Source organism: Helicovermis profundi (assembly GCF_033097505.1).
In the GTDB taxonomy this organism is placed as follows: Bacteria; Bacillota; Clostridia; order Peptostreptococcales; family Acidaminobacteraceae; genus Helicovermis; species Helicovermis profundi.
Genome location: NZ_AP028654.1, coordinates 1,153,428 through 1,211,098 on the forward strand (window position 1 = coordinate 1,153,428; position 57,671 = coordinate 1,211,098).

At 28.2% G+C, this 57,671-nt stretch carries 50 protein-coding genes and 1 other annotated feature (2 of these 51 cut by a window edge); of the genes, 35 read left to right on the forward strand and 15 right to left on the reverse strand.

Annotated features, from left to right (window positions below):
* The 5 genes from AACH12_RS04990 to AACH12_RS05010 all read left to right on the forward strand — a co-directional run.
* Positions 1–529: the 3' portion of a dipeptidase gene (locus tag AACH12_RS04990; RefSeq protein WP_338536960.1), read on the forward strand. 467 nt of this gene lie to the left of the window's left edge; only the last 529 of its 996 coding nucleotides appear in the window; the start codon falls outside the window, past its left edge; the stop codon is at positions 527–529.
* Positions 530–723: 194 nt separating this feature from the next.
* On the forward strand, positions 724–1,128 hold the full coding sequence (crcB, locus tag AACH12_RS04995) for a fluoride efflux transporter CrcB (protein ID WP_463671002.1): 405 nt from the start codon (positions 724–726) through the stop codon (positions 1,126–1,128).
* A 9-nt stretch (positions 1,129–1,137) separates the two neighbouring features.
* Entirely contained in the window at positions 1,138–1,470 is a 333-nt protein-coding gene (locus AACH12_RS05000) for a DUF190 domain-containing protein (protein ID WP_338536961.1), read from the forward strand.
* A complete protein-coding gene (locus AACH12_RS05005; protein ID WP_338536962.1) occupies positions 1,470–1,769 on the forward strand; it encodes a DUF1292 domain-containing protein in 300 nt (99 codons plus the stop codon). The genes AACH12_RS05000 and AACH12_RS05005 overlap by 1 nt, the downstream gene beginning before the upstream one ends.
* 76 nt (positions 1,770–1,845) lie before the next feature.
* On the forward strand, positions 1,846–2,187 hold the full coding sequence (locus AACH12_RS05010; RefSeq protein ID WP_338536963.1) for a hypothetical protein: 342 nt from the start codon (positions 1,846–1,848) through the stop codon (positions 2,185–2,187).
* Between the two features lie 232 nt (positions 2,188–2,419).
* Here the strand turns inward: AACH12_RS05010 and AACH12_RS05015 are convergent, their stop codons facing one another.
* On the reverse strand, positions 2,420–3,724 hold the full coding sequence (locus AACH12_RS05015; RefSeq protein ID WP_338534762.1) for an IS110 family RNA-guided transposase: 1,305 nt from the start codon (positions 3,722–3,724) through the stop codon (positions 2,420–2,422).
* A 349-nt stretch (positions 3,725–4,073) separates the two neighbouring features.
* Between AACH12_RS05015 and rlmH the strand changes: the two genes are divergently transcribed.
* Complete coding sequence (gene rlmH, locus AACH12_RS05020; protein ID WP_338536964.1) at positions 4,074–4,553, forward strand: 23S rRNA (pseudouridine(1915)-N(3))-methyltransferase RlmH; 480 nt, start codon at positions 4,074–4,076, stop codon at positions 4,551–4,553.
* Positions 4,554–4,624: 71 nt separating this feature from the next.
* The gene (locus tag AACH12_RS05025) at positions 4,625–6,868 is read left to right on the forward strand and encodes a U32 family peptidase (protein WP_338536965.1); all 2,244 of its coding nucleotides are present in this window, start codon (positions 4,625–4,627) and stop codon (positions 6,866–6,868) included.
* A 98-nt stretch (positions 6,869–6,966) separates the two neighbouring features.
* Here the strand turns inward: AACH12_RS05025 and AACH12_RS05030 are convergent, their stop codons facing one another.
* Positions 6,967–7,305 (reverse strand): arsenate reductase family protein, encoded by a 339-nt coding sequence (locus AACH12_RS05030; protein ID WP_338536966.1) that lies wholly within the window; start codon positions 7,303–7,305, stop codon positions 6,967–6,969.
* A gap of 157 nt (positions 7,306–7,462) precedes the next feature.
* Here AACH12_RS05030 and AACH12_RS05035 point away from each other — a divergent pair, with 157 nt between their 5' ends.
* A complete protein-coding gene (locus tag AACH12_RS05035) occupies positions 7,463–8,686 on the forward strand; it encodes a rhodanese-like domain-containing protein (protein ID WP_338536967.1) in 1,224 nt (407 codons plus the stop codon).
* 113 nt (positions 8,687–8,799) lie between these two features.
* The gene (locus AACH12_RS05040; protein WP_338536968.1) at positions 8,800–9,486 is read left to right on the forward strand and encodes a TVP38/TMEM64 family protein; all 687 of its coding nucleotides are present in this window, start codon (positions 8,800–8,802) and stop codon (positions 9,484–9,486) included.
* Between the two features lie 25 nt (positions 9,487–9,511).
* Here the strand turns inward: AACH12_RS05040 and AACH12_RS05045 are convergent, their stop codons facing one another.
* Complete coding sequence (locus AACH12_RS05045) at positions 9,512–10,714, reverse strand: MFS transporter (protein ID WP_338536969.1); 1,203 nt, start codon at positions 10,712–10,714, stop codon at positions 9,512–9,514.
* 879 nt (positions 10,715–11,593) lie between these two features.
* Here AACH12_RS05045 and AACH12_RS05050 point away from each other — a divergent pair.
* The 10 genes from AACH12_RS05050 to idi all read left to right on the forward strand — a co-directional run bounded on the left by AACH12_RS05050 (position 11,594) and on the right by idi (position 20,027).
* Positions 11,594–12,514, forward strand: a complete 921-nt coding sequence (locus tag AACH12_RS05050; RefSeq protein WP_338536970.1) for an ABC transporter permease — start codon at positions 11,594–11,596, stop codon at positions 12,512–12,514.
* A 10-nt stretch (positions 12,515–12,524) separates the two neighbouring features.
* Complete coding sequence (locus AACH12_RS05055) at positions 12,525–13,715, forward strand: ABC transporter permease (protein WP_338536971.1); 1,191 nt, start codon at positions 12,525–12,527, stop codon at positions 13,713–13,715.
* Between the two features lie 14 nt (positions 13,716–13,729).
* Complete coding sequence (locus AACH12_RS05060; RefSeq protein WP_338536972.1) at positions 13,730–14,752, forward strand: ABC transporter ATP-binding protein; 1,023 nt, start codon at positions 13,730–13,732, stop codon at positions 14,750–14,752.
* Positions 14,752–15,753 (forward strand): ABC transporter ATP-binding protein, encoded by a 1,002-nt coding sequence (locus tag AACH12_RS05065; protein ID WP_338536973.1) that lies wholly within the window; start codon positions 14,752–14,754, stop codon positions 15,751–15,753. The genes AACH12_RS05060 and AACH12_RS05065 overlap by 1 nt, the downstream gene beginning before the upstream one ends.
* A 201-nt stretch (positions 15,754–15,954) precedes the next feature.
* Complete coding sequence (locus AACH12_RS05070; protein ID WP_338536974.1) at positions 15,955–17,643, forward strand: peptide ABC transporter substrate-binding protein; 1,689 nt, start codon at positions 15,955–15,957, stop codon at positions 17,641–17,643.
* A gap of 245 nt (positions 17,644–17,888) precedes the next feature.
* Positions 17,889–18,032 (forward strand): hypothetical protein, encoded by a 144-nt coding sequence (locus tag AACH12_RS05075; RefSeq protein ID WP_338536975.1) that lies wholly within the window; start codon positions 17,889–17,891, stop codon positions 18,030–18,032.
* A gap of 119 nt (positions 18,033–18,151) precedes the next feature.
* Complete coding sequence (locus AACH12_RS05080) at positions 18,152–18,760, forward strand: 5' nucleotidase, NT5C type (RefSeq protein WP_338536976.1); 609 nt, start codon at positions 18,152–18,154, stop codon at positions 18,758–18,760.
* Positions 18,761–19,135, forward strand: a complete 375-nt coding sequence (locus AACH12_RS05085; RefSeq protein ID WP_338536977.1) for an RbsD/FucU domain-containing protein — start codon at positions 18,761–18,763, stop codon at positions 19,133–19,135.
* A gap of 11 nt (positions 19,136–19,146) precedes the next feature.
* Positions 19,147–19,500: a hypothetical protein gene (locus tag AACH12_RS05090; protein WP_338536978.1), complete on the forward strand. Its 354-nt coding sequence runs from the start codon at positions 19,147–19,149 to the stop codon at positions 19,498–19,500.
* 2 nt (positions 19,501–19,502) lie between these two features.
* The gene (idi, locus tag AACH12_RS05095; RefSeq protein WP_338536979.1) at positions 19,503–20,027 is read left to right on the forward strand and encodes an isopentenyl-diphosphate Delta-isomerase; all 525 of its coding nucleotides are present in this window, start codon (positions 19,503–19,505) and stop codon (positions 20,025–20,027) included.
* Positions 20,028–20,074: 47 nt separating this feature from the next.
* Here idi and deoD read toward each other — a convergent pair whose 3' ends face one another.
* Complete coding sequence (deoD, locus tag AACH12_RS05100; RefSeq protein ID WP_338536980.1) at positions 20,075–20,770, reverse strand: purine-nucleoside phosphorylase; 696 nt, start codon at positions 20,768–20,770, stop codon at positions 20,075–20,077.
* 133 nt (positions 20,771–20,903) lie between these two features.
* Between deoD and AACH12_RS05105 the strand changes: the two genes are divergently transcribed.
* Together AACH12_RS05105 and AACH12_RS05110 are read left to right on the forward strand one after the other, a co-directional pair.
* Entirely contained in the window at positions 20,904–21,308 is a 405-nt protein-coding gene (locus AACH12_RS05105; RefSeq protein WP_338536981.1) for a single-stranded DNA-binding protein, read from the forward strand.
* A gap of 222 nt (positions 21,309–21,530) precedes the next feature.
* Positions 21,531–22,322 (forward strand): histidinol-phosphatase HisJ family protein, encoded by a 792-nt coding sequence (locus tag AACH12_RS05110; protein WP_338536982.1) that lies wholly within the window; start codon positions 21,531–21,533, stop codon positions 22,320–22,322.
* 59 nt (positions 22,323–22,381) lie between these two features.
* Here the strand turns inward: AACH12_RS05110 and AACH12_RS05115 are convergent, their stop codons facing one another.
* Positions 22,382–23,065 (reverse strand): coenzyme F420-0:L-glutamate ligase, encoded by a 684-nt coding sequence (locus tag AACH12_RS05115; protein ID WP_338536983.1) that lies wholly within the window; start codon positions 23,063–23,065, stop codon positions 22,382–22,384.
* Positions 23,066–23,278: 213 nt separating this feature from the next.
* On the opposite strand from AACH12_RS05115, the gene proC reads away from it, so the two are divergent.
* Together proC and AACH12_RS05125 are read left to right on the forward strand one after the other, a co-directional pair.
* Complete coding sequence (gene proC / locus AACH12_RS05120; protein WP_338536984.1) at positions 23,279–24,091, forward strand: pyrroline-5-carboxylate reductase; 813 nt, start codon at positions 23,279–23,281, stop codon at positions 24,089–24,091.
* Between the two features lie 123 nt (positions 24,092–24,214).
* Positions 24,215–25,966, forward strand: a complete 1,752-nt coding sequence (locus tag AACH12_RS05125; RefSeq protein ID WP_338536985.1) for a hypothetical protein — start codon at positions 24,215–24,217, stop codon at positions 25,964–25,966.
* Positions 25,967–26,185: 219 nt separating this feature from the next.
* Here AACH12_RS05125 and AACH12_RS05130 read toward each other — a convergent pair whose 3' ends face one another.
* The gene (locus AACH12_RS05130) at positions 26,186–27,547 is read right to left on the reverse strand and encodes a Na+/H+ antiporter NhaC family protein (protein WP_338536986.1); all 1,362 of its coding nucleotides are present in this window, start codon (positions 27,545–27,547) and stop codon (positions 26,186–26,188) included.
* Positions 27,548–27,746: 199 nt separating this feature from the next.
* Here AACH12_RS05130 and AACH12_RS05135 point away from each other — a divergent pair, with 199 nt between their 5' ends.
* The 8 genes from AACH12_RS05135 to AACH12_RS05170 all read left to right on the forward strand — a co-directional run bounded on the left by AACH12_RS05135 (position 27,747) and on the right by AACH12_RS05170 (position 39,857).
* Positions 27,747–29,324 carry a methyl-accepting chemotaxis protein gene (locus tag AACH12_RS05135; protein ID WP_338536987.1) on the forward strand — a complete coding sequence of 526 codons (1,578 nt, stop codon included), beginning with the start codon at positions 27,747–27,749 and terminating at the stop codon, positions 29,322–29,324.
* A gap of 145 nt (positions 29,325–29,469) precedes the next feature.
* Positions 29,470–31,224, forward strand: a complete 1,755-nt coding sequence (locus AACH12_RS05140) for an ATP-binding protein (protein WP_338536988.1) — start codon at positions 29,470–29,472, stop codon at positions 31,222–31,224.
* Positions 31,225–31,251: 27 nt separating this feature from the next.
* Positions 31,252–33,744 carry an ABC transporter substrate-binding protein gene (locus AACH12_RS05145; RefSeq protein ID WP_338536989.1) on the forward strand — a complete coding sequence of 831 codons (2,493 nt, stop codon included), beginning with the start codon at positions 31,252–31,254 and terminating at the stop codon, positions 33,742–33,744.
* Between the two features lie 25 nt (positions 33,745–33,769).
* A complete protein-coding gene (locus tag AACH12_RS05150; protein ID WP_338536990.1) occupies positions 33,770–34,540 on the forward strand; it encodes a Na-translocating system protein MpsC family protein in 771 nt (256 codons plus the stop codon).
* Positions 34,541–34,841: 301 nt separating this feature from the next.
* Positions 34,842–36,173 carry a uracil-xanthine permease family protein gene (locus tag AACH12_RS05155; protein ID WP_338536991.1) on the forward strand — a complete coding sequence of 444 codons (1,332 nt, stop codon included), beginning with the start codon at positions 34,842–34,844 and terminating at the stop codon, positions 36,171–36,173.
* A gap of 106 nt (positions 36,174–36,279) precedes the next feature.
* Positions 36,280–37,104: an FAD binding domain-containing protein gene (locus AACH12_RS05160; RefSeq protein WP_338536992.1), complete on the forward strand. Its 825-nt coding sequence runs from the start codon at positions 36,280–36,282 to the stop codon at positions 37,102–37,104.
* On the forward strand, positions 37,094–37,561 hold the full coding sequence (locus AACH12_RS05165) for a (2Fe-2S)-binding protein (RefSeq protein WP_338536993.1): 468 nt from the start codon (positions 37,094–37,096) through the stop codon (positions 37,559–37,561). Before AACH12_RS05160 ends, AACH12_RS05165 begins: the two co-directional genes overlap by 11 nt.
* Entirely contained in the window at positions 37,545–39,857 is a 2,313-nt protein-coding gene (locus AACH12_RS05170) for a xanthine dehydrogenase family protein molybdopterin-binding subunit (RefSeq protein WP_338536994.1), read from the forward strand. The genes AACH12_RS05165 and AACH12_RS05170 overlap by 17 nt, the downstream gene beginning before the upstream one ends.
* Before the next feature lie 80 nt (positions 39,858–39,937).
* Here AACH12_RS05170 and AACH12_RS05175 read toward each other — a convergent pair whose 3' ends face one another.
* The 5 genes from AACH12_RS05175 to AACH12_RS05195 form a co-directional block, all read right to left on the reverse strand.
* Complete coding sequence (locus AACH12_RS05175; protein WP_338536995.1) at positions 39,938–41,170, reverse strand: aspartate kinase; 1,233 nt, start codon at positions 41,168–41,170, stop codon at positions 39,938–39,940.
* Positions 41,171–41,187: 17 nt separating this feature from the next.
* Positions 41,188–42,093: a homoserine kinase gene (gene thrB, locus AACH12_RS05180; RefSeq protein ID WP_338536996.1), complete on the reverse strand. Its 906-nt coding sequence runs from the start codon at positions 42,091–42,093 to the stop codon at positions 41,188–41,190.
* Positions 42,093–43,142, reverse strand: a complete 1,050-nt coding sequence (thrC, locus tag AACH12_RS05185; protein WP_338536997.1) for a threonine synthase — start codon at positions 43,140–43,142, stop codon at positions 42,093–42,095. The genes thrB and thrC overlap by 1 nt, the downstream gene beginning before the upstream one ends.
* Before the next feature lie 93 nt (positions 43,143–43,235).
* Positions 43,236–44,471 (reverse strand): homoserine dehydrogenase, encoded by a 1,236-nt coding sequence (locus AACH12_RS05190; protein WP_338536998.1) that lies wholly within the window; start codon positions 44,469–44,471, stop codon positions 43,236–43,238.
* Between the two features lie 16 nt (positions 44,472–44,487).
* On the reverse strand, positions 44,488–44,928 hold the full coding sequence (locus tag AACH12_RS05195) for an ACT domain-containing protein (RefSeq protein WP_338536999.1): 441 nt from the start codon (positions 44,926–44,928) through the stop codon (positions 44,488–44,490).
* A gap of 185 nt (positions 44,929–45,113) precedes the next feature.
* On the opposite strand from AACH12_RS05195, the gene AACH12_RS05200 reads away from it, so the two are divergent.
* Entirely contained in the window at positions 45,114–47,087 is a 1,974-nt protein-coding gene (locus tag AACH12_RS05200; protein ID WP_338537000.1) for a DNA gyrase/topoisomerase IV subunit B, read from the forward strand.
* Positions 47,088–47,097: 10 nt separating this feature from the next.
* Positions 47,098–49,281: a DNA gyrase/topoisomerase IV subunit A gene (locus AACH12_RS05205; RefSeq protein WP_338537001.1), complete on the forward strand. Its 2,184-nt coding sequence runs from the start codon at positions 47,098–47,100 to the stop codon at positions 49,279–49,281.
* A 125-nt stretch (positions 49,282–49,406) separates the two neighbouring features.
* Here AACH12_RS05205 and AACH12_RS05210 read toward each other — a convergent pair whose 3' ends face one another.
* Complete coding sequence (locus AACH12_RS05210; protein ID WP_338537002.1) at positions 49,407–50,141, reverse strand: hypothetical protein; 735 nt, start codon at positions 50,139–50,141, stop codon at positions 49,407–49,409.
* 691 nt (positions 50,142–50,832) lie between these two features.
* Positions 50,833–52,323, reverse strand: a complete 1,491-nt coding sequence (locus tag AACH12_RS05215; RefSeq protein ID WP_338537003.1) for a phosphohexomutase domain-containing protein — start codon at positions 52,321–52,323, stop codon at positions 50,833–50,835.
* Positions 52,324–52,554: 231 nt separating this feature from the next.
* On the opposite strand from AACH12_RS05215, the gene AACH12_RS05220 reads away from it, so the two are divergent.
* Both AACH12_RS05220 and AACH12_RS05225 read left to right on the forward strand, forming a co-directional pair.
* Positions 52,555–54,300 carry an HD domain-containing phosphohydrolase gene (locus tag AACH12_RS05220; protein ID WP_338537004.1) on the forward strand — a complete coding sequence of 582 codons (1,746 nt, stop codon included), beginning with the start codon at positions 52,555–52,557 and terminating at the stop codon, positions 54,298–54,300.
* Between the two features lie 23 nt (positions 54,301–54,323).
* Positions 54,324–54,545: a binding site (T-box leader), on the forward strand.
* A gap of 53 nt (positions 54,546–54,598) precedes the next feature.
* Positions 54,599–56,629, forward strand: coding sequence for a class I tRNA ligase family protein (locus AACH12_RS05225; protein WP_338537005.1), 2,031 nt, complete (start codon positions 54,599–54,601; stop codon positions 56,627–56,629).
* 119 nt (positions 56,630–56,748) lie between these two features.
* On the opposite strand, the gene AACH12_RS05230 is transcribed toward AACH12_RS05225, so the two are convergent.
* Positions 56,749–57,228, reverse strand: coding sequence for a hypothetical protein (locus tag AACH12_RS05230; RefSeq protein ID WP_338537006.1), 480 nt, complete (start codon positions 57,226–57,228; stop codon positions 56,749–56,751).
* Positions 57,229–57,277: 49 nt separating this feature from the next.
* On the reverse strand, positions 57,278–57,671 hold the final stretch of the coding sequence (locus tag AACH12_RS05235; RefSeq protein WP_338537007.1) for an ArsB/NhaD family transporter. It continues 878 nt past the right edge of the window; 394 of the gene's 1,272 nt are visible here — the last part of the coding sequence; its start codon lies beyond the right edge, outside the window; its stop codon occupies positions 57,278–57,280.

Genomic DNA, 57,671 nt, shown 5'->3' on the forward strand with positions numbered 1-57,671 from the left:
AGAAGGAGTACTTGGAGGATTGACACCATTTGGAATTGAAGTTATGAAAAAAGCTGAAGAATTGGGTTTATTTATTGATATAAGTCATATTAATGATATTGGCTTTAAAGATGTTTTTAAGTACACTACTTCAGCAATAATTGCGTCACATTCAAATTCGAGAAAATTAAATAATATAACAAGAAATTTAAATGATGAACAAATTATTAAAATAGCAAATAGAAATGGTGTTATAGGCGTAAATGCATATAAATCTATAGTTTCAAGCAATGAGTTAAAACAAAATATAATTGGTTTATGTGATCATATAGATTATATTGTGAATTTAACTAGTGATGAAAATATTGGTTTTGGATTTGATTTGTGTACGAAATATTACAATACTGGTAAAATGTACGATTCTCTTAGAGATCACAAAGAAATTATTGGATTAACTATTGAACTTTTAAATAGAGGGTATTCTGAAAAAAGCATAAAAAATATTATAGGAAACAATTTTTATAGTTATTTATTAGAAAAATTGAGATAATTATAAAAATATATTTAAAATCAAAGTTCCCCTTTGATATATATATAAATATTTTGTTTAGCAAAAAAGATTATATAACGTATTTAATTATAAAATATATGTTGTATAATCTTTTTGTTGTATTGTTTTTTACATAATTAAATTTTCAAGTATATGAATATTAAAGTAAATAATATATAATGTAAAAATAGAGAATGAAAAGAAAGAGAAAAGTTGGTGTTTATATGCAAAAAATATTTTTGGTAGGCGTTGGTGGTTTTATAGGAGCATCATTTAGGTATTATTTTTCAGGACTTTTTGTTAAATATGTAAGTCAAACTTACCCTTATGGAACATTATTTGTTAATATTCTTGGTGCACTTTTAATAGGGTTTATTATGGAAGCTAGTTTAGACTTTGCATTTATAACACCATCAATGAGATTATTATTAACTACTGGTATGTTAGGTGGATTAACTACTTTTTCGACATTTAGCTACGAAACAATTGGTATGTTATCTGATGGTAATTATGTTATAGGTTCTGTAAATATATTAGCAAATGTTTCTTTTAGTTTGCTTGCAGTTGTAGTGGGTAGATATTTAGCTCAGCTTATGTAAGGAGGCCGTATGAAAGTTAGAAAAGGTAAAATGCTTAAAATTTTTGTAGGTGAATCCGATAGATATCACGGAAAATCACTATTTGAATTAATTGTTAAGGAAATTAGGGAAGAAGGACTTTCGGGAGCAACAGTTATAAGGGGGATTGAAGGATTTGGCAAGAGTAGTAATATTCATACAACTCATATTTTAAGACTTTCTGAAAGATTACCAATATTAATTGAAGTGATAGATACAAATGAGAAAATTGACGAACTTCTTCATGTACTTAAAAAGTACTTAAATATGGGAATGTTTGTTACCTTAGACAATATAAATATTATTGAGAAAATAGAGGATTGATGGGTAAAATTATGGAAAAAGAAAAATTTATAGAAATAGAAAATAATAATATTGTAAATGAAAATCAAAAGAAAATAACAATTTTTACAGAAGATGATAAAGAAATTAAGTGTAATGTAGTTGCTATATTTAAAAATGAAAAAAATGCTAGTGAATATATAGCAATTGTGCCAGAAAATGAAACAAAGGTTTATTTATATGGCTTTAAAAATGTAGAAAATGTACCTGAACTTAATAAAATAGAAAGTGATGAAGAATTTCAAATAGTAAGTGATATTTTCAATTCAATGCTTGAATAATATTTAATATAACTGTAAAATTTAAATCATTAAATAAATGTATAATGTAAGTATAGTCAATTAAAGGAGAAATATTATGTATTACGTTACTATATTTGCAATTCTATCTGATGCACAATTTGGTACAACAAGGTATCAAGATATTGATAAAAAATTCATAAAAAAATATGATTTATTTGAAGAAGCTTATGAAGCTTTAAATAGTATAAAAAACACAAATTTAAAACATAATTTTCCTTATGCTGTAATTGAAAAAATTGATACAAGAAAAAACGGAAAATTAGTAGAAGAGCAAAAACTATTTAAACTTAATTTTACTTCAAATAAATACGAAAGCGAAACACGAGAAACTTTACTTAGTATTGCAACAAAAACATCTTTGAATCCATTTGAGGATGCTCAGTTTATAATTAGATAGGACTTAAGGGTTCTATTTTTTTTATATTAGTTCAAAAAAAGTAGTATAAATTGCATATATTTAATTAGTGGTATCCTGTGTATGAGTAACTAAGAAAATGATGATTATAAATTAAAGACCAGCTAGTAATAGTCAAGTAATTTAATAAAAAAAGTTCTTATTAAAAATGAGCATACTAAATAATGCTCGAGTAAAAATGAACATTCAATATTATTTACTGTAAAAATATTTATTAAGCAGCAACAGGATTATGAAGTTTAGATTCTAAAAACATCCTTTTGTGGACGAGTGGATTTCTAACTTCATATGGTTTTTGATTTTTTAGTATTGAAAAAATATAGCGAAGTAGTTTATTCATAACAGCTACAAGTTTAACTTTTTTCTTTTTCTTATCAAGGGCTATGTGATAATATTCATACAAAACAAGATTTATTGGCTTTTTATTTTTACTTGTACGTATTGAAGCAAGAGCGACTGTGTACAAAGCTCTTCTACCTATAGCAGTACCACGTTTGGACATTTTATTGCGATCACCGCTAAAATTGCCAGATTGATTAACGCTAGGATCTACACCGAAAAAAGCTACAAGTTGTTGAGGCTTAGAAAAATTATTAATATCACCCATTTCAACTAACAAAGTAATTGCAGTTATATCACCAAGACCTTTGAAACTTTTAAGAAGATTAATATTTTGTTTAAATACTTCTCCAAAAGAGGCATTGTCAATATATTGGTGAATTTCATCTACAATATTTCTAAGTTGATTTGTATAAAAATCAAAACTTTCGCTAAAACGTATTACTTTAGATTCAAAAAGCAAGGGAGTAATACCAATGATATTGGCACTATTAGCGATTTTTATAAGTTTGTTATATTTATTATTAGCCCAACTAGAACCACGTCTTGATGACTTTGTTAGAAGTTCAATAACAACTTTGGGCTCAGCGTTAAGAAGATGTTTAGGTGTTGGATATTTTCTAATAAATATTAAAGGTGTCTTACCTGTTATATTAGCAAATGCATTTTGAAGTCCTGGATAGTTAATATAAATATTATTTGAGAAAGTTTTTTTCAAATTTGCCTTTAAATCAACAACTTTGTAATACTCACGAACTAGGAGTTTAAGGTGTAAAAACTCCTCACTAGTGAATGTTGAAGTCTTTACATTATCAAATTTACAAATTTTTGCGATGGAAAGAGAATCTAATTTATCAGTTTTTACTTTTCTTATGTTCGAATTCTTGTTAGAATTAGTTATCAGAGGATTTATTACATGTATATCAATCTGATTTTTAACAAGAAAATGAAGAAGAGTAAGATGATATATTCCCGTGGATTCGCAAAATACTTTGGGACTATCGTTAAACTCTTCTTCAATTTTTTGTAGAAAAAGAAGAAGTTTATTGAAGCCCCCAAGTGTATGGCTAATTTTAAGGTTCTTACGGAATACGTCGCCATTAGGTTTTAAAGCAGTAACTACTGAAAAATTAGCAGCAACATCAATGCCTACAACAGGCAAATGGTAATAGTTAGACATAAAATAACCCCCATTTAAAATAATAAAGAGTAACAATAATTAGTGAGTCAATTAACCTTGTAAGTGACACGAATAATTCTCTAATAATATTTATGATCAAAGAGAAATTCAACCAGCTAAATCAAAGAATCTCACAATAATGCAAGCTTTGTTACGAATATAAACTCAAGAAATGAGTCATTCAAGGAGAAGACGCATATACTCTTTATGAGATAACTATAATAGAAAAATTACAGTATGTTAAGTGGTTGAACTTATTTTTAATCACAAACAATATAAATGAATTAGGTAAGAATATTCGCAAGAAACTTAAGCAATATTTCTAACCTAATTATACAAGGAGTAGGAATTGAAAATTACTATAATATCTGTAGGTAAGATAAAAGAGAAGTATTTTACTTTAGCAATTGAAGAATATAGAAAAAGATTAAGTCGATATTGCACATTAAACCTTATAGAAGTTGCTGATGAAAAAGCCCCAGAGACATTATCAGATAAGGATATGAATATCGTTAAGAAAAAAGAAGGAGATAGAATTCTTTCAAAAATAAAAGATCCACAGCACGTTATAGCATTAGCTATTGAAGGGGGTCAAAGATCTTCAGTTGAATTTGCCAAGGAAATTGAAAAATATGCAATAGATGGGAAGTCGGATATTGTATTTGTTATTGGTGGAAGTTTAGGCATACATAAAGATGTTCTAAATAGAGCTAATGGCACAATTTCATTTAGTAAAATGACTTTTCCCCATCAATTAATGAAAGTTGTTTTATTAGAACAGGTATATAGGGGTTTTAGGATTATTAGAGGTGAACCGTATCACAAGTGAGTGGATGTTAAGTTAATATATATATACTCTTAGCTTTAATATAAAAAATAAGAGTAGTATGGAGGATAAAAATGACTGAATTATTAGCACCGGCAGGAAATATGGAAGCTTTAAAAGCTGCAATTTCTAATGGCTGTGATGCAGTATACTTAGGAATGCAAAAATTTGGTGCACGTGCATACTCATCTAATTTTGATTTAGAATCATTAAAAGAGGCGCTTACGTATGCACACCTTAGGAATGTTAAAATTTACGTTACAATGAATACTATTGTTTTCGAAAATGAAGTTGAAGAGATGAAAGAACAGATAAACAAACTAAATGAAATCGGTGTTGAAGGAATTATTGTCCAGGATCTGGCTGCTTTTGATTATGTAGTTAGAAACTTTCTTGATATGCAAGCACATTGTTCAACTCAAATGGGAATAGACGATTTAGATGGCACTTTATTATTGAAAGAACTTGGTGCCAAAAGAGTTGTCTTATCTCGTGAAGTTGAGATTGAAAAAGTAAAAGAAATAAAAAGAGTAGCTAAAATACCTTTAGAAATTTTTGTTCATGGTGCATTATGTGTATCCTATTCTGGAAACTGTCTAATGTCTGGATTAATTGGCTACAGAAGCGGAAACCGTGGAAGATGTGTTGGTTCATGCCGAAAGGAATATGAACTAATTGATAAGACTACTAATATTTCCCTAGGAAAGAGCTATATACTTTCTACTAAGGAATTAAATACAATTGATTATATAAATGACTTAAAAGAAATTGATTCTTTAAAAATAGAAGGCCGAATGAAAGAGCCGGCATATGTTGCTAATGTTGTTTCAAAATATCGTATGGCATTAGATAATAAAATAACCGAAGAAGATAAAGATAGTCTGAGCAAAACATTTAATAGGACTTTTACTAAAGGGTATTTATTTCACGAAAATGCAAAGGATATTACAAATATTTTAAGGCCTAATAATTATGGTTATGAAATTGGAAGAATTGGCAAGAGTGTTAAGGGCATGTATGAAATAAAGCTTACACGAACTTTAAATCAAAACGATATAATTAGAATAAGTCATAATAATGAAGATGTAAATTTAACTGCTGTAAAATTGTATGATAAAGAAGGTAATTTAATTAATAAAGCAGATGATGTCTGCTTTATCAAGATTAAAGAAAAAATATCTAATGGTGATTTAGTATATATAACAAAGAATTATTTATTTTACAAAGAGTTAGAATTAGCGAAAGAAAAAGAATTTAAGCGTTTTAATCTAGATATTAAAGTGTATGCATATTCAGATTCCAAGCTTATTATAGATGCAGAGGGATTGGGTTTCCATTATATATATGAAAGTGAGGAAACACTAGATGAAGCAATTAGTAATCCGACAACAAAAGAGCAGCTAACAAAGCAATTATCAAGATTAAATGATACTATATTTGAACTTAATCATGTAGATTTTGATGAATATAATGCATTTATTCCAGCTAAACTCCTAAATACAGCTAGAAGAGATATTGTACAAGGCTTATACGACTTAAAACTTAACAGCCAAAAGAAAAGAACAAAGCTATCAGACAAAAAAGAAAAAATAAGTTTTGATCCTAAAAAACCATACTTCACAGCCACTGTAACAACTAAGGAACAGTACGATGCTTGTGTGAGCTGTGGAATTAAAGAAATCTACTTTGAAAAAATTATTAGAAGAAATCAAAATGATTATAAGGAAAAAGAAGGCCAACTGCTTCTTGGTGGATATGGAGGAATTTATCATTACAGAAAAACCAATCCCTTTGTTACGGATTATTCTTTAAATGTGGTTAATTCTACTAGTTGCTATGAATTATATAGATTAGGTGCAAAACGAGTAACTTTATCTTATGAATTGAATAAGAGTCAAATTACAGGTTTAATTAACGCTTATTATAAAGAAAACGATGGTTATCCTGCACTTGAAATGATTGTATATGGTAAGGCTCCATTGATGTATACAAAATATTGTCCAATGAAAAAATTGAATCAATGCAGTATTTGTAAAATAAAGAGTTATGAGTTAAAAGATGAGCATGGAACCTTTCCTATGATTTCTCATGATGATTGTTCAACAACTATTCTAAATGGGAAAACGCTTAATCTTTTAGATGAATTACAAAGCATAAAAGGAATAGAAGCATTTAGATTGAATTTTACAATTGAGTCAAAAAATCAAGTTGTAGAAACTATTAATACAGCCTTAAGCAAATTAAATGGCTCAATGAATAAATCGAGTTTTAATCAGGAAACCGATACAAGAGGACATTTTAATAAAGAAATTTTGTAATGAATTTACAGTTAAATCGGACGTTATCTTCAAAAGCTTCCCCCTTAGTCTATTGGATAGATGTATTAGGGGGATTCTATTGTTTATATTTCATGCCATTAATCCCAAGTTTTCCAAATTTCCGGCTTATATCCAATAGTAGCTTTCTTACCATTTCTTACGATTGGAGTTATAAGAACTTCTGTATAATCTAGAAGGATATTTGAAATAGTTTCAGGATCTCTTGTAAATGATAATCCACTTTCTTCGTAAAATGATGAATTTTCATTGATTAAATTTTCTAAACCAATAGATTGTGCAATGCTTTTTAATTCACCAGGGCTGATTCCTTTTTGAATTAAATCTATTTTTTGAAATTTTATTTTTCTCTCCTTAAAATACCTTTCTGCTTTTTTTGTTTCAAAACATTTTTTCTTTCCAAAAATCTGAATATTCATTTTAGCTCCTTTTGTTGTAATAAATAAATTCTACGTACATTATAATAATAGAATATGTCTATGATAAGTCAATAAGTATTTAGTTTTTTTATAAAACTATTAATGTTGTATAGCTTTGTTATAATGATTTTAGACTGTTTTAAAGGAGTAATGATTAGTGAAAAACATAAATCAATGTGAAAACAACGTTTATTATTATATATCAAATCAGAAATTATTTATAAAAATGTCAGATGACAATATAAGAATTGTAGATACAAGGCCTTCTTATTACTATAATGGATGGTTGGATCCAAAAACTAATTCCAATGGTCATATACCAAATTCAGTTAATTTCTCATATAAATGGATTGGAAAAAACAAATCAAATAGTGAACTTATAAAAGAATTTGAAAGGATATCATTAGAAAAACATAATGAAATTGTTTTATACGGTGAAAAGAGTAAAATAGTTTATGATTGTTTAATTAGATTAGGGTATAAAAATGTTAAGATTCTTAAAGAAGGTTTAAATTCATGGTTAAAACTATCTACAAATTTAGATAAACTAGTAGGTTATAAAGCTCTAATTTATCCAAAATGGTTAAATTCTTTAATAAAGGGCGATAATGTAGAAACGATGAAGAACTCAATATACAAACTTTTTGAAGTTAGCTGGGGTGAAGGTGATGACTATAAAGCAGGTCATATTAAAGGAGCTGTTCATATTGATACAGAAGAATTTGAAGAAAGACCTCTTTGGAATAGAAAATCAGATAAAGATATAGAAAAAGCTTTAATAAAAAATGGAATAAGGTTAGACTCAACAGTACTACTTTATGGACTTGATACAAGAGCCGTTTCAAGGGTTGCTATTATTTTAAAATATGCTGGTGTTAAAGATGTAAGGATACTAGATGGCGGTTTTAAACTCTGGGTGGCGGAAGGTTATGAAATTGAAAGAAAAATAAATAGTAAAATTTCTACTTTAAATTTTGCAAATAAAACTCGAATAAATAGTAATTATATAATTGATAAAAATGAATTGCAACGAAGAATGAAATATAAAAAAACTAAAGTATTAAGTATCAGAAGTCTTGAAGAGTATAATAAACAAACAAGTGGATATTCATATATATTTAAAAAAGGAAGAATTGAAGGAGATACATTTGGATATGATACTGATTTTTATAGAAATGTTGATGACACTATGTTTAATTATGAACTTATAAAAAAAAATTGGCTTAATAAAAATATTAGTAAAGATGATAATCTGGTCTTTTATTGTGGTACAGGATGGAGAGCTTCTGAGATAGTTTTTTATTCAGAACTAATGGGATGGGAAAATAGCTCATTGTATGATGGCGGTTGGCTAGAGTGGAGCGAAGAAATGTGTAATTAATAATTGAATATTAAGCAAATATGTTGCTATGTTTCTTATTAACTGGGTATATGTAGAAAAAAGTAATTTAATAACTATAATTTTTCTTTAATATCATACGAAAAGAGGAATATATGAAAAAATACAGAAAAAAAATATTAATAATACTAGCTTTTTTATTAATTGTTATTGTACTTAAAATATTCAATATTCAAGCATATTTTAAAGTTGACTTTATAAATGAAAATTTAAAACTAATAAAAAATTATGTTAATGAAAATTTTGTTTTTTCATCATTTATGTATATTATACTATATTCATTAATTGTAGCACTCACTCTTCCCTTTGCTACAATTATAAGCCTTTTAGGTGGTCTTGTTTGGGGAGTAAAATATGGTGTTGTATTAGTAGTGACAGGTGCTACAATTGGAGCGAGTGCAAATTTTTTACTTACAAGGTATTTATTTGGAGAAAGTATTCAAAAAAAATACTCAGGTAAATTAAAAAAAATAAATAGAGAAATAGAGATTAATGGGAAAAATTATTTGTTAACATTAAGGTTGATTCCGATATTTCCATTTTTCTTGATAAATATTGCATCTGGCTTATCTAATATAAGATACATTACTTTTCTTTGGACAACTTTCTTTGGTATTATTCCAGGAACTTTTGCATATGTATACTTTGGATCAAGTTTAAATTATATTAGTAAAAACACATCTTCTCTGCCTCTACCTGTAGTTTTTGGTTTAGTATTTATTGGCTTTATGACAATTGTTCCCGTACTATATAAAAAATTTATAAAAAGTGAAAATCGATAAATAAAAGAGAAAAACTCAGTCCTTCTTAAGAACTGAATTTTTCTCTTTTACTAATTGTAGCTTTTCCTTTTAAATAGTAATTTAAAAAGATAGTTAGTAATAATAGTAAAACTCCATAAATTAGGTGGGAAGTAAAAACATTTGTATGATCTAACATAAGTCCTGATAAAGGCATTGCTAGAGCAACAACTAGATTTGTAACTAAGCTTATAAATGAAAGAATAGTAGCTCGATTATGCGATTCAATGTTTTTATTAATATATTTATTTAAAACTGGGTGATACACTCCACGTGTAATTTGCTGAAAAAGGATAAAAATAACGGCAAATGGAGTTTTAAAGAGACCTAGACCAATAAATGAAGTAATGAGTAACAGATTAATTATAACCATAGTTTTAGGCTTGCTGATTTTCATAAAGAAATCCACGTTTCTTGAAGCAATAGCAGCAACAATGTTAAAAACAAAAAATAGAGAACCATATAAGTATTCTGGAATAGCAACAGCTTTAAAGAATGGAGTATAAAACCAAAATGAAGTTCTATAAAACATATAAAAAATAATTGCGAATAGTGCAATTCCTTTAATTTTACTATTTTTAATAATATATTGAAAGCTTGTTTTTATTAATTCAAAATATTTTTCATTTTTACCTTTTATATTTTTAAGAGGCTTAATAGTAACTTCCTTAAATATTAAAGCTGTGGATGCGGCAAATAGCATTAACACAAATGAGATTATAAATGGCAGATTATGATTTTTAACGTACAGAAAACTCGCAGCTACAGAACCAATTGCTTGAACTATATAAACAATAGATTGACCCTTGCCAAAAATTAATTTAAATTCTATTTCTCGATTTAGTTCAAGAAGAGAGTCGTACAAAAGCGCACTATCAGCACCAGATTTGAAGCAAAATCCCATACTGAAGATTATTTCTGCTACCATATATATATATATTGAGTTTCCAAAAATATAGATTAAAATTGCTATTGCAGAAAAAATAGCACCAAGAGATAAACTATATTTCCTTCCAAATCTATCTGCAATTGCACCAGTTGGAACTTCAAGTAAAAAAATACTAAATGAAAATATAGACTGAAGTATCATTATTTCAGTCATGCTTAACCCCTTAGCTAAAAGATATAGCACAATTATCGGTCCAACAAGGAGAGCGTTCTTAAATATTGAGTATATATAGTAAGTTTTAATATTATTTTTTGTAAGCATTATAAACCTCCATAAAAAGATATTTCCATAAAGTATATATTATTATCCTTTCTAAATCAATAAAAAAATATTAATATGAATAGTTTTATTGATAATACACAACAATATTGAAAATTAAATAATCTTAATATATTTGGGTAATGTATAAATGATTAATTTTATTATATGCTTGTGTAAAATATTAATACAATGTAGCAGAATATTAACAAGAAATACTTATGAATGAAGAAGTTTTCGTATAATATTGGAATATTGACATAATATTTAAATATTTTATTAAATATAATAGAAATAATTAAATTCGAGTAAAATGTCGTAATATTCGAAATATAAATTAAACTTTCATGTGTTTGTGAATAACATACAACACTATTGCTTAAAAGTTTGAAAAAATAACATTTGTTATAGAAACGAAATATATTATTAGTAAAATTTCAATTTTCTATAAATTAAAACTGCTTATTTTGAACTATTTGATAATTCTTTTAGCTTTATGTTATATATAAACATAAAATAGAGTATAATAAGGCATATAAAAAAATATTTATGCACTATTTTCTATTAAAATAATAACTGTGTATTTGCAGTTTTTATGTTAGCTATACCAATAGTGTTACGGTTTATTACAGAATGTTAACATCGCTTATATCCATATAAGTATTGCAATTCTAACGTTTATCAGCTATATTTGTATTGTTAACGGTTTGTTAACACATCGTTTTTATTTACTGAACATTGTGTAAACGAATATTAATGAGAAGTGTGAGAAGGGGGAATTCTATAAATTAATTTATTTTATAGAGAATAGGTTTTTATTTAAAAACATTTTTTAAAAGCGATTATTATCAGAAAATTTAAAAAAAGAAAGGGGTGCAATAATTGGGAAAATTTCTATTTAACAGAATCGTAACAATGATGATTACATTGTTCCTAATTATAACAATTACATTTTTCTTAATGCATGCTATTCCAGGTGGACCATTTACTAGAGAAAAGCCACTTCCACCAGAAGTAATTGCAGCATTAAATGCAAAGTATCATTTAGACGATCCACTTTGGCTTCAATATGTAGACTATGTTAAAGGCGTATTTACTTTTAATCTAGGACCATCATTCCAAAGAGTTGGAGTAACAGTAAATGACTTAATTAAAGCAGGTTTTCCAGCTACGGCTAAAATAGGTGGAGGAGCAATAATACTTATTATTTTACTTGGTATTCCAATTGGTATGATTTCTGCTTTAAAACAGAATAAATGGCAAGATCAGACTGTTATGATTATTGCAACGCTCGGTGTAACAATTCCAAGTTTCGTTATGGCGACAGGAATTATATATATTTTTAGTGCCAAGTTGCATTGGATTCCATCCAACGGTCTTACGACTTGGAAGCATTTGATTGGACCAGTTTTTGCTTTATCAGGTTTTTCTCTATCATTTGTTGCAAGACTTACAAGATCAAGTATGCTTGAAGTTCTTCAACAAGATTACATTAGAACTGCTAGAGCAAAAGGACTTTCAGAATTTAAAGTTATTGTAAAGCATGCTTTAAAAAATGCGCTTATTCCAGTTGTAACGTATATGGGACCTATGATTGCAAATCTATTAACTGGTTCATTTGTTATTGAGAAAATATTTGCAATACCTGGAATGGGTAAACATTTCGTTGAGAGTGTTGGAAATCGTGACTATACTGTTTTAATGGGAATTACAATATTTTATGCAATGTTCCTTATTGTGATGGTTTTAATTGTCGATATACTTTATGGATTTATTGATCCAAGAATAAAACTACATGATTAGGAGGATTGACATGGCTAAAATTTCAAAAGATATGTGGCAGCAATTGCCAAAAGAAGAAAAAGATAAAGATCTAATCCTTCGTCCAAGTCTAACGTATTGGCAAGACGCATGGAGACGATTGAAACAAAACAAGTTTTCAATGTTAGGTTTAGCAACTATAATTATTCTAGCAATATTAGCTACATTTGCGCCAATGGTTATTGCACATGATTATTCTTCACAGAATTTATCATTAGCAAATATACCTGCAAAAATTAGAATTTATAAAGTTAGCGATGATTCGTATGTTTATGTTCATAGAGAATATAAAATATATAATGTTACTGCTAAAGGTGAAATTTTAAAAAGAATTAGAGAAAAAGAAAAAAATATGAAAGATAATTATAATATTTACGAACTTAATGGAAATACTATAAAGCTCGATTATCACTTTGCAAGATTAAAAGGTGATAAAAATCCTGAAAATATTAAGTTTAAGCTTTATGTTAATGATAAAGAAGTCTCTTCAAGTAAAAATGTAAGAAATAAATCTTATTTGTTCGGAACAGACACTTTAGGTAGAGATTTGCTTGCAAGAGTTCTATTTGGAGCTAGAATATCATTATTTATCGCTTTAATTGCAACTGTTGTAAATTTCTTTATTGGAGTTGTTTATGGTGGTACTTCAGGATATTTAGGTGGTAAAATTGATAATATAATGATGAGAATTGTTGATATTATTAGTGTTATTCCACTATTATTATACGTTATTCTTCTTACTGTTTTAATTGGTACTGGTTTAAAATCAATTATTATTGCAATCGGCTCAGTATATTGGGTTGGTATGGCGAGAATTGTAAGAGGACAGGTTCTTAGTTTAAAAGAACAAGAGTATGTTCTTGCTGCAAGAACTTTAGGTGCTAGTACAATGAGAATTATGTTTAGACATTTAATTCCGAATGCAATGGGACCAATTATTGTTGCGATGACAATGATGATTCCTAGTGCAATATTTACTGAAGCATTCTTAAGTTTTATTGGTCTTGGCGTAAGCCCTCCAATTGCTTCTTGGGGTACTTTAGCAAGTGATGCATTAACAGGACTTAGATCTTACCCTTATCAATTATTCTATCCGTCTGCAGCGATCTGTATTACAATGCTTGCATTTAACTTCTTAGGCGATGGATTAAGAGATGCGTTAGATCCAAGATTACGTAAATAAGAGAGGAGTAAGAAATGGCTGAAAATATATTAGAAGTAAAAAATTTAAAAACCTCTTTTTATACGCATATAGGGGAAGTTCAAGCTGTAAGAGGTGTAAGCTTTCACGTTGGTAAAGGAGAGGCTTTAGGAATAGTTGGAGAATCAGGATCTGGAAAAAGTGTAACTTCAATGTCAGTAATGAGACTTTTACAATTTCCGGGTAAAATCAAAGATGGAGAAATCATTTTTAAAGGTGAAGATCTTAAAAAAATTAGCGAAAAAGATATGAGAGCTGTAAGAGGAAATGAAATTGCAATGATATTTCAAGATCCAATGACATCTTTAAACCCAGTTTATACAATTGGAAATCAAATTATTGAAGCAATTATGCAACATCAAGATATAAATAAAGAAGATGCTAGAAAGCAAGCTATTGAAATGCTTACTTTAGTAGGTATTCCTTCTCCAGATAAAAGAATTGATAATTATCCACATGAGTTTTCTGGTGGAATGAGACAAAGAGCTATGATTGCAATTGCACTTTCTTGTAGACCAGATTTACTTATTGCTGACGAACCTACTACTGCACTTGATGTTACAATTCAAGCTCAAATATTAGAACTTATGAAAGAGTTAAAAGATAAAGTGAATACATCGATAATTCTGATAACGCATGATTTGGGTGTTGTTGCAGACGTTTGCTCTAGAATTATAGTAATGTATGGTGGTCTTGTTATGGAGGAAGGAACAGTGGAGGAAATTTTCTATGATCCAAAACATCCTTACACGATGGGACTTTTAAAATCAATTCCGAAAGTAGAAACAAAAGAGAAACAAAGATTAGTTCCAATTGATGGAACACCTCCGGATTTAGTAAAACCTCCAAAAGGTTGTCCATTTGCTGCAAGATGTGACTATGCTATGAGAATATGTACTGAGGAAGTTCCTCCTTATTTCGAAGTTGGTGAAGGACGTAGATCAATGTGTTGGTTACTTCATGAAGACGCTCCAAAGGTTGAAATTGAAACAGGGGCAGTTGTAAGGGAGGCAAAATAATGGCAGAGTTAAATAAAAAAGAAGTACTACTTGAAATAAAAGACTTAAAAAAATATTTTACTCTTAATAAAGGATTCTTCGGTGGACAAACTGAGTATGTAAAGGCTGTTGATGGAGTAAGTTTTAGCATTAATAAAGGTGAAACTTTTGGTTTAGTTGGAGAATCAGGTTGTGGTAAATCTACAACAGGAAGAACAATTATTAGGCTGTATGATGTAACTGGTGGAGATATAATCTTCGAAGGTGAAAATGTAAGTAAGCTGAAAGAAAGAGATTTAAAATTATTTAGAAGAAAAATGCAAATGATATTTCAAGATCCTTATGCGTCGTTAAATACTAGAATGACAGTTTCTGATATTATAGGTGAGCCTTTAGATATTCATGGACTAGCTAAAGGTGATGATAGACAGAGAAAAATATATAGTTTGCTTGAAACAGTTGGTTTAAGTAAAGGACATGCAAGCAGATACCCACATGAATTTTCGGGTGGGCAAAGACAGAGAATTGGTATTGCAAGAGCACTTGCAGTTGATCCAAAATTTATCATTTGTGATGAACCAATATCTGCACTTGATGTTTCTATACAAGCTCAAGTTGTTAATATGCTAGAAGATTTACAAAATGAGTTAGGTTTAACATATTTATTTATTGCACATGATTTGTCTATGGTTAAACATATATCTGATAGAATCGGAGTAATGTATTTAGGTAAATTAGTTGAAGTAGCTGATGCAGATGAACTTTATAATGCTCCAAATCATCCGTATTCACAGGCATTATTATCTGCAATTCCTGTACCTAATCCTGATATTGCTAAAAATAATAAGCGTATTATACTTGAAGGGGATGTACCAAGTCCTATAAATCCTCCATCTGGATGTAGATTTAGAACAAGATGTAGGTATGCAATGGATATTTGTTCAAAAGAAGAGCCAAATTTAATTGACTTGGGAGACGGACATATGTCAGCTTGCCACCTTAACACTATTAAGAAAAAGTAATAATTACAGGGTAAATATACCAAAATATACAAAATACATGATCAAATATAGAAAAATTTCTAAATATAATATTTTCTATATTTGATTTTGTAGTAGATTTACGGTATAATTATACATGGTTTAAATTGTGTGAAAATTCTTAACTCACAATTTAATATAAGTTGATAGTTTATATCAACACTATTTCTAGGGGGGATAAATTTGATAAAAAAAAGTTTAACACTACTATTGGTTCTTATGTTAGTAGTTGGTACATTAGCTGGTTGTTCTAAACCTGCTGAGCCAACAACAACTGAACCAGCAACAACAACTGATGAAGTGACAACAACTGATGAAGCAACTGCTCCAGCTAAAGTTGTTACTGCTGATGAAGCTATTAAGATTTTAGATGTAAGAAAAGCATTAACACTTGCAATTGATAGAACTGCAATTGTTGAAACAGTAACTAAAGGTGGACAAATTCCAGCAACTGGGTTCGTTCCTCCAGGATTAAAAATGTCAGATGGTAAAGATTTTAGAGAAACAGCTGGCGATTATGGTATTGATCCTTATGAAGCAAATGTTACTGAAGCTAAAAAATTATTAGCTGATGCTGGATTCCCTGATGGTGAAGGTTTTCCAACTTTAAGTTTAGTTTATAACACAAGTGAAGGTCATAAAGCTATTGCTGAGGCTATTCAAGAAATGTGGAAGCAAAACTTAAACATTAATGTTGAACTTACTAATCAAGAGTGGGCAGTATTCCAAGATACTAGACATCAAGGTAACTTCCAAGTTGCTAGAGCTGGTTGGATTGGTGACTACGAAGATCCTATGACTTTCTTAGATATGTGGACTACATATTCTGGAAACAATGATGCTCAGTGGGATAAACCAGAATTTGATAAAGTAATTGAGGCATCAAAATTAGCTACAGGTACTGATAGAGATAAACTTTTAATGGAAGCTGAAAAAATGATGATGGATGATATGATAGTAATGCCTATTTACTACTATACAAATCCTATCATGGTTAAAAATGATGTAAAAGATTGGTACTTAAATTCACTTGGAATGTGGTCGTTTATTGAAACTTCTACTCCAAATGGTGAATTAAGATGGAACCTTGGCGGAGAGCCTAAAACACTTGATCCAGGACTTAATAGTGCTGTAGATGGTGGACATATTATTAATAATACTTTCGAAGGTCTTCTTAAGAAAACTAAAGATGGTATAACTTATGGTGCTGCAAGTAGTTATGATGTTTCAGAAGATGGAACAAAATACACTTTCCATTTAAGAGATTCTAAATGGGCTGATGGAAAACCTGTTACTGCTAATGATTTCGAATATGCTTGGAAACGTGCTTTAGATCCAGCAGTTGGTGCTGAGTATGGATTCCAAATGTTCTATATCAAAGGTGCTCAAGATTATTACGAAGGAAACGGAAAAATTGAAGATGTAGCTATTCATGCAACTGATGATAAAACTTTAGTTGTTGAATTAAATGCTCCAACTCCTTATTTCACTGACTTAGTAACATTCTATACTTTTATGCCTGTTAGAAAAGATATTGTTGATGCTGATCCTGATAACTGGGCTAGAACACCAAAAACAGCTATTGGTAATGGACCTTTCAAAATGAGCGAATATAAAACTGGTGACAGAATTGTATTAGTTCCTAATCCAAATTACTATGATGCTGATAAAGTAAAATTAAAGAAAATTACTGCACAAATGATAGTTGACTCTTCAACTGCATTAACTGCATATGAAGCTGACGAATTAGATATTATTGATAGTATGCCAAGTGCTGAAATTCCAAGATTATTAGCAGAAGATGATACTTTCCAAATTATGCCTTATGTTGGAACTTATTATTATATCTTCAACGTAGCTGGAATTAAATAGTTAAAATATACAAAAATAAAACTCTAGATTTTATATCTAGAGTTTTTTTTATTGCAATAAAATTTTAAGTATAAAAAAATATTAGAATTTTCTGACTTTTCTATTGACTTAATTAATTTAATTAAATATAATCATGATAATATAAATTAATATATTACGAGGTACAAATATTATAGAGAGATTGTACTAGTAGTAAAGTTTGATTTATAATATTACTAATATATAGAGAGAGAGAGGAAAACAAAATGAAAAATGTAGAGAACGCTAGAGAGAGAAAAGCAAATAATGCAAAGAAAAACAACAATTATTCAAGTGGAAAAGTGAAACTTAAAGTTGAAGAAATCCACGGTAAAGGAATGAATTTCTTAGGATTAAGCTTCGATATTTAAAAAGATAAGGTTGATATTAAAAAAAACCACTTTGTGGTTTTTTTTTTGAGTATTTATTATAAAGACTTGTTGCAAAATGTGTAGTATAATTAAGAGAATAAACTTAAAAGGAGAGTATTATGCAAAAGAAAGTGCTTTATATAGATTTTGATTCCACTATTGCAAATGCAGAAAAATCAATATGTAAAATATATAATGAAAAATATAAAGATCATGAAGAATTTACAGAGGCAAAATGGAGAGAAGTTAAGGACTGGACGTTTAAGTATACTTGTACGCTTATAACTAAATTGTATGAAAATCCTTCTGAAAAAATTGCAGAACTTTTTGGAAGTGATGAATTTTTTAATAATTTGACACTGTATATGGACGCTGAAAGAGTGTTAAAAAAACTTAATGAAGTACATGATGTTATTATTTGCACATCTGCAACTCCTGCAAATGCTTCAAGAAAAGTACTTTGGATAGAAGAGAATATACCTTATATAAGTGAAGTAATAGTGGTTATTAATACTGGAAGTAACGGAGTAGGTAAAGGTAGAATTCATATGATTGAAAACAATTCTGTTTTTATTGACGATCACCCCGAAAATTTAATATCTACTAAAGCTAAAGAAAAATATTTATTTAAATATAAGGATACTCTTTTTAATCAAAATTGGGATGGGAAGGTAGTAAGCAGTTGGTTAGAAATTGAGAAAATTTTTTGTGAAGAAAGTGAGTCATAAATGATAAATTCAAAAATTAAAAACTCTGAACTCTTATATGAGCTTTCAAAACTTGGTGAGAGCGATTCTTTTGTAATAGTAAATTCTGAATTCCCGTGTTCTAAAGATGTAAAAGTAATTGATCTTTCTCTTACAGACAATGTTCCGAATTTAATAGATGTTATGCAGGTCATTTTTACAGAAGTAGAATCAACAGATATAACATTTCCAGAGGAAATTAGTGGTGTTGATAAAGAGGAATATTCAAAGATGAGTTGTTTAAATAACCTTAAATATTTGACTTATAGGCAGTTTAAGATAGTAGCTAAAAACGCTAAATTTATTGTAAGAACTGGTGATATAAAAAAATATAATAATTTGATAGTTATTGTATAGGAGGAGAGTATATGAACCCAATATCAATTGTAGGATTAATATTAATTGTAGGAGGCTTTACTATCGCATACCTTGGATGGTTAATTGTTAAGAAAAACAAAAGTAAGTATTCAACAATATGTCAGAGTGTAAAGATGGATGAGGTTGAAGATACTATAAAATACAAATCATTAACTTCTCAATATCATATAATGATTGGTGCATTTTTTATAATGATGGGGTTGTTATTACAATTTATTTCCAATAATATTGCAATGGTTATAAGTTTACTTGTTTTTTTTGTTTTAATGGTATATTTAAAAGCTTCGGTAGAAGAAAAAATAGCAAATCTTGCTAGCGATAATACTAATAAATTGAAAGGATAATTATGGATAAAGTTGTTTTAGTTGATGAAAAAGATAATATTATTGGAACCATGGAGAAGATGGAGGCACATGAAAAAGCCTTACTTCATAGAGCTTTTTCGGTATTTATATATAATGATAAAAGAGAAATATTGCTGCAAAAAAGGGCATTAAGCAAATATCATTCTGGTGGATTATGGACTAATGCATGTTGTTCTCACCCAAGACTCGGTGAAGAAATTATTGAAGCAGGTAAAAGACGATTACTTGAAGAAATGGGATTTACATGCGAATTAAAAGAAGTGTTTGTATTTACTTATGAAGCTAAGCTTGACAATGAATTAACTGAACATGAAGTTGACCATGTTCTAATTGGAAAGTATAATTCAGATATACTGTTAAATGAAGAAGAAGCAATGGAATATAAATGGGTGACTTATACTAAGTTGCTAGATAGTATGGAAACTAATTCAGATATATATACTGAATGGTTTAAAATTATTATGGAGAATTTTATCAAGAACGACTTATATAAAACTTTAGTATAGAAAAAAATCTTTAGCCACTAAGAGCTAAAGATTTTTTTTTAAAATTACTATAATTGAAGCGCGATTTCCATCATATCTGTAAAAGTTTTTTCTCTTTCTTCTGAAGAAGTTGATTCTCCCGTTAGTATAGAGTCGCTTACAGTTAATATTGCAAGTCCTTTGGCATTATGTCTTGCACATAATGTATATAGTGCGGATGCTTCCATTTCTAAAGCAAGAACACCATAGTCTGTCCATGGTTTCCAGAATTCTTCTCTAGTATTATAAAAAGCATCTGTTGAAAGAATATTTCCAACATGGACATTTATACCAAGTTCTTTAGCAGTAGAATATGCACTGCTTAAAAGTTCAAAATCTGCAATTGGTGCAAAATTACAATTGTTAAAAATAAGATTGTTAATACTAGAATTAGTTGAAGCTCCACTTGCTAAAATAATATCTCTTACCTTAACTTTTTTGTTAATAGATCCACATGACCCCACTCTTATAAGTTTTTTGCAATTATAAGAATTAAGTAGTTCAAAGACATAAATTGAAATTGATGGAATTCCCATTCCAGTTCCTTGTACTGATATCTTTTTTCCTTTGTATGTTCCAGTATACCCAAGCATTCCTCTAACCGTGTTATAGCATATAACATCTTCTAAATACGTTTCCGCAATGTATTTAGCCCTTAGAGGATCTCCTGGTAAAAGAACTGTTTCAGCAATTTGATTTTCTTTTGCATTAATATGTATGCTCATTTTTTTCTCCTTGAAATAATTTATAGTTAATATTCTGCTAGTTTTATTTTAACATAAAATAGAAAAAAAAATAATAATTTTAATTTGAAATTATATATCAAAAATGTTAATATATAGTAAAAGGAGTGATGCTATGAATAATGTATCGTTAATTGGAAGGCTAACAGCAAAACCCGAACTAAAATATTTACCGAGTGGGAGTGCAATTACGAAATTTAATATTGCAGTATCAAGGAGTCTAAGTAGAAAACAAAAGGAAGAATGTAAAGAAAGTGGGAAACCTACTGCTGATTTTCCTAGGATAGTGGTTTGGGGAAAACTTGCAGAAAGTTGCTCTAACTATCTAGATAAGGGCAAACTTGTAGGCATCACAGGATCTGTAGTTACAGCAAGCTATGAGAATAAAAATGGTGATTATGTATATATAACAGAATTTAGAGCTAGTAGTGTTAAATTTCTTGAGTACGGAGATACAATTAAGGGAAATGAAATTGAAGAAGTTAATAGCGAGGCGCTGATAGAAGATGTCCCTTTCTAGGTATAAATGAATTTCTTGGATTCAGAGGGAGTTTTTACTCCCACCGAATCTTAGAAAACATAATCCAGTGCCTTTTTAGAGTTCTTTATCCCCCACTTTTTTTAGAAGTGGGGGTATTAGAACTCTAAGGCATCGGATAAAATAAAAAATAATTATATTTTGATATAGTTATTTTTTATTTTGTACATATGTTATAATTAATAAAAACTTTGGAGGCATTTTATGGACTATCATATACATACAAGTTACTCAGCAGATTGCAAGGAAGATATGGAAGAGATAATAATTTATGCTATAAAAAATAATATTGAAGAAATTTGTTTCACGGATCATATTGATTATGACTACACTGATAAAACAATTGAATTTAATTTTGACATTAATAATTATATAGAACATATAATAGAAATTAGAGAAAAGTATAAGAATGAAATAGCTATTAAAATTGGTATAGAACTTGGAATTCAGCCTCATATTTTGGACTTATGTCGTAAAGTGGCTAGGGTAAAAGATATTGATTTTATTATAGCTTCAATGCATGTTTGTAGTAGAGAAGATTTATATTTAGGTGAGTATTTTATTAATAGAAGTCCAAGAGAGGCATTAAAAAATTATATTTTAGAAATGACCGAAATGCTCAAAGAATTTAGAGATTATTCAGTAATTGGTCATATTGATTTATTAAAAAGGTATAGCACAGAAATTGCAAAACTCAGTCCTAAAGAATTTGAATGTGAATATACTGAGTTATTTAAAGTAATTATTGAAAATGGAAAAGGCATTGAATTAAACACATCTGGGCTTAGACAAGATGTTAATGAACAATTTCCAAGTGAATATTTGCTGAAATTATATAAAAGTCTTGGTGGTACAATAATTACTTTAGGTTCAGACTCACATACAAAAGATACATTAGAAGCTAATTTTGTAGAAGTTAAAAAAATATTAAAAAAATGTGGATTTAATGAGTTGTATAAGTTTTCTAAACTTAGACCAAAAAAGTATAGTATTTAATTTATGCCAATACCTTAAAGGTATTGGCATAAATTGGTTTTCAAAGTATGTACATTCAGTTAAATCAATTTTCTAATTATTCCAAGAGGTGTTTGCTCATGATTTTGTCCTAATGGATTGTCTTTAAGAATTTTTGCTATTAAGTTTTTATCTAGTTCACTATGGGAAATACCAAGAATAACTCCATCAAGGTCATTAATATCAACGATAGCAACAAATGTGTTAGTAAGTTTACTAATTTCTTTAGCAACCTTATCAGGGTTTAATGGTCCGAGTACTACATGTTTATTGTAGGGAGGTATGGTGTTAGGAGTTGGTCCGTCAATAGATTGAGCTTTATAACCTGCAATTTCATAAAAGACTCCTTTTTTTCCAAATGGTTTTGTTATTGCACTCATAAGAGCTGCATAAAGAATTTTTAATGTCCCAATTTCTCTTATAGCCATTTCCATTGTTTCAGGCATTCCAAGCCCAATCCCAGCTGGAGTTTTTGTTACATGATTAGATAAAAAAACAGCCAATTTTCTTGGAACTATATCTTTAACTAAATAAGCTCTACCCTGAGTAATTGCAACAATTTTTTCGCTGATAAAAAGAATGTCGTTTTCTTTTAGTTTTTCAATAGCATATTTTCTAATTATATTTTCTAAAATATCATCTTTCATTACAACATGTGTTTTTATTGGAATTCTTCTATAATGAGTATCATTTACAGTAATCTCTGGATTTTTGACTTTTGCCATTTTGTTCTCCTTTTTAAGTTAAGTATTATTTTTTGATACTTAAAACTTTTTTTTAATTTTATTCACCTAGATATTTAGATTAAAGCTTAATTTTTTAACATAATTATCTGTTTTTAGATTCACCTGTGAAAAGTACTTTAACTTTTCAATTATTATTATATAATAAAACATAATGAATGTTTACTACTTTTTTTAATAAATATTGGAGGGATTATGGCTAAAAATATTGGAATAATTGGTTGTGGAAATATGGGTGGTGCAATTATAGGCGGACTCGCTTCTTCAAAAGAATTTAATTCGGCTAATATAATAATTTTTGACAGAAATGAAGATAAGATTAAAAATTATGTTGATAAATATAAAGTAAAGAAAATGAGTTCCATGAATGATGTGGCAGAAAATTCTGATTATATAATTATTGCAGTAAAACCAAATGCCTATAATGTGGTTTTAAATGATATAAAGAATAAAATAAATAATACAAAAACAATTATAACAATTGCAGCTGGCATATCTATAGAAGACGTTGAAAATGTAATTGGTAAAGATAAAAAAATTATTAGAACAATGCCAAATACACCTGTTTTAGTAGGCATGGGCATGAGTGCGATTTGTCCAAACTTCAATGTAAGTGACTTTGAAAAAGAGTTTGTCTTAAGTATCTTTAGGAGCTTTGGTGAATGTGAAATAATAGAAGAAAAATTATTTGATAGTGTAATTGGAATAAGTGGATCATCTCCTGCATATGTATATATGTTTATTGAAGCTTTGGCAGATGGAGCAGTTTTAAAGGGTATGCCTAGAAAAATGGCTTATAAATTTGCATCTCAAGCAGTAAAAGGAGCTGCAAATATGGTTATTCAGACAGGTATTCACCCAGGAGAGTTAAAAGATATGGTTTGTTCGCCAGGTGGCACTACTATAGAAGCAGTCTGCGAACTTGAAAATAGAGGGTTTAGAAATTCTATAATTTCAGCGGTAGATAAATGTGTTGAAAAGTCAATTAAAATGACAAAGTTAAAATAGAAAAAAATGAAATTCTTAAAAAATAAACCATATTGGTTTATTTTTTTTCGTAAATATTCCATTTGGTAATATAGAATACACATCAAATTGTTAAGATGGTGTTATTAATTACTGGAGGTGCATATGAATAGATTGTTTAGAAGAAAAATAAGATTAGAAATAATAGGGGTGATTTTATCAATAATTATTTTAATAGGAATTATTAATGCGGATAAAGTAAGAATATTTCTATATGAAAAAGATAGGTATGCTACGTTAGATAACTTTTTTCCAATAGAAAGGAGTGTAAATATATCTGATGATGGACGATTACTAGGTATATATGATGGTTTTTCACTACTTGTTAGGAAAAACGTTGAAGATGAAATTCTTGCTGTTCCTGAAGAAGATAGAGGAAATGTTTCATACATAAATTTTACATCAAATAATAAATACTTATATTATTTAAAAGATGAATTTAATGGAAGATATAAATTAAAATCTATTAGCATTGAAGATAAAATCATTAATACCATTAGCAAAGGCGAGTATAGTAATGAAAAAAATAATATTCAAAATATTGATGGAACAAGTAAAATAATATATGGTCAATACGAAGGTGAAGATGATAATTTTCCCGATTACTATTTATGTGATCTAGAAACAAATAAAACAAAAAATATATTTAGTAATACTAAATTTTCAGATGTGTACTTTGACAATGAACTAAAACCAGTTTTTGCTGTTCGAAATGGGTCTGTGAAGATTGAATATTATATTCATAATAAAAATTGGATGAAGATTGGAGAAATTGAAAAGAAAGATCTGGGTAAATTTATCTTTAAAAACAATTATGCTTATGTAAGCTATATTACAAAAAAAGATGATTCCTACAATTTGAATATAATTAATTTAGAGACAAAAAAAATAAAATCAATCATAGTAAATAATTATAAAAATATTGAGAATTTTGTTATAAAAAATGGAGATTTGCTAGGTGCTAAGTATTTTGAGGATTCTAAAATTAAAATGACCAATTCTACTAAATCCTTATATGATTTTAATACTGCTAAAAACATTAATTTATTAAAGGTGAGTAGTCAAGCGAATGTGATATTAGCTAAAAGTAACACGCTTGATAATCAAGGCAAAATATTTGAAATTAATAATAGTAAATATTTTACTATAATAGACGAAGATTCAACGTTAAATTTGAACAAAATCTATACTTCGAAAATAATTGAAAATAGGAATGGAATTGATTATAAAGAAACTGATGTAAATAAAAAATATGAAAACGAAAATATAGTAATAACAATTGATGGTAATTTAAATAAAAACTCTAATATAAATCAGTATGACCCATTAATTCAAGCAATATCAGATAGAGGTAATAAGACCTTTAATATAAATATAAGCGAAATGGTTTTAAAGAATATATCAGAACAAGAAATTGATAAAGAAATAGTTGACGTGATAAACAAAATTCGAAAAACTAATATTAAGAAAAATTTATATATTATTGGTAGAGGATATGGCGGAGATATTGCATTAAATATTTTAAATAAAACTAATGCAAAAGGTTTTATTATGATTGAGCCTGAAATTGATTTTCATAGTATTAGAACTAATACCTCATACGGAAAAATAGTAAAATCAAATCTTGAGAGAAATTTTCATGATAGTTTATTTAATCTAGAAATTCAAAAGATAAATATTCCTGTTGGAATATACTTTAATCAAGATTATAAAGATTCTCAAATAATAGATGAATTCGCAACAATGCTTGATGAAAGTAGTAAAGATGTTGGTGTATTTGGAACTGATAAATGGCATGAAATTAAACTTGGATCAATTTACTTTTTCATTGATTATTTCTATAAATATATGGAGTAGAATCATTGATAGTAAATAAATGAATTTCTTGGATTCAGAGGGAGTTTTTACTCCCGCTGAATCTTAGAAAACATAATCCAGGGCCTTTTTAGAGTTCTTTATCCCCCACTTTTTTAAGAAGTGGGGGTATTAGAACTCTAAGGCATCGGATAAAAAAATACTTAAGCAATAGAGAAAATTTTATTGCTTAAGTATTTATATTTTTTGATAAATAAAAAATTATTCCTTAAAATTAGATAAATATTTTTTATTTAAAAATACAGGATAAATAAAAGTAAGTAGTGGAAGAAGATATGCTAAAAAGGCATATGGAGCATAGAGCGTAGCGCTTACACCAGTTATAGAATAAACAATAATAGCGTTTAAATTCCATGGAATTATAGGAACTAGTATTATTCCAGTATCTGCTATTGTAAGCATTAAACGATTCCTTTTAATTTTATATTTATTAAATACTTTTTTAAAATGTGTCCCTGTTATTAATGTAGTCATTATTTGATTACAAGTAACAATTGTGATTAATGAGCTTAACAAGGCTGTTTTTTGAATAAGATTACTATAAGATTTGATATTGCTAGAAAAAGTTATTAATGTTTTTTCAAGTAAATTAGTATGAGTTAATATTGCGTTAATAGAAGTACTTGTTATGATTACTAAAAGAACTATAACCATGCTTAAAAGTCCACTTCCGCTTAGAATATTTGAAATTTCAGAATTTACAGGATGAAATCCAAAAATCATAATCGTAAGAATTTTAGATAAAGACATTTTAGTTATAAGTAGGCTAATGAATATGCTGCTTAAAAGTGAAGTGCCTATACTAAAAACAATAGATTTTTTAAGAATTATTGCTGAAAATATAATTAGTAATGGTGGTATTAATAATAAAAATCCTGTTGTAAAATTTTGATTTAATAGATTTACAATATGATTTAATTCTATTGTAGATGATTCGGTGGCCAAATACTTTGAACCAATTATGGAGTAAATAAGCGAGGTTACTATAAAAACAGGAAGTAGAGTCTTAAGCATTTCCTTAAAATTATCTATAATATTTGTTTCACATATTTTGCTAGATAAATTTGCCATACTTGAAAGCGGTGAAGTTCTGTCTCCTATATATGAACCGGAAACGATTGCACCTACAATTAGCGGTTTTGGAATATCTAGTCCATATGAAAGCCCAAGAAATACTAAACCCATAGTGCCCACAGTGCCTATTCCTGTTCCAAGTATTAATGAAACAAATGCTGTAGAGATAAATGTCGCAAGTAGAATATTGGAGTTTCCAAGATATTTTAGACCGTATATAATTAGAGTTGGTAGAGTTCCACTTGCCATCCACATTGGAATCATCATTCCAATAAAGCTAAGCATAACAAGCACAAATATTACCGAGCGATTACTTTTAATACTTATTTTAATTAATTCATTTACATTATAATTAAGTTTTAAGCTTATTATAAGTAAAATAATTAAAGATAAAAGAATACCAAATATGATAGGTCTTTTTAATAAAACAACGGTTAAGATTGAAAGTATTGTACCTATTATAAATATTAAATCGTATCTTTTAGACATACAATCACCTCTGATTAAAATTATATAAGTTTATTTTAAATTTTTACAAGTTATTAAATCACTAACAAAATATATTTTAACATATTGTAAGTAAAATAAACATGCTTATAAGATACTTATTTTTATTTTGTATGAAAATAATAAAGTAAAATTAATGAATTCATTATATAATTATGTTAATAAAATCATGGGGGTATATATGAATAATTCAAAGTTTCATGTTTTAATTAAGTTATTGTCTTTAGGACTTTTAGTAGGTGCCACAGGAATTATTAGTACTTATTTTTTAGGGACTGTAGCTTCAGCTTTAATTATGGTTCTATCAGCAATTATAATTTCTTTTATATTATTAAAAAATTTTACAAACGACACAAGTAATGTAGATATATTGGTAGATATGATTAATAATAACGATTTAATGGTTAATGATAAAGATTTTGATCAAAACTCTAATGATATTACTTATGTAAAGCTAAAAAAAGTAATTAAAGATATGAAAATTAATTTTAAAGATCAAGTTAACTTATCTATTGAAATGGGTTCAATTAGCGAAAAATTAGTGAATGTTGTTTCACTAATTAAAGAATCAATGGATCAAATATCTACTAATACAGAATTAACTAGTGGTAATAGTGAAAAACAATTTGAAATGCTACAAAATACAAAATTAGAAATAGAATATATTGTAGAAACACTAGGTGAACTTAAGAATAATATGGGTGAAACAGTTGATTTTACAACAACAACTATTGAAAGTACAAAAGATAGTATAAATTCAACTTCAAATATTTTGAAAATTATGGAACAAATAAAAATACTTATTTCTGAAATTGAGAAAAGAACAAATGAGTTACAAGAACATTCTGATGAAGTTATCAATTTAAATAAAATGATAAATGATATTTCTGAACAAACGAATTTACTTGCGCTTAATGCATCTATAGAGGCTGCAAGAGCAGGAGAACATGGCAGAGGCTTTGCAATTGTTGCGACTGAGGTATCTAAGCTTTCACAGGAAACAAATGAGGTTTCAAGTGAAATTAAAGAAGTAATTACAAATTTACAAAAAGGATTAGAGAGTATTTCTCTTGCAGTTTCAAAAGATATTACTTTAGTTGAAGATGGTTATACAACTGTAAAAGATACTATAAGAGATTTTGAAGGAATAAAAAATTCTTTAGAAGAAAGTTCATCAAAACTTTTAACTATGAATAAAGATATTAATAAAGTAAATGAAGAAGGTATAAAAGTTGGTGGAAATATTGTTGAAGTTACAAAGTTTTCAGAAGAAATAACTTCCCAAATGCAAGAAGCTTCTTCACAAATTATATATCAAAACAGTGAATCTGCAAGTTTGCTTGAGCTTTCTGATAGTATGAATACTAATGCAGATAATTTACTTCAATTTGTTGCTAATAAAGTTATGCTTGGTAAAATGCTTAATGATGCTAAAAGAATTGAAAGTTCACTTAGAGGTAAAGATCTTGAAAAAGTTAATCTTCAAGATGTATGCAATAAATTTGAAGTTGATGTAGTGTATATTACTGATAAAAATGGAGTTGTTAAATATTGTAATGATACCCAAGCAATTGGATTGGATTTGTATGCTATTGACCCATCATATAAACCGCTAAGAAAACGAGAAGTGGCTTACATTGCAACGCCAATTAAGCATAGAATAGAAGATGATAAATTATTTAAGTTTTTATCTATATTAAATAGTGATGAATTAGTATATCAAGTTGGATTAGGACTAGAAACATTATTAAAAATTTAATATTATTAATGAATAGTGATACAAAAATAGGATTTAAGTATATTAAGTTCTATTTTTTTTTGTAAACTTATTAAAAGTTTTTATTTTTATTATATAATAAGGTTATTATAAACTTATAACTTTATTAAACTTTCTGGGAGTTATTATGCAAAAAAAATTAAATATATTGTTATTAATAATTATTGTTATTGCGGTTACAAGTGTTGGCTTTGTTGCTAATAATATAATGAAAGCAAATTATATAAAAAGCATGGAAGATAAATTAATTTCTTCTGGTCTAGTAGTACAAGATTATTTAATGGAGAATAAAGATATTACTTTTAAAGAATTAAATTCATATTTAGTTAGGATTAAAGGAAAAATTAATATAAGAATCACAGTAATTAATTATGACGGAACCGTTATTGCAGATTCTGATATGTCTAGTGATTTAGATAAACTTGATAACCATAAAAATAGACCAGAAGTTAAGGATGCTTTTAATGGTAAAATTGGAGTAAGTAAAAGGCATTCGAATACATTAAATACAGATATGTATTATGTTGCTATGCCCTTATCTATTAATGAATACAATTATAGAGTTATTCGTCTTTCGGTTCCACTTGAAAATATAAGAGAATATAATGTTTCTCTAATTAAAGAACTAGTAATTGTGATGTTTTTTAGTGTGATTATTTCAATTCTATTAGGTTCAAGATTTCTATATACAATAATTAATCCTATATATGAGTTAAGCACGGCAACAAAACGCATTGCAAATGCAAATTTTAGTGAGAAAATCAAGAGTAATTTTAGCGATGAACTTGGAGAATTAGCAGAAAATTTTAATAAAATGGGAGAAGAACTTTCAAAAAAAATTAATGAATTCGATAAAAATGCAAATGAAATGGATGCAATTCTTTCAAGTACAATTAATGGTGTAGTAGCAGTTGACAACAATAAGAAGGTAATGTTTATTAATCCTTCAGCTATTAAATATATAGATCTGCCTGACATGCTTATTAAAGGTAAAAATATTTTTGATCTGCTAGAAAACACTAAAATGCTAGAAAGCTTTAAAAAATTACTTTTATCGGATAATAATGAGGAAATTGAACTAGATTTAACAAAAGAGTATACAAAAATAATAACAATGTATTCAAATCCAATATACTATAGACAAGAAAAAATTGGAAAATTGGTCGTTCTACAAGATGTTACAAATATAAGAAAACTTGAGAATATGAGAAAGGATTTTGTAGCAAATGTTTCACACGAACTTAAAACACCATTAACTTCTATAAAAGGGTTTGCTGAAACCCTCTTAAATGGAGCATCAGATAATAAAGAAGTAAGAAATAAATTTTTAAAAATTATTGATGTTGAAGCCCAAAGATTATCAGTATTAATAGAAGATATTTTAGTTCTTTCAGAAATCGAGAATAACAGCTCTTACAAAGAGTCGGAAATATTTATAAAAAATACAACACTTACAGTAATTGAAATGCTAAAAAATCAAGCGGATAAGAAAGGAATATCAATTAACTACTTTGTGGAAGAAAAATTGCCGATTTTAGTAGGAAATGAAAGTTGGTTTAAACAAATGCTTATAAATCTAATAGATAATGCAGTAAAGTATACACAAGATAAAGGTGAAATATTTGTTAAAATTTATAGAGATATGGATTCTAAAGTTGTTATAAGTATTAAAGATAATGGTATAGGGATAGATAATGTAAGCATCGAAAGGCTATTTGAAAGATTTTATAGAGTTGATAAAGCAAGATCTAGAGACGTTGGTGGAACGGGACTTGGACTTGCAATAGTTAAGCATGTTGTAATTTCATTTGATGGAGAAATTGATATTAAAAGTGAACCTCTGAAAGGATCAGAGTTTATAATAAAGATACCTATTAATTAGTATTTGTATAATATTGGAGTGAATTGATTGTTATTAAAAAGAATCTTAACTAAAAAAATTGTGAATAGTTATTATTTTAAAAATTATACAAGGTTAATCGCATTAATATTACTTTTAATTTTAATGGCATCTTCTTTAAATATATCTTATTGTGACGACAATAAAGTAATTAAAAAGAAAGTGATTCTTCAATTAAGGTGGGAAAATCAATTTCAATTTGCTGGTTATTATACAGCTCTTTGGAATGGTTATTACTCTGACGAGGGAATTGACGTAAATATAAAATCAGGCTTTGATGATGATGGAAATGTGCTCTTAGCACCTGATGAAGTCAATAAAGGTAATGCAGATTTTGGAGTGGGAGCAGTTGATATACTTTTTGCAATTGATAAAGGCGAAGAACTAAGTATTGTTTCAACAATTTTTCAAAAGAGTGCAGTAGCCTATTATATGCTTGATAACACAAAGTTTAATTCAGTCTATGATTTTAAAAAACTTCATGTTGCAAGAAGAAAAAACGATTTATTAGATATTGAGCTTAAAGCAATGTTATTAAGTGAGGGTTTTTCATTTGATACAAACGAGTTGTTGCCAGAAAAAACAATACTAACATTTGAAGATTTACTTGAAAAAAAGTATGATGTAATACCAGAATATTTAGGGAAAGTTATATACCAAGCTAGAAAAAAGGGATATAAAGTAAAAGAAATTAAACCAATTGATTATGGAATTGATTTTTATGGTGATAGTCTATTCACATCTAAACAACTAGCGGAAAATGATCCGGATTTAGTTGAAAAATTTCGAAAAGCAACAATTAAAGGTTGGGAATATGCACTTAAAAATCCAGAAGAAATTTCTAGAAAAATAGTTGAACATTTTTATTCAAAAGACAAAGATAAAAGGCAGCAGTATGAGTATAATATTTTTCAGGCAAAGGAAATACAAAAACTTTCGCTATATCCAATTGTCCAGACTGGGAACATTAATGTGCATCGTTGGAATCAAATGAGCCTTATTTTAAATAAATTAAAATTAATTAGCAGTCCGATTGAAGTTAATAATTATATTTTTGACTATAGAACGATGCAGGAAAAGAAAAATATAAAAATAGCGAAATACTATAAAGATACTACAATTTTACTTCTAATAATATTTATTATTTTATATATATTATTTGTAACAAGAAAAAATAAAAATTTAAAAAATGAGATTATTTACAGAAAATCTGTAGAAGAAAAAATTAATCTTAATAATGAAAGGTACCAGTTACTTTTCAATAGTGCGTTTTTAGGAATAACATTGACTGATGTAGCAGGTAATATATTAAGTGTTAACAAAAAATGGATTGAAATGACTGGATATTCAGAATATGAACTTATTAAAAGTAATATATTTGATATTATTGCAAAAGATAATTCTAAAGACAATAATGTAAAATTTGAAAGCCTTAAAAATGCATTAGTAAAAAGCATAGAAGTTGAAAGATGCTATATTAGAAAAGATGGGAAGAAATTTTGGGGAAAGCTATTTATGAGTTCGATGGTAGACCCAGAGAGTAAAGACCAAGTTTTTTTAGGAATGATACTGGATATTACTTATAAAAAACTTGAAAAAAAGGCTGTTAAAAGAGCAGAGAATAGATTTCGTAAGATAATAAATGATGTTGCACTTGAAATTAAAGATGAAAATTTAAATAATTTTTTTGATAATGAGTATGAAATTTATGATAAAAAAGAGAAACTCTCCTTTAAATTAGAAAATATTAATATTGAACTGGAGCGATTATTTAAAAAAGAATTGGATGAGAACAAGAAGAAAGAAATTATATTACTATATCAGGCAAGACTCGCAGCAATGGGGGAAATGGTCGCCAATATTGCACATCAATGGAGACAACCTCTCAACAATTTAGGGATAATTTTATCTAATTTGGAGGATTCATTTAAGTACAATGAGCTTGATAAAGAAGAAATGGATTCTTATATCAAAAGTTCAAAAACCCTTATACAAAAGATGTCTGAAACTATAGATGTTTTTAGAAATTTCTTAAAGCCTAAAACCATTGATAAAGAGTTTTATGTATGCAGCACAATAAGTTCCGTTCTATTAATGTTAAAAAATAGTTTAGAATTTTACAACATAAGTTTGGTATTAAATTGTAGCGAGTTTATTTCGTTGACTTGTGATAAAAATTATTTTGAACAAGCTTTATTTAATTTGCTTAATAACTCTATTGACTCACTTTCAGATACAAATATTGATTTAAAACGAATAGAAATTAAGGTAAAAGAAGATGGTGAAAATATTATACTAACCATTGAAGATAATGGCGTTGGAATTGAAAAGAACTGCGTAAATAAAATATTTGAACCTTATTTTTCAACTAAAAAAACTGATAAGGGGACAGGACTTGGACTTTATATTGTTAAAAATATTATTGAAGGACAAATGAAAGGTGAAGTAAATTTACTAGGATATGAGAACGGTGCTAAATTTTCTATAACAATTCCTAAGTAGTTTATGGGGGTAAAAGGAGCGAATTATGAGTGAATTCAAATCACTAAAATATATAAGTGCACTATATGTTGAAGACGAAGAAATGACAAGAGAAGGCCTATCAAAATTCTTAAAAAGACGATTAAAAAAATTATATATTGCAAAGAATGGCGAAGAGGGATTAGATTTGTTTTTAAAATTCAAACCTGATGTTATTATTACTGACGTTAAAATGAGTCCAATGACTGGAATTGCTATGGCAGAAAAGATTCGTTCAAGAGGGTTTAATAATCCAATAATAATTATATCGGCTCTGTCTGATTCTAATGATATTTTAAACGCTGTAGAAGTTGGAATAGTAAAATATATTATTAAGCCAGTTGATACAGATAAACTTCTATCAACTTTACATGATATTTCAAATGAAGTATTAAAACAAAAAAAACTCTTTGTTTCAAATGGTAATATTTATGACAATGATTCAATTAAAGATATTGAAAAAGAATTGAAAGTGTTAATATCTAATTTTATTAAGAAAAAAACTGGTAAAGGTCCGCTTAATATACTACTTGAGCTAGAAGGAGAATTTATAAAAATAGTATTAAAAGGCACACTAACTCAACTAGAAAAAAGTTTACTAGAAAAAAATAAAAATTTTGAAATCGTAAATTTTATGAGAGAAACTTTATATAAAGAATATGAGAAAGAAATATCGAATATTATTTATGAAAAAATTTCTAAAAAAGTTGAATTTAGTCAATTGAGAATTGATTCTAAAAATAACATTGAAAATTTAGAACTTATTTTCATAAAATAATTTGTATAAAGTTACACTTGAATTTAACTACTAATTTATGTTATACTATTAACGTTGGATGTGCTTATTTTGACAAAGTGCAAAAAAAGATTCCAAATTTGTTTAAAAACTGAATATATTAATGTGTGGCAATTTTTTAAGATAATGTAATATTAAGCTTATTGAAGGTCAACGTAAACCGTAAGGTTTGTGTTGACCTTTTTTTGTTATTATTTTTTGGATAATTATTAATTTCAGAAATTTTAGAAAATTCTACATACTATTATTTTTTCTAGTTTAATAAAATAAGGGGGAAAGATTTATGAATGAAGAAAAAAACAGTGTCTATAAGTTAGAGGGGAAACCAAAGTTTTCAGTAGCTTTTCCATTAGGCATGCAACATGTACTTGCAATGTTCGTAGGAAATATTGCGCCAATTATAATAATATGCAATGTGCTTGGACTTCCACCAGAACAAAAAGCTTTTATGATACAGGCAGGTATGCTTGTTTCAGGGCTCGTAACATTAATTCAGCTATATCCAGTTTCAAGAGTTGGTGCAGGATTACCTTTAGTTATGGGAACAAGTTTTGCATTCGTTTCAACTGCAATAGGGGTAGGTAAGGCATATGGACTGCCTGGAATTTTAGGTGCTTCGTTAATTGGTAGTATTGCAGAAATTGGTATGGGATTCTTTTTAAAGCCACTTAGAAAATTTTTCCCGCCGATTGTAACAGGTACAGTTTTAGTTGCTATTGGTCTTAAGCTTATTCCAGTAGGCATTAATTATTTTGCTGGTGGAGTTGGTGCAAAAGATTTTGGATCACCTAAAAATTTACTTTTAGGATTTCTTGTACTTCTAATAATAATAGTACTTCAGCAGTATGCAAAAGGCATTATGAAATTAGCTTCACTATTAGTTGCAATTATAATTGGCTATATAGTTGCTATTCCAATGGGATTAGTTGATTTTAGTAATGTTGCTGCGGCAGGTTGGATTAGTTTTCCGACTCCACTTAAATATGGTATTGAATTTCATTTTGATGCAATTCTAAAATTTGCTGCAGTTTATTTAGTAGTGGGTTTAGAAACGCTTGGGAATATCTCAGGAATTACAATGAGTGGACTTGGAAGAGAAGCTACAGATGATGAAATGTCAGGTGCGGTAGTAGCTGATGGTGTTGGTAGTGCTTTTGCAGCTCTATTTAGTGTTCTTCCAAATACAGGATATGGTCAAAATGCAGGAATTATTGCTTTAACAGGAGTGGTTAATAAATATAGTGTAGCAACTGGAGCTGGATTCTTAATTCTTGCAGGTTTTGTTCCAAAACTGGGTGCAATATGTGCAGCCATTCCGAATCCAGTATTAGGTGGTGCAGTTCTTATGGTATTTGGAATGATAACGATTAGTGGAATTAGAATGATAATGAAAACAGGACTTGATCAAAGAAATGCTTCAATATTAGCTATTGCACTAAGTTTAGGTCTAGGATTTTCACAAGTTCCAAGTTCTCTTGAATTTATGCCGAGCGTGCTTCATCAATTCTTTGGAGATGCAGTTGTTGCATCAGGAATTTTAGCACTTATTTTTAATATAATTTTCCCTAAAGAAAAAAATACTATAAAAAAAGAGGAAAAATCTGAAATGGCATAATTAGGTTAATAACAGAAAAATAATTTCTTAGCTTTAGCGTGCATTTTTTTCACGCTGGAGCTTAGAAATTTGTGTATCAGATACAATTTTAAGAAAAGAGGTAAATATGATAACTATAAAAGATTATAAAAAACCTAAAAGTATAGATGAAGCCTATGAACTATTAATAAATAATAAAAAATCAGTACTAATTGGAGGCGGAGCTTTTTTAAAACTCGGATCAAAATCGATTCGACTAGCAATAGATTTATCAGATTCAGGGCTTCAATTTGTAAATGAATATGAGGATAGAATTGAAATTGGTGCTATGACGGTATTTCATGAACTTGAAACAAATGAAATACTAAAAAATTATTGTAATGGTATTCTTGGAAAAACAGTTAGCGATATAGTTGGAATACAAATGAGAAATTCCGTAACTGTTGGAGCAACTGTCTATTCAAGGTATGGTTTTTCTGATTTACTAACTACATTGCTTGCTCTTGGGGCAGATGTAAAATTATATAAAGAAGGTGTTGTGCCTTTAAATAAATTTTTATTATCTGGGACTAAGAATATAGATATATTGGAATCTATAATACTTAAAAAAATTGAAAAAAAAGTATCATTTAAGTCTATAAGAAAAACGAAAAGTGATTATGCTATCTTAAATCTTGCGATTTCAGTAAATAATAGTAAAAAGAATTTAGGAAAAAAATCATTTAAAGTAGCTGTAGGAGCGCGTCCAAATAGGGCTATAGAGGCTGTAAAAACTCAAGCATACTTGGATGAAAATGAATTTTCAAATGAAAGTCTAGAAGTAGCTAGTGAGATACTTTCTTCTGAGTTAGAATTTGGAACTAATATTCGTTCAAGTAGTGAATACAGAAAATCGATGTCAAAAGTTTTGTTTAAAAGAGCACTTTTGGAGGTACTATCTTATGAAAATTAATATTACATTAAACGGAGAGAAAAAAGTTTTTAATGCGAACTATGATGACTATCTTATAGATGTTTTAAGAAAAAATGGATATCTAGGAGTAAAAAAAGGATGTGATACAGGATCTTGTGGTGCTTGCAGCGTACATATGGATGGTAAAGTTGTACTTTCATGTGCTACACTTGCGTGTAGAGCTGATGGACATGAAATTACAACCATAGAAGGCGTACAAAATGAAGCAACAAAAATTGCTAAATATTTTGCTAATGAAGGAGTAGAGCAATGCGGATTTTGTAGTCCAGGCACAGTTATGAGTATACTATATTTAGAAAAATGTATTGAGAATCCAACTGATGAAGAAATACTTCATTATCTAAATGGAAACCTTTGTAGATGTTCTGGTTATCAAGGACAGCTAAGAGCTATTAGAATGTATTTGGAGGCGAAACAAGATGAAAAAAGTTGGTAAAAATATACAAAAATCAGATGCTATAAGTCTTGTGAAAGGTAAACCTGTATATACTGATGATCTTGCTCCTAGAGAATCACTAATTGTAAAAGTGCTTAGGAGTCCTCATGCATATGCAAGAATTAAAAATATTGATTTAAATATTGCGCTTAAAGTACCGGGAGTTGAATGTATATTAACTTATAAAGACATTAAAAGAATTCCCTTTACTAGAGCAGGTCAATGCTACCCTGAATTATCTGCATATGATAAATTTATTTTGGATGAGTATGTTCGGCACGTAGGTGACGACGTGGCAATTATTGCTGCAACTACAGGAAAAATAGCTGAAAAAGCAATGAAATTAATTAAGATTGATTATGAAATTTTAGATCCAATTTTAGATTTTGAATCTGCAATTGATAATAAAATAATTGTACATAAAGAAGATGATATTTTTACTAAAATACCTATTGGATTTGAACCAAAACGAAATATTGCGGCTAAAATTGATTTACAATATGGAGATATGGAAAAAGTACTAAATTCTTGCGATATTGTATTTAATGGAACATATAAGACACAGGCTCAGGCTCAGGCAATGATGGAAGCCCAAACTACTTATACTTATTTAGATCATCAAGAAAGATTAACGGTTGTAACGTCAACTCAGGTACCTTTTCATACAAGAAGGCACTTAGCAAGATCTTTGGGAATTAAAACTTCTAAAATTAGAGTTATAAAACCGCGTGTTGGTGGTGGATTTGGTTCCAAGCAAACTTCTCATTCGGAGTTTTATCCTTCACTTGTTACACTACTTACTTCAAAACCTGCAAAAATTAATTATTCAAGAAAAGATGTATTTAATGGAACTACTTCAAGACATAAAATGCAGTTTAAAGTAACGCTTGGAGCTATGAAAAATGGTGAAATTAAAGCAATTATATTAGATGGATTGTCAGATACAGGTGCATATGGAGAACATGCTATTACAACTTTTGGATCCGCTGGTAAAAAAGTGCTAACTTTATATAATAAAATAGAAGCATGTCATTTTAAAGGAAAAGCAGTTTATACAAATAATGTACCTGGAGGAGCACTGAGAGGATTTGGAGTTACTCAAGGAACTTTTGCTATAGAAAGCGCAATAAATGAACTTGCTGAAAAAGTTAATATGAATGGTGTTGATATAAGAAATCTAAATATGATTAAACAAGGTGAAACTTCTCCTCTTTATAATATGATTACAAAGGGTGCAGGCAAAGAACCAATGTATATGGATAGTTGCATGTTAGAAGAGTGTGTTAAAACAGGAGTGAGTTCAATTGATTGGATTAGGCGAATAAATAAAGTAGAAACAAATGGATCAAAGAAAAGAGGTGTTGGAGTTGCTATAGCTCAGCAAGGTTCAGGACTTCCAAATATAGATATGGCGTCTGCGACGCTTAAACTAAATGATGATGGTTTTTTCACATTAATGAGCGGAGCTACTGATATAGGTACAGGGAGTGATTTGATTCTTAAACAAATTGCTGCAGAAGTATTAGATGTAAAAATAGATAATATTAACGTATACGCTGCAGATACTGACATAACACCATTTGATAGCGGTGCATATGCTTCAAGTACGACATATACATCAGGTAATGCTGTTATAGAAGCAGCAAATAAAATGAAAGAAATGATTATAAGTTATGGTGGAAAATTCTATAATACATCGAATGAAAATATTGTATTTGAAAATGAAATAATTAAAAATATTAAAACTGGTGATAGTATTTCTTTAGCTGAATTTTCAAATAAAATTACCTATAATTTAATTCATACTCAGCTTATAGCAAGTGGATCTTTTGTTCCTAAAAAAGCTGCTCCTCCATATATGGCTGGTTTTGCAGATGTTGAAGTTGACACTGAAACTGGAGAAGTGTGGGTAGCTGACTTTTACGGAGTGATTGACTGTGGAACAGTTATTAACCCTAATTTAGCAAAAATACAAGCTGAAGGTGGAATTGTTCAAGGTATTGGAATGGCACTAATAGAAGATGTCGTTTATGAGAAAAGAGGCAGACTTGCAACAGATTCTTTTATGCAGTACAAAATACCTTGCAGAAAAGATATTGGAAATATACATGTTGAATTTGTAGATGGTAATGATGAAACTGGTCCCTTTGGAGCAAAATCTATTGGAGAAGTAGTAATAAATACAGCTGCTCCAGCTATTATAGATGCAATTTATAATGCTTGTGGTGTTCGTATTAGAGAACTCCCTGCAAGTGCGGAAAAAATACTAAAAGCACTAAATAATGCTAATAACTGATTATCAGTTGTTATACTTAAAACCCCAAAGAAAAGACTAACTTTTAATTGTAAAAGGCTAGTCTTTTCTTAATAATTGTTTTAATTTGACATTTCAAGTTTATCGAGCTTAAATGCCGAGTGAACCTTTTGCATAGCATTATCTGACATATTGTCCTCAATAATACATGAAATTTTAATTTCTGAAGTACTTATCATTTCAATATTAATTCCAAGTTCATAAAGTGTTCCAAAGAGTTTTGAGGCTACTTCAGCACTACCAGCTATACCAGTACCTACTATTGAGAGTTTATTTACATTGTCTTTTATTAAAACTTTTCCGCCCTCAATTTCCTTGCAAAATTCATTAGAAATCTCTTTTCCATTTTCTAAATCTTCTAAGGATAGTGTATAAGAGATATCATTTGAATTCTCGTGATTTAAGTTTTGAATAATCATATCGATATTAATATTATTGTCAGCAAGTTTTTTAAATAATTTAAAGGCAACACCAGGTTTATCAGGAACATTTGCGACTGTGATTCTTGCTATATTTTTATCTATTGTTACTCCTCTAATTAATACTTTTTCCATATTTGTATTCACCTCTATAATTTTAGTTCCTTCATTATCATTAAAACTTGATTTTACTACTAATGGAACATTATGTCTTCTAGCAAGTTCTACAGAACGTGGATGTAATACACTAGCGCCAAGTTTTGCGAGTTCAAGCATTTCATCATAACTTATTTCTTTCATTTTTTGAGCCTTTGGAACTTTTCTTGGATCACTTGAATATACCCCGTCCACATCTGTATAAATTTCGCATAGCTTTGCATTAGTTGCAGCAGCAATTGCAACAGAGCTTGTGTCACTTCCGCCTCTTCCGAGTGTAGTTATATTTCCATCAAAAGTAATGCCTTGAAAACCTGCAACAATAACAATTTTATCACTTTTAAGTTCATTAAAAATTCTACTAGGGTCTATCCTATTTATTCTTGCTTTCTTATGATTTTGATCTGTATATATACCAGACATAGCTCCTGTAAGAGAAACAACTTTTTCTCCAAGGCTTTCAATTGCCATAGCAAGAAGTGCAATTGAAATTTGTTCGCCAGTAGAAAGGAGCATATCCATTTCTCTTGATGAAGGTGAAGTATTAATTTCCTTTGCCTTTTCAATTAGTGAATTTGTTGTATTGCCCATAGCCGATACGACAACTACCATTTTATTGCCTTTATTTTTATATTTTACAATTCTATTTGCAACATTTTTAATTCTTTTAGCGTCTCCCATAGAAGTACCGCCATATTTTTGAACAATTATATTATTCACAGTTCACCTCCATATAATTATTGTTTTTCAGATATATTTTTTAGCTCTACTCCATCTTTACAAACTTCTAATGTTTTAACTAACCAATTTGTTTTGTATTTATCAAGATGATTTTTAATAAGCTTTTTATTTTTTTCAGCAGTGTTTGTTTTATCAAGTGAAATTAAAGTTGGACCCGCTCCGCTAATATAATAACCTAAAGACTTAATTGAATCTAAATATTCAAAAATATTTTGTCCATTTTCAATTAAGTCTAATCTATAAGGTTGATGAATTCTGTCTTTTAGAGCGTATTTAATTATGCTAATTTCATTATTATTTAAAGCACTAATTAGAAGTGCAACTCTAGAGATATTGAAAATACAATCTTCTTTAGAATAGGAAGAGGGAAGAACACTTCTTGCTTTTTCTGTGCTTAATTTAAAATCCGGAATTAAAACATTAAAAACTATTTCATTTGGAATATAAGTTTTAGAATAAATAACAGAATTTTCAAGTAATGCTGAAGAAATTAAATTGCCAAAAATAGCTGGAGCTACATTGTCGGGGTGCCCTTCAAGCTCAGTGGCAATTTCTAGTATTTTATCTTTTTCAAACTTAAAATCCATTAAGAAAAAAGCAGCATATACTCCAAGCACAATTGATGCCGCACTACTTCCGAGACCTCTAGATATTGGAATATCCATTTGTTCTGAAACAATATGATATCCAGAAGATATATTAAATTTATCCATTGTATATTCAAGCGCAGTTAATATTAAATTTTTTTCTTTTGATAGAGTAATTCCAGTATTACCCCAATCAAAAATTTTACTATCGGATTTTTCTACTGTTATTTCATTGAATAAGTTTAGGGCTATCCCAATAGAATCAAATCCTGGACCAATATTTGCAGTAGTTGCAGGTACTTTTATTGTAAACATTATTCTAGTATTACCTTTTCTAATACATCATAGTCATTTTCATAAACTTTTAAGTCACGACTTAATGAAATCGCTACATCTGGATCTTTAAGCCCATTACCAGTTAATACGCACACAACTGTAGATCCTTCTTTTATTTTTCCGCTTTCATATGCAAATTTTAAACCAGCAATTGAAATACATGAAGCAGGTTCTGCAAAAATACCTTCACTTCTTGCAAGCAATTTATAGGCTTCCATTATTTTTTCATCACTTCTTTTATCAATATATCCATCAGATTCTTCAAGAGCGTTTACTGCTTTGTCCCAGCTAGCAGGATTTCCTATACGAATTGCAGTTGCAATTGTCTCAGGATTTTTAATAACTTTATTATCAACAATTGGAGCTGAAAGAGCTGCTTGAAATCCATACATTTTAGGAAGTTTTGAAGATTTATTTAAATCTCTGTATTCTTTAAAGCCTTTCCAATATGCTGTTATATTTCCAGCGTTACCGACTGGAATAAACAAATAATCTGGAGCATCACCAATTTGATCAATTAATTCAAAGGCAGCTGTTTTTTGTCCTTCTATTCTATAAGGGTTAATTGAATTAACCATAGTAATTGGATTATTTTCACTAACTTTTTTTACAATATCAAGTGCATCATCAAAGTTTCCTTTGATTGGGATAATTTTAGCTCCATAGGCTATTGCTTGTGCTAATTTACCAAGAGCTATTTTATTGTCTGGTATAATTACAACACACTTAATTCCTGCCTTTGCAGCAAAAGCCGCAGCTGATGCTGAAGTGTTTCCTGTTGAAGCACAAATAACTGCTTTTGAACCGCTTTCAACGGCTTTAGTAACAGCCATAGTCATACCTCTATCTTTAAAAGATCCAGTAGGGTTAAGACCATCATATTTTAAGTAAATTTTTATGCCTTTAAATATTTTTTCAAGATTAGTCGCTCTTATTAGAGGAGTATTTCCTTCAGAGAGAGATATGATTTTTGTATCTTCATTTACAGGTAAATATTTTTTATATTCATTGATTAAGCCTTTCCACATAGTATTACCACCTTTTATTTTATTTGTTAAATATTTATATTATTTATCTTATAACTTAGTATTTTAAACTCTCGATTACCCATATTTAGAATTCTATTCATAAATTAAAAAATACTTTGTTACTTTAACAGAGATATTTTTTAAATTTTCGATTTTTTCAAGCAACTCATCTTCAGTAAATTCACTTACAGTAATATAAAGTGATTTGTTATCACCTGATTTATCAATAGTAATAGGAAGATTACTGAATTCATCTAGAATTTGAGAAGTTGTTTCATCTGGAAAATTAGTATCTATTCTAAGTACCCATTTAGATTTTAGAGGAAAATTTTTAATAAAATTAAAATCACTTGATAGTTTAATATTACTGTTGTCGACTTGATTTTGCATAATTGCAATTAAATCACCAAATATTGAACTTGCAGTTGGATATTTTCCAGCACCTTTACCATAGAACATTAAATTTCCAACTGAGTCACCATCGATTACAACTCCATTAAATTCATTGTCAATTTTTCCTATCGATGAACTTCTATGGACGAACACAGGTCTTACAGACAAATACACATCACCATCGTTTTGTTTTGATATAGCAAGCAATTTAATCTTGTGTTTTTTTGATTTGGCGTTTGTAATATCATTTAAGTTAATATCAGTAATACCAATAGTTTTGATTTTTTTCCAATCTATTTTTTTTGAATAAGCTAAAGAAGAAAGAATTGAAATTTTTCTACTTGCATCAAGTCCTTCGACATCAGATGTTGGATCTGATTCTGCAAAACCAGCGTCTTGCGCCAACTTTAATGCTTCAAAGTATCCCATATTCTCATCGTACATTTTTGAAAGAATAAAATTTGTTGTACCATTAATGATTGCAGCAATTGATTCGATATTATTTCCACCTAGGCATTCTTTAAGTGGTTTAAGAATGGGAATTCCTCCCCCCACACTAGCTTCAAACATTAGACTAACATTGTTATGCTTTGCAATATTCATTAATTCTTCGCCGTATTCTGCAATTAAGTCTTTATTTGCAGTTATAACATGCTTAGAATGTTCAAGAAAATATTTTACATACTCATAAGCAGGGTGTAAACCACCCATTACTTCGATTACGATGTCAGGAGAAGCATTTTTTATTACATCAATTGAGTTTGTAAAAAGATTAAATTCATTATGAGATGAATACTTTTTTAAGTTTGATACAAGAATCAAATTTAGTTTTAAATCTATATTGTATTTATTTTTAATATCTTCTAAATTTTTTTCAATTATTTCATATACCCCTGAACCTACAGTACCATATCCTAGTAGAGCTATTGATTTCATATATTACCTCCAAATGTTATTCCATCGCTATTAAATCTAACCTTTTAACTCCTTCTAAGTCTTTTAATATTTCAAGTAAATCGTAAAAAGTACAGTTGATATTACTAATGTCAAATGTAATGGTAGCATTTGCAATACCTTTTATAGGAGAATCTTGGCTAATAGTAAGAACATTTCCATTATTATTTGCTATTATTTTTAAAAAGTTTGAAAGTACACCCGATTCATGTGATAAGAGAAGTGAAATTGTGACTTTTTTGCCAATAGCACCTTCTTTTAAAGTAAATACATGATCATTGTACTTATAATAAGTACTTCTGCTTATACCAACTTTTTTAGCAGCTTCTGTAATTCCTTTTACTGCTCCTGTTTTTATAAGTTCTTTTGCTTCAATAACTTTAACGAAAACTTCTGGAAGCACATCAATACTAATTACTAGATATTTGTTTTTATCCATCTCATCACCTCTGTGTTTGAATGACGTACATTTGTACGCTAATAGAAAACTTAAAGTGATTATAGCACATAAAAAATATACAATCAATAGAAATCACAAAAGTATATTTGAAAGAGTGCTTATTAAGTGATAAACTAATAAATGTGCTAAATGACCTAAACATAAAAATGTAAAGAGGTGGAGTAGTGAAAAAAGTCAATGAAACTTATGGAAATGAAAGTATTTCTTCATTAAAGGGTGCTGATAGGGTTAGGAAAAGACCATCTGTTATTTTTGGTTCTGACGGACTTGATGGATCAAAGCATTCATTTTTCGAAATATTATCAAATTCTATTGATGAAGCTCGTGAAGGATATGGAAAAGAAATTACAATAATCAAACATAAGGATTTTTCTATTACGATAATTGATAATGGTAGAGGAGTTCCTGTTGATTACAATAACAGTGAAAAAAAATATAACTGGGAACTTGTGTTTTGCGAATTATATGCGGGTGGAAAATATAAGAATAATGATGGTGAAAACTATGAATATTCACTTGGATTAAATGGGCTTGGAACATGTGCTACTCAATATAGCTCTGAATATATGGACGTTGAAGTTTTTAGAGATGGATATAAATATTCATTGCATTTCGAAAAAGGTGAAAATATTGGTGGTTTAATAAAAGAGAAATTTGATTATAAAAAAACAGGTACTATACATAAATGGAAACCTGATCTTGATGTATTTACTGATATTGATATTCCAATTGAGCATTTTATGGATGTTCTAAAAAGGCAGTCAATTGTAAATAGTGGTTTGAAATTTGTTTTGATTGATGAAAATACTGAAATTACGCATGAATATATTTATGAAAATGGAATAAAAGATTATTTAGAAGAAATTAATAATGAGAAGAATTTTACTGATGTTTTGTTCTTTTCAAAAGAAGGAAGAGGAAAAGATAGAGAAGATAAATCTGAATATAAAGTAAAGGTTGAGATTGCGTTTTCTTTTAATAACGAAGTTAACCTTTTAGAATATTATCATAATTCAAGTTATCTTGAATATGGTGGTTCTCCGGATAAAGCAGTTAAACAAGCTTTTATTTATGAAATTGATAAATATATAAAGAGGGAAAATAAATATACTAAAAATGAAAAGAAAATTAGTTTTATTGATATACAAGATAGTTTAGTGCTTGTAACAAATTCTTTTTCAACTGTAACAAGTTATGAAAATCAAACAAAAAAAGCGATCACAAATAAATTTATACAAGAATTTATGTCTTCATTCATTAAATCAAAATTAGAAATATTTTTTATAGAGAATAAAGATGTTGCAGATAAAATTATTAATCAAGTATTAATTAATAAAAGAAGTAGGGAAAAGGCTGAAAAAACAAGACTTAATCTAAAGAAAACACTTGGCGGAAAACTTGATGTTACAAATAGAGTTAAGAAATTTGTTGATTGCAGAACAAAAGAAACTGAGAAAAGAGAAATTTATGTCGTGGAAGGTGATTCTGCTTTAGGTGCATGTAAACTTGCAAGAGACTCTGAGTTTCAAGCTATTATGCCCGTAAGAGGTAAAATTTTAAATTGTTTGAAAGCTGATTATGATAAAATTTTTAAAAGTGAAATAATTATAGATTTATTGAAAGTTTTAGGATGTGGAGTTGAAATTAAAACTAAACATAATAAAGACTTAGAAACATTCAATTTAGATAATCTTAGGTGGGATAAAGTTATTATATGTACGGATGCAGATGTTGATGGTTTTCAAATTAGAACGCTAATTTTAACTATGTTTCAAAGATTAACACCTTCGCTTATTAATAACAATAAAATATTTATTGCAGAAACACCTCTTTTTGAAATAACATCAGGTAAAAAAACACATTTTGCTTATAGTGAAAAAGAAAAACAGGATATATTATCAAAATTAAAGGGGAAATACACAATTCAACGTTCGAAAGGACTTGGTGAAAATGAGCCGGATATGATGTGGGAGACAACAATGTGCCCAACGAGTAGAAGACTAATTGAAGTAGAACCTGAAAATGAAGAAGATACTATGAATATGTTTAATATACTCTTAGGTGACAATTTAAGCGGAAGAAAAGAATTTATTGCTGATAATGGTGAAAAATATATAGAGCAGATTGATATAAGTTAGGGGGTATATAGTGGCTAAAATTGAGAAACAAAGAATAACAGAAACCTTAGAAAAAAATTATATGCCTTATGCAATGAGTGTAATTGTATCTAGAGCTATTCCTGAAATAGATGGCTTTAAACCTTCGCATAGAAAATTATTATATACTATGTTTAAAATGAAGCTTATTACTTCGAATAAAACAAAATCAGCAAATGTAGTAGGGCAAACAATGAAGCTTAATCCACATGGAGATCAAGCAATTTATGCTACCATGGTTAGACTTACAAGAGGACACGATGCACTTCTTCATCCTTATGTAGATTCAAAGGGTAACTTTGGAAAAACAACATCAAGAGATATGAAGTTTGCGGCATCAAGATATACTGAAGTTAAATTAGATTCGATTTGCAGTGAGATTTTTAAAGATATTGAAAAAAATACAGTTGAATTTGTAGATAATTATGATGGAGAGTTAAAAGAACCGACTCTTTTACCGACTACGTTTCCAAATATTCTAGTAAGTCCAAACAAAGGAATAGCAGTAGGTATGGCTAGTAGTTTTTGTTCATTTAATCTTGAAGAAATATGCCTTTCTACAATAGAATATATTAAGAATCCAAATTTTGATATAATGACTACTTTAAAAGGTCCTGATTTTTCAACAGGTGCTTCGCTTATTTATAATGAAGAAGATATAAGAAAAATCTATGATACAGGACTAGGTTCATTTAAACTCAGATCAAAATACAAGTACGTAAAAAAAGAAAATTGTTTAGAAATATATGAAATTCCATATACAACAACAACTGAGGCGATTATTGATAAAATTGTAGAGTTAGTTAAGAATGGCAAAGTAAAAGAAATATCAGACATAAGAGATGAAACGGATTTAGGTGGTCTTAAAATTACAATTGATCTAAAGAGAAATGTTAATCCAGATGAGTTTATGATAAAACTTTACAGATACACTCCACTTGAGGATACGTTTTCATGCAATTTTAATTTACTTATAGAAAGTAGACCTAAAGTTCTTGGAGTGAAAAATATTTTAAATGAATGGCTTAAGTTTAGAACAAAATCAATAAAAGGACAAGTTTCATTTGATATAAAAAATTTATCGGATAAATTACATTTACTATATGGACTTAAAACTGTAGTGCTCGATATAGACAAAGCAATTAGTATTATTAGAAAAACTGAAAGTGATGATAAAGTAGTTCCAAATTTAATTAATTACTTTAAAATAGATGAAATACAAGCAAATTATGTTGCAGATATAAAATTAAGAAACCTAAATAAAAATTACGTATTAAAACGAATTAGCGAAATAGCAGAGTTAGAAGCTGAAATTAAAGATTTAAATGATATTTTACAAAACAAGAATAGAATAAATAAAATTATAATTTCAGATTTAAAAAGAGTAATAAAGAAACATAAAAGACCTAGAAGGACAGAAATTGTAGGACATGATACAATTGATATTCATACACCTAAAAATGAAATTGATGATTATAATTTAAAAGTATTTTTTACAGCACACTCATATTTGAAGAAAATTTCTTTAGTTTCTCTCAGAGCAAGCAATAATCAAAAATTAAAACAAGATGATTATATTGTTCAAGAATTTGAAAGTAGTAATAAAAGTGATATTCTTTTCTTTTCAAATGAATGTAACTGTTATAAATCAAAGCTTTACGAATTACCTGACCATAAAGCAAGTAGTTTAGGTGTTTATGTACCTAATGTTCACGATATGAATGAAAGTGAAAAAGCTATATTTACTGTAGTTACAAATAACTATGAGGGTCATTTATTATTCATTTTTGAAAATGGTAAAATAGCAAGAGTACCACTTAAATCGTATGAAACAAAAACAAATAGAAAAAGACTTGTAAAAGCTTATTCAAATGATTCAAAATTAATTAGAATTTTATATATTAAAGAAGATATAGATATAGTCTTATCAAGATCATTCAAGGGAATTGAATATCATATTATGCTTGTAAATACGTCACTTATTCCAGAAAAAGCTACAAAATCAACAAAAGGTGTTCAGGTTTTAAGGCTTAAAAAGGGCAGTAAACTTTCTAAAGTATTTTTAAAAGATGAAATAGTTCTTGAGGAAATAGATCATTATAGACAAAAGAAAATACCAATGGCGGGTAAATCCATTGATAGCATGACAATTATGATGAGTAAATTAGTTTTATAGAAAAAAGCTTATATGCTGTACTTTTTAGCTATGCTAAAAGTATGGTGTATAAGCTTTTTAATTATTTAGGAAATGATGATGAAGTTTTAGATTTGGAGATATTATGAGTTTGAGGAGTAGTAGTTTTAATTAAAAAATAATGAACTAATACCAATTAAAGATGAAATTAATATGGCACATCCTAATATCAATTCGAGTATTCTAAATCTTTTTCCTCCACTTTTAGAAATTGGTTTACCTAAAATAAAGTACAGAGAAACTCCAATTGTGAAGACATTGTTAAAATACTCATAGAGTGTATGATTTATTCTAGTTATTGAGCTTATTACCACTAATAATAGTAGCATAAAAACAATCATAGCAAAAGGATTATTCCAATTGATTTTCCAAAATTTATCAGTTATTATTGAAGTATCTGGAATTTTATTTTCGATTTTCTTGAATATATCTTCTAAATTTTCAAAACCATATAAAGTTATTGATTTTTTTTTGTATTTAATTTTGATATATTCAATTTTTTTGGAAGGAAGTTTAATGACCTTAATTTTTGTAATATCCTCGAAATTAAATTCTTCTACATATTTTCCACCATATCTTTTAATAGCAGTATCGGTAAACTCAATTTTGTTCGATTTGATTTTTTTTAGCATAATTTTTGATACAACAATAAGTTCAATTACTAAAAAAATAGAAATGCCTGAAAGTATAAGTATAAATTTTGATGACTTAATTATAGTGGAATTTCCAAAACCAATCACTGCTGAAAGCATAATCAAAATTGGCATCATAATTGTCAGTGTTAACATAGTACGTTTTTTTAACTTAATAAAATTTTCTGAAATTGAATATGTTGTTTCCATAATAACCTCGCTTTTTAAAATATAAAATAATATCCTTGATGATGAAATTGCAACTATCTCCAAGAATTATTAAACAATAACCTTGCGCTGTGCCCATAAACCTCCTCTTACATGATTTTTTAAAACTTCAATTGATATATTATACGAATTGAGTTAAATAAAGGAATATTACATTTTAATACAATTTAATCTCTATAAAACAAATTATAATGTTTTTTTTTTTGAAATTGCAACAATATTTATATTTTTGGTAAAAAAAACGACATACTTGGTAATAATTCGGTTGATTGAAAAAAATTAGTTTTTTGTTATACGATTAAAAATTTTTAATTCTTCTTTCTAAATAAATATGTAATCAACTTTTCTATTCCTATTTTTTTAGCAATATTATTAACTGTTATCATCCAAAATTTTATTATTATTTTGTATATAACGAATATCAATAGTTGGCACCAATAAATTTAAAAGTCTCAATAATTCAACTAATCGATATATGAAAATGAAAAACAGACCATATACTGAAAGAATTTCAAGGTATGGTCTGTTTTTCATTATTTTTAAAGTTACAATAATCAAATATATTTTGAGATATCATTTAACATAAACATTTCAAAATCTATTCGAATTCAATCCTTAATATTATTACTCTAATTTTTCTTTATTCAATTTATATTTACATTAGCCACAAAAATTAACTAAGTTCACTGTATTTAGATAAAAAACTGTTCAACATATCTTTTGCTTTATCTAGTCCTTCATTTGTATTTGATTCTATATTTATAGGCATAACAGGATCATGTAATGACATTCTAAGTAGGAGCCATCCTTTTCCTTCATCGAAATCGAAATTAACTCTAACTCCTTCATAATTAGGTTTAACTATCTCTAAATCAGAATCATTTAAAGCGAATTTTTCAAATTCATCTAAAACAGCTTGTCCGTATTCTAAAAAATCTTTAGACTTAATTTTGAGCCTAATTTCCTCGTCATAACTAACTTCTTCTAAATCAGAAATCAAATCAGAAATTGTCATATTGTTTTCTTTAAGTCTTGAAGCTTCTATCAATATTTTAGTTATTATATAAGCACCATCATCTAAAAAATAATTTTCTTTAAATGCACCATGGCCAGAAGTTTCAATTGCAAGCGAACTATGAATATTTTCTTTATTAAGCTCGATTGATTTATTAATTACATTTTTATAACCTCTTTTAAATCTTAAGTGACTTCCACCTAAATTTTCAATAAATCTACTTAAGCCTACCGAAGTAACAGAGTCAGTTACTATAGTTGTTTTAGGGAATTCTCTTAAAGTTATAGCGCTCATTAATGCTATAAGTTTATTTCTATTAATTGAATTTCCACTTTTATCAACAATTGCTGCCCTATCAACATCTGTGTCAAATATTATGCCTAAGTCTGCTTTTGAATTTAATGTAGCTTGGATAACTGAATTCATAGCGTCTTTATCTTCAGGATTTGGAATATGATTTGGAAAACTACCATCAGGTTCTAAAAATTGACTTCCATTTGTATTAGCTCCAAGTTTCTCTAAAACTTTTTCAGCAAAAAATCCACCTGCTCCGTTACCAGCATCAACAAGTATTTTAAAATTCATTAGCGGGTAATCATAATTTGTTTTTGAGTTAACTTCTTTTTTTATAATATTGCATAAGTAATCAGAATATTTATCAAGTACAGGATAATAATTTTCGCTTTGGTGTTTTTTAAATTCAAATTCTTTCTCAATAGAAAGAATTTCAGATATATCTTTTTTATCTAGTCCACCTACATTTGTAAAAAATTTCATTCCATTTCTATTATAAGGTAGGTGACTTGCAGTTATCATTATTGCACCATCTGCTTTAATATCATCAAATATTGTTGTCATAAACATGGAAGGAGTTGATGCAATTTTGCAGTCATATGGAATTGCTTTTGACTCAATAATTCCTGATAAAATACCTTCTTTAATAACATCACCAGTAAGTCTAGAATCATTTCCAACTGTAATAATAAGTTCGTTCTTTGGCTTATTAACTTTTTGAGAAAGCCAATTTACAAATGATATTGCAATATTATAGCTTTCATTTTTAGTAAAATTTATTTTTTCGTCTTTATAACCATCTAGAGCAATACCTCTAATATCTGATCCGTTTTGTAAAATTTTATAATTTTGCATAATTTTCTCCTCATATATATTGCAAATGTATTTGATTTCATAATATTTTAACATTTTTTTTGCTTATAAGGAATAAAAAAGTGTATCATTATAATATATTAAATTATTTTGATTATTAGCATATATATTGTTCTAATTAATTTGCTATGTTCATAAAATTGTAACAAAAAAAATGTATAATAGTATAGATATAATTAAGGTGGTGTTAAGTTGAATAAAAACCATAGAATAATGAATAAAGAATTTATTATTAAAAAAAGACATAAATTATCAAATCAAATGATTATTGCGATTACACTTACTTTAGCACTGGTACTTATTTTTTTTACTGTGCAAATTTCAAAAAATATTAAGGAATCTGAAAAAGAATCATTTAATTCAAGAGTAAAATCAGTTAATAGCTATTTTAACTTAAGTATTAATAGATTGGTAGACAATGTTGAAAGTCTTAAAATAAATTTTAATATTGCCAAAACTTTATATAAAGTTGATAGTGATGAATTTATAAAGTTTTTATCAAAATCTACCAATTTTAATAATAACACTGTTTCTGGATATTCTATTTTAGACTTGCATACAAAAAAAGTTGATACAAGATATACCCTAAAATTAAATTTACTAAATAATAATGTAATATATAATATTATTAATGAATCAAACAAATTATCTGCTAATAATACAGAATTTTATGTAGATAAAATATATAATAAATTTTATATACTATCAAAAGTTGATAATGAAAAAATGATAATAATAGCCATTAATGATGATTTTTTCTCACCGTTTTTTTTAAATAATACCAGTAATAAATCTGAATTTGGAATTATTTCTAATACAGGTATTTTAATTTCTGATATTAATGGTAAAGTTGGTCTTAAAACAATATATGATTTGGACTTGGATAAAAAGAAAATTGATAAGATTTTGTTAGATGTTAAAAATGGGAAATATAAGGATGATATTAATATTTCTTCTTTAGATTTTAGAAAGAATAGCGTTGGATATTTTTTTATGCCAATATATTTAGAAAAATGGAATAGTACTTGGTTAATATTTGCAAAAGAAAATTATTCAGAATTAAATAGTAGAAGTAATGCAATAACAAAAATGATATCTATTAGTGGCTTTTTTCTGTTTATGGTGCTTGCAGTATTTATAAGAGTTTTTATTAATAAATCGTTAAAACCGCTTGATAATATATCAGATGTTATGGAAGAATTTTCAAAAGGAAATTATAATGCTAGAGTGACTGCAATTCCTAAAAATGAAATTAAAACAATAGGATATAATCTAAATGGTCTTTTAGATACCATGAATAAAGATCGAAATGAACTACTAGTAAAAAACAAGGAGATTTCAGAATTACTTTCAGAAGTTGAAGAATTAGTTCAAGAAAATAATAGGATATATTATGAAACCATAAAAACTCTTGCTAAAACAATAGATGCAAAAGATGAATATACAGGTGGACATTGTGAGAGAGTTACAAAATATTCTTTATTAATAGCGCAAAAAATGGATTTATCAAGTGAATCAATAAAAAATCTTACTTATGGTGCTATGCTTCATGATATAGGTAAAATTGGAATAAGTGAAAATATAATAACTAAAAAAGGAAGGCTAACTGACTTAGAGTATTTAGAAATTAAGAGGCACCCATATTTAGGTTATGACATTATAAACGATATTAATTTTTTAAGTGAAGCGAGCTTAATTGCTCTTGAACATCATGAAAGAGTAGACGGAAAAGGATATCCTGATGGAAAAAGCGGAGATCAGATAAAAATAGAATCTAAAATTGTGATGGTGGCCGATTCTTTTGATGCGATGACTACAAATAGATCATATAGAAATGCCTTAAAACTTGAAGACGCTATGAATGAATTAATAAATAATAAAGGTAGTCAGTTTGATTCTGTGGTAGTTGATGCTTTTATTGAATTAATAAAGATAGGTAAAATAGATTTGACAAAATAAGATCAATTATTTATAATCACATTACAAAGGCATTGAAGAGAAGAGTACTTACTTATGATAACTTTAGAGAGCCCTACTTGGTGGAAATGGGTGTTGGATTATTAAGGAAACAAGTCTTAGAGCTGCATTGTGGATCAAAAGGTGATGCAATGACGTGTGTTCGCGTTATAGGACTAGAGTATATTGACATTTGCTAGGCTTTAAAATAGGGTGGTACCGCGTATAATAGATATTACGCCCCTACAGTTTTTAAACTGTAGGGGCTTTTTAAATTGAGAATTATTAAATGGAGGACAAGATGAGTAAAAAAAATAATGAGAGAAATAGAGCAAATAGAATTATAAAAAGACCTGAATTTCCCAAAAGAGTAGTTATTACTGGAGGTATGCCATATGGTAATAAAGCTTTGCATTTTGGACATATTGGAGGTGTATTTGTCCATGCAGATACATTTGCAAGATTTATGAAAGATAGAATTGGAGAGGAAAATGTAATTTTTGTTTCAGGAACTGATTGTTATGGATCTCCAATAATTACAAGTCATAAAAAACATTGTGAAACTGCAAAGGTTGATATTTCAATTGAAGACTATGTTAATAATTTTCACTTAAAACAAAAACAAACTATGGAAGATTATGATATTAATTTAAGCTTATATGCTACTTCCGCTTTTGGTGAAAGCGGTAAAATACATGAAAATGTTTCAAATGAAGTTTTTAATATATTATATAATAATGGTTTTCTTAAAAAAATGAGTTTACCTCAATTTTATGATGAAAAATTTGGAAGTTTTTTAAATGGTAGGCAAGTAATTGGAAAATGCCCATATGCAGGGTGCAAATCAGAAAAAGGATATGCTGATGAATGTGATTTAGGACATCAATACCCAGCTGAGGAATTGATTAATCCGACAAGTGTTTTATCTGGTGAAAAGCCTGTACTTAAGAATACGGAAAATTGGTATTTTGATCTTGAGAGATTTATTGTTCCATTAAAAAAATTAATCGAGAATCTAAAGAAAGACAGAAACGTTAGACCAGTAGTTATTAGAACTTTAGAGGAGTTTATGAATCCACCTGCTATTCATATAAAACGTAAAGATTTTGAAGAACAAACAGATGAATTTATAAAATCATTAGGTGGCGTATTAGAAAATATTGAGAAAAAACCTTCTATTTCAATAATCTACACGAATTTACAAGATAGAGCAAAGGCAAAAGAAATACTTGATAATTATGGAGTTAGATATAGAAGTGGGAAAGCTATTACACCATTTCGATTGACTGGAAATATTGATTGGGGAATAAAAGTACCTATTAAAGAAGGCGTAGATAAATTGTCATTTTGGGTATGGCCAGAGTCACTTTGGGCTCCAATTTCATTTACAAAAACTTACTTAAAATCAATAGGAAATAATGATAAATGGACAAAATGGTGGACTGATTCTGATACTAAAGTTTACCAATTTATTGGGGAAGATAATATTCATTTTTATGGACTGCCTGAAATGGCGATGATGATGGCATATTACATGGTAGATGGTGAAAAAGATTTGAATGATACTAAGGACCTTAGTATTGACGGAATGAATTTTCCACACCTAGTAGCTAATCACCATATATTATTTATGAATGAAAAAGCAAGTAGTTCGGGTTCTATTAAACCTCCAATGGCGCATGAACTTTTAAATTATTATACAAAGGACCAATTAAGACTTCATTTCTTAAGTTTAGGTTTATCGAAAAAAAGTGTAAGTTTTAATCCAAAGGTGTATGCTTCTGGAATAGAAAGTAAAAACGAAGATCCAGTAATTAATGATGGTTTCCTATTAACAAAAGTTTATAATAGAATTGTAAGATCTTGTTTTTATACAGCACAAACATACAATGATAATAAAATTCCAATGCTTGAAATTAGTGAAGAAATTAAAATGCTAATAGAAAAATCTGTCTACGATTATGAAAATGCAATGTCAAAACAAGAACTTCATAGGGTAATTATTGCTCTTGATAGTGTGATAAGAAAACTAAGTAAATACTGGGCAAAACAAATGAATATTGCAGATAAAGAGGATAATAATGAACTAAGAATGAAAGTATTATCTGATACATTCTATGGTATGAAAGTAATTTTAACATTATTGCATCCTGTTGTACCATCAAGTGCTGAGAATGTAAAAAAATATTTGAATTTAAACGATTCACTTTGGTCATGGAACTTTATTTTTGATACAATTGATTCTAATATTGACGATATAGAAAATCATAAAATTAAGACAATTCCACCAAAATTCGATTTTTTTGCAAATCATCCAAGTTTCTTTTCTTAAAATAAAATTATATTGAAATACAAATAATACAAGTAATACAATTTACTACTATAATCACTTAAAAATCCCTAAAATTGAAATATGATTTTAGGGATTTTTAAAATTTATACAAGCTTTATTTATATATTTTCTGGTTCTTTTCTAAAATAAATTCTTTTGGAAATTTCTTTTGTATTATTAATTTCTTTGTTTATTTCATGTAGTTTGTTTTTTATTGATTGAACCTTATCAGAAGAAACATTGTAGTATAAAAATAAATCTTCGAATTTTCTTATAGTAAAATTTAATTCTTTGCCAATATTTATAAAATCGTTAATATTCTGACTTTTTAGAGCAAATTTAAACTGTTCAATATCTATTTCAATAATATCAATTACATCTTCTTCCTTTTCAAATTCTCTAAGAGGAAGTGGGTATGGCTTTGTCCTTTCTAAAAAGTAATTTCCTTTAGAATTGACATTATAAACATATTGAATTTTGTATCCACCAATTTCAAATTTAACATAACAAAGTTTTCCGCTTATAACAGTAACTTTTGCTCCTAATTGTCTAAGTTTTATTCCTTGTTCCATAATTTCTGCATTTATTAATGTTCTCATATAAGCCTCCTTTATATTATATTAGTACCCAAATATTATAAAAATTTAACTAGAAATAAAATATAATAAGGTAAATACAAGAAATAAATACACTAACAATCATAATAGGAAAACCAATTTTAAGAAATGTAATAAAGCCAAGTTTATTATTTTTCTTTTCAAGCATGCCTGCTACTATAACATTTGCAGAAGCGCCAACTAAAGATCCATTTCCTCCTAAACATGCCCCAAGAGCTAATGACCACCACAGCGGGCCAACTTCGAGTCCGCCGACTTCTGACATATTGCGAATTAGAGGTATCATAGTTGCAACAAAAGGAATATTATCAAGAAATGCTGATGCTATCGCAGATCCCCATAGAATAATCATAGCAGTTAAAAATATATTTCCATTTGTTAAATTAATCATTTTTGTAGCAAGTGTCTCCATAATGCCGACTTCT

Excerpts from the sequence above, each read along its gene's own strand:
- crcB (WP_463671002.1), top strand. The coding sequence starts at position 724 with ATGAAAAGAAAGAGAAAAGTTGGTGTTTATATGCAAAAAATATTTTTG.
- AACH12_RS05000 (WP_338536961.1), top strand. The coding sequence starts at position 1,138 with ATGAAAGTTAGAAAAGGTAAAATGCTTAAAATTTTTGTAGGTGAATCC.
- AACH12_RS05005 (WP_338536962.1), top strand. The coding sequence starts at position 1,470 with ATGGGTAAAATTATGGAAAAAGAAAAATTTATAGAAATAGAAAATAAT.
- AACH12_RS05010 (WP_338536963.1), top strand. The coding sequence starts at position 1,846 with ATGTATTACGTTACTATATTTGCAATTCTATCTGATGCACAATTTGGT.
- AACH12_RS05015 (WP_338534762.1), bottom strand. The coding sequence starts at position 3,724 with ATGTCTAACTATTACCATTTGCCTGTTGTAGGCATTGATGTTGCTGCT.
- AACH12_RS05025 (WP_338536965.1), top strand. The coding sequence starts at position 4,625 with ATGACTGAATTATTAGCACCGGCAGGAAATATGGAAGCTTTAAAAGCT.
- AACH12_RS05030 (WP_338536966.1), bottom strand. The coding sequence starts at position 7,305 with ATGAATATTCAGATTTTTGGAAAGAAAAAATGTTTTGAAACAAAAAAA.
- AACH12_RS05040 (WP_338536968.1), top strand. The coding sequence starts at position 8,800 with ATGAAAAAATACAGAAAAAAAATATTAATAATACTAGCTTTTTTATTA.
- AACH12_RS05045 (WP_338536969.1), bottom strand. The coding sequence starts at position 10,714 with ATGCTTACAAAAAATAATATTAAAACTTACTATATATACTCAATATTT.
- AACH12_RS05055 (WP_338536971.1), top strand. The coding sequence starts at position 12,525 with ATGGCTAAAATTTCAAAAGATATGTGGCAGCAATTGCCAAAAGAAGAA.
- AACH12_RS05060 (WP_338536972.1), top strand. The coding sequence starts at position 13,730 with ATGGCTGAAAATATATTAGAAGTAAAAAATTTAAAAACCTCTTTTTAT.
- AACH12_RS05065 (WP_338536973.1), top strand. The coding sequence starts at position 14,752 with ATGGCAGAGTTAAATAAAAAAGAAGTACTACTTGAAATAAAAGACTTA.
- AACH12_RS05075 (WP_338536975.1), top strand. The coding sequence starts at position 17,889 with ATGAAAAATGTAGAGAACGCTAGAGAGAGAAAAGCAAATAATGCAAAG.
- AACH12_RS05080 (WP_338536976.1), top strand. The coding sequence starts at position 18,152 with ATGCAAAAGAAAGTGCTTTATATAGATTTTGATTCCACTATTGCAAAT.
- AACH12_RS05085 (WP_338536977.1), top strand. The coding sequence starts at position 18,761 with ATGATAAATTCAAAAATTAAAAACTCTGAACTCTTATATGAGCTTTCA.
- AACH12_RS05090 (WP_338536978.1), top strand. The coding sequence starts at position 19,147 with ATGAACCCAATATCAATTGTAGGATTAATATTAATTGTAGGAGGCTTT.
- idi (WP_338536979.1), top strand. The coding sequence starts at position 19,503 with ATGGATAAAGTTGTTTTAGTTGATGAAAAAGATAATATTATTGGAACC.
- deoD (WP_338536980.1), bottom strand. The coding sequence starts at position 20,770 with ATGAGCATACATATTAATGCAAAAGAAAATCAAATTGCTGAAACAGTT.
- AACH12_RS05105 (WP_338536981.1), top strand. The coding sequence starts at position 20,904 with ATGAATAATGTATCGTTAATTGGAAGGCTAACAGCAAAACCCGAACTA.
- AACH12_RS05110 (WP_338536982.1), top strand. The coding sequence starts at position 21,531 with ATGGACTATCATATACATACAAGTTACTCAGCAGATTGCAAGGAAGAT.
- AACH12_RS05115 (WP_338536983.1), bottom strand. The coding sequence starts at position 23,065 with ATGGCAAAAGTCAAAAATCCAGAGATTACTGTAAATGATACTCATTAT.
- proC (WP_338536984.1), top strand. The coding sequence starts at position 23,279 with ATGGCTAAAAATATTGGAATAATTGGTTGTGGAAATATGGGTGGTGCA.
- AACH12_RS05125 (WP_338536985.1), top strand. The coding sequence starts at position 24,215 with ATGAATAGATTGTTTAGAAGAAAAATAAGATTAGAAATAATAGGGGTG.
- AACH12_RS05130 (WP_338536986.1), bottom strand. The coding sequence starts at position 27,547 with ATGTCTAAAAGATACGATTTAATATTTATAATAGGTACAATACTTTCA.
- AACH12_RS05135 (WP_338536987.1), top strand. The coding sequence starts at position 27,747 with ATGAATAATTCAAAGTTTCATGTTTTAATTAAGTTATTGTCTTTAGGA.
- AACH12_RS05140 (WP_338536988.1), top strand. The coding sequence starts at position 29,470 with ATGCAAAAAAAATTAAATATATTGTTATTAATAATTATTGTTATTGCG.
- AACH12_RS05150 (WP_338536990.1), top strand. The coding sequence starts at position 33,770 with ATGAGTGAATTCAAATCACTAAAATATATAAGTGCACTATATGTTGAA.
- AACH12_RS05155 (WP_338536991.1), top strand. The coding sequence starts at position 34,842 with ATGAATGAAGAAAAAAACAGTGTCTATAAGTTAGAGGGGAAACCAAAG.
- AACH12_RS05160 (WP_338536992.1), top strand. The coding sequence starts at position 36,280 with ATGATAACTATAAAAGATTATAAAAAACCTAAAAGTATAGATGAAGCC.
- AACH12_RS05165 (WP_338536993.1), top strand. The coding sequence starts at position 37,094 with ATGAAAATTAATATTACATTAAACGGAGAGAAAAAAGTTTTTAATGCG.
- AACH12_RS05170 (WP_338536994.1), top strand. The coding sequence starts at position 37,545 with ATGAAAAAAGTTGGTAAAAATATACAAAAATCAGATGCTATAAGTCTT.
- thrB (WP_338536996.1), bottom strand. The coding sequence starts at position 42,093 with ATGTTTACAATAAAAGTACCTGCAACTACTGCAAATATTGGTCCAGGA.
- thrC (WP_338536997.1), bottom strand. The coding sequence starts at position 43,142 with ATGTGGAAAGGCTTAATCAATGAATATAAAAAATATTTACCTGTAAAT.
- AACH12_RS05190 (WP_338536998.1), bottom strand. The coding sequence starts at position 44,471 with ATGAAATCAATAGCTCTACTAGGATATGGTACTGTAGGTTCAGGGGTA.
- AACH12_RS05195 (WP_338536999.1), bottom strand. The coding sequence starts at position 44,928 with ATGGATAAAAACAAATATCTAGTAATTAGTATTGATGTGCTTCCAGAA.
- AACH12_RS05210 (WP_338537002.1), bottom strand. The coding sequence starts at position 50,141 with ATGGAAACAACATATTCAATTTCAGAAAATTTTATTAAGTTAAAAAAA.
- AACH12_RS05215 (WP_338537003.1), bottom strand. The coding sequence starts at position 52,323 with ATGCAAAATTATAAAATTTTACAAAACGGATCAGATATTAGAGGTATT.
- AACH12_RS05220 (WP_338537004.1), top strand. The coding sequence starts at position 52,555 with ATGAATAAAGAATTTATTATTAAAAAAAGACATAAATTATCAAATCAA.
- AACH12_RS05225 (WP_338537005.1), top strand. The coding sequence starts at position 54,599 with ATGAGTAAAAAAAATAATGAGAGAAATAGAGCAAATAGAATTATAAAA.
- AACH12_RS05230 (WP_338537006.1), bottom strand. The coding sequence starts at position 57,228 with ATGAGAACATTAATAAATGCAGAAATTATGGAACAAGGAATAAAACTT.